The following is a 57671-nucleotide window of genomic DNA, read 5'->3' on the forward strand; positions in this document are numbered from 1 at the left end:
GGCCCGCTCTGGCAACAAGTTCCATCTGAAAAACTCCATTAAACCATAGCAATCCCCATAGTAAGGGACAACCGGACCCGGTTCAGTCAACACTGCGTTCATGTTTGGCCGTACCGACCACACGAACGCTTAGTTATTGTGTGTAGTGCTATTCCACAATATCGGCTATTCCCTGAAATATATTCAACGGATATTCCGCCCAGCGATTGCATAGATATAAATACCACTCCTTTCCATAAACCACATAAATTCGAGAATTATAACCTCTGTCTTTGTATTGCTCCAACTCTTCATTTCTTATACCTAAAAGTCGTTCAAGTACGTAGTTTGAAGGTTTATATTTATCAATCAGTTTAATCGTTTCTTGATGGATTTTTTCGTGATGGGATGCAATTGAGCATTTATGGTTTTTGGATAAAAGTCGTTCTACATAATTCAAATAAATTTCGTCCAATTTATCTCCACGTTCAATAGAAAGTCCATTTGGTGTTTCATAAGCACCTTTTACCATTCTAATACTACCTGTTAATTTAGATATTTCTTCGAAATCATCTTTTGTTCTATGCAAATATGCTTGCATTGTTATCCCTAAGTTTTTGTGGATTTTTAGAGTTTCTTTATAGATTTTTAGTATGTTATCAGTCCGGTCAGTTCCCTCCATACTTATGATTACTTCTTGATTGATTTTACTAGCCTGTTCGCATATGGTTTTTAAGTTTTCCAAAGCCAATTCATTTGAGACAAGAAGACCGATATGGGATAAGTCTAGCGATATTGAAGAATTCAGTTTTTCATTTCCAATTGCTTTAGCGAAATTCACAAATTCAGTTGTTGCGTCATTTGCGTCTTTTTCATTTCGTATGCTTTCGCCCATAAAATCAGTTGTTACGTCAAATCCCTTTTGATTCCATTTACGTACTGATAATAAAGTTTCATTTATGGTTTCTCCGCCAATATATCTGTCGGCAGCTTTTTTTAAAACCTTAAATAAAGTTTCGTTTTTTAGTATGAATTCTTTCGCATCTTCATTCAGAGCAGCTTTTTTTAAGCTATCAGCTCCGATTTTCAATAATCTTTGTTCCATTAATTCTCAATGTTTTTTTTTGCATTACACACAACGGTCTGAGCTATGAGTAGTGCGGAGGCGGATCTGCGCTTGCCATTCCGTCATGCACCAAGCAAAAGCTTTGGGTTTTCTTTTTTCTTTATTATTTCAAAAGCAAAATCGAAAAGATTTTGCGACTTCATAAATATAGACAAAACTTGGGATTGGACACCAGGCCCGCATTACTTCATAGGTTTTGTTGCCAAATCGTTTTTCTTTTTCCGTCCGAGTAAAAGCTGGCGCTCTGCTTGCGTTTTGAGTGCGTCTGAGTAAGAAGGCTTTGCGAACCCCTCCGTAGCCCTCCGAATCAAGCTAAAATCCATTTGCGCCTGAGTGTTACATCTAGGGTGCGGTCGAGTTTTAATAAACAGAATTTGGGATAAAGGATGGACTTTTCTACTCCTACCAAATGTTTGGCAACGGTTCGGCTAAGCGTAGTTCGGGGGCAAGGAAACCTTTTCGTTTCCGTCTGCGCACGAAGCTAAAGCTTTTGGTTTTGTTTTTTCTTTTTTTGTCCAAAGCTAAATCCTAAAGATTTAGCGACCTCATAAATATACACAGACCTTTCGATTTAGCCCAAAACCCCGTATTACGTTTAGGCATTGTTGTAATCAGTAGCGACGCATACCAGTAAGCCCCAACGATTCCATTTCTGTTTATTTTTCGTCCGAGTAAAGTCCATCTGCGTAACGATTTCCCTTGAGTAAGATCCATTTATACAAACTTGCTCAAAAGTCGATTCACGTGATTTTTGGTTTTTTGTTTTAAGATTCTGAAGAAGAATTTTCAGTTGAAACCTTTTTTTTCTTGTCGTTTTCTTTTTTAAAAAATCCAACAGTCCAGATTCCAATTCCCAAGAAACTTATTAAAGGAACATCAGATAACATTTCAGCGGTCTCAGCACTCAAAAATTTACCGATTAGTCTTGCTGACCACGAAAGGATAATAATTACAATTCCTATTCTTTGAAGAAGGTTGCTATTTTTCATAAAATAAAATTTTACTTACCTCTTATTAGTATCAGCAAATCAAAACTTGTTACACATAATAGACTAATTTGATTTTTGAGCTATTGATTACAACGTCTGAGCTATGAACAGTACGGGAGCAAACTAGCGTTTGCTTTCCGCAACGCACATAGCGAAATCTTTTGGTTTTGTTTTTTCTTTTTCTTGTCAAAAGCGAAATCCCAAAGATTTCGCGACCTTATAAAAATACGTAAACCATTCGATTAAGCCCGAAGCCAGTATTGTTTATAGGTTTTGTTGTGCGCTGGCTTTTCCACGTTCTAATTGGATTTCTACTATTTTTTCGAGTTCATTCTGTTTAAAATCAAACCATTCTTGGCTAAAATCTGATTGGTCGATAGTATTTTTAAAATTCTGAAAAGGTTTTTTCTTTTCTAAAATGTCTCTCAATTTGAATTTGAATTTTTCGTCCGTCATTTGTTCAGAGAAACGTTCCATTATTTTAAATGACTCAAAGCTTTCTAATACTTCGAATTTTATAAAATCCGCTTTGTGGTCATTTATCTTATTTAAGTCATCTCGAAAAAATTCTTTTAATTTTTGTTCGTCTGAAGTGTTTGAGAAGTTTGGAATGGTAACAATTTCGTTTGTTTTGGAATTGTAATAGCAGTTATTTCCACAATCCAGATTTTCAGCAATTTCCTTGACAATATTTTTTTGAGAATTATCCATAAAAGCAATGGTGTTTATCTTCTTTTATGATTTCTATGATTTTTTCCAAATGTGTTGATTTTGGAAAAGGTTCGTACAATTCCCATTTTCCGCTAGCACGCATCCAATATAGATTCCATTCTTGTTTGGACTTGTAGAATCTAATTTTAGCAAATTCAATTTGTTGCAGTTCTTTAGGGTTGTTCCAAACAGGTCTAATTTCATAAAGTAATACAACTTTTCCGTCATAAGAATATCCAAAATCAAGTTGTGCACGAATCTCTGGATTGTCCGGGCGTAACGATTCCACGTACTTTTTTATGGTCGATTCGTTAATGTCAATCGTGGTATTTTTCATTCAACTAAAATATTTTTTCAGCTTGCGCACAACGGCTGGGCTAAGCGTAGTGCGGAGGCAAGGAAACTTTTCGTTTCCGTCTGCGCACGAAGCTAAAGCTTATTGTTTAGTTTTATTTTTTCTTGTCCAAAGCTAAATCCATAAGATTTAGCGACATCATAAATATACACAGACCTTTTGATTTAGCCCTAAAGCCCGCATTACGTTTAGGCTTTGTTGTGCTTAGTGCTTTCCGCACAGATTGTCTATTCATAATCCAAATCCGAACGGTTTTTTTCCATTTATTCCGCTTTTCAATTCGGCTGGAATTTCCCAAATATCATATTTAGTTGGCCAGTCCGTTTTATAACCTTCTTCGGTCGGTATGAACTTAAATCGGCTTTTAGCAAAATCATTCGCTTTAAACCTTTTCAGAATGCTTTGAAGTAAATTCCAAACATCTTTTTCGTATTCATCTATTGTTTCGGCTGTAAAGTCATAGTAGTAATCTGGCTCAGCACTCCAAAAAATCTTGCAAGCTGTTCCCTTGTCACATTTTGGACTGTCAATAATCCATTGCAAAACAATTGGTCCATCGTCCCAGTTGTATATGTCCGCCAAATAATACTGCTCCGCTGAGTTTAAAGATTTAAACTTTTCAAAATCGGGAATTGTTTCTTCATCATTATCAATGTCATCATTAAATGAGAATTCGAAAAAGTGTTTTTTAATCAGCAATATTTTATGAGGTCGAACTATCACTTATTTCAATAGATTTTATTCTTTTTCAGCATTAAGCACAACGGTTGGGCTAAGCGTAGTGCGGAGGCAAGGAAACTTTTCGTTTCCGTCTGCGCACGAAGCTAAAGCTTATTGTTTAGTTTTATTTTTTCTTGTCCAAAGCTAAATCCATAAGATTTAGCGACTTCATAAATATACGCAGACCTTTCGATTTAACCCTAAAGTCCGCATTACGTTTAGGTTTTGTTGTATGCCGTTATTTTTTTCTATTTGCTAGTATATTTAAGTCATCCAATGAGTCGAGGGCGAACATTTCCGAATACTCTTTTAAACTCCCAATTGATATTTTTAAAGGCTCCTGACTATTATTTTGTACAATCACCCGATATTCATTCTGATACTTATATTCTTGAACCTTTTGAAATAGATTTATCTCTCCATTGGTCTTTTCATTGTCATAATATTCTACTGGTTTTGCCATGTAAGACATATCCAATTTCTCAATTTCATAAGTAAGTTTGTCAATAAACTTCTTTGTGCCTCTTATAAACAAGGCATGAGAACCAAATGCTTTTACTTTGGAATCTATGGTGAATTCGTCGGTATCTAAAAAGTCCGACCGCTTAATACAATACAAGGAATACAAATTACCTTTTGGATAAGGGTCATAATGTCGGAGTTGTAATTTGCTAGGTTTTATGTCCATTTTGTCCCCTGCTTTCGTGTCCGTTATTTCTAGTCTCAACTTTTCGGTACTTTCATAGTTTTTAATGTTTACTGTACCTTCAAATTTATCTCCTCTAACTCCTCTGTCTTCTAGGTTTTGAAAATATTCTATCGTGTTTAGATACACTATTCCATTTTCGTAAAGCGATTTAATATTTTCCTCACTCCCGAACTTGATAAAGAGAACAATAGTGTCTTGGAGTTTGTTCATTTACTTTTTTGGTATAATGGCATACAACGGTCTGAGCTATGAGTAGTGCGGAGGCGGATCTGCGCTTGCCATTCCGTCATGCACCAAGCAAAAGCTTTGGGTTTTCTTTTTTCTTTATTATCTCAAAAGCAAAATCGGAAAGATTTTGCGACTTCATAAATATAGACAAAACTTGGGATTGGACACCAGGCCCGCATTACTTCATAGGTTTTGTTGCCAAATCGTTTTTCTTTTTCCGTCCGAGTAAAAGCTGGCGCTCTGCTTGCGTTTTGAGTGCGTCTGAGTAAGAAGGCTTTGCGAACCCCTCCGTAGCCCTCCGAATCGAGCTAAAATCCATTTGCGTCTGAGTATTACATCCAGAGTGCGTTCGAGTTTTAATAAACAGAATTTGGGATAAAGGATGGACATTTCTACTTCTACCAAAATGTTTGGCAACGGTCTGAGCTATGAGTAGTGCGGGAGGAGAGAGGCACTGTCCCTTACTGTGCGCACCAAGCAAAAGCTTTAGTTTTTCTTTTTTCTTTATTATCTCAAAAGCAAAATCGGAAAGATTTTGCGACTTTATAAATATAGACAAAACTTGGGATAGAGAACCAGGCCCGCATTACTTCATAGGTTTTGTTGCCAAATCGTTTTTCTTTTTCCGTCCAAGTAAAAGCTGGCGTACCGCTTGCGCTTTGAGTGCGTCTGAGTAAGAAGGCTTTGTGAACCCCTCCGTAGCCCTCCGAACCGAGCTAAAATCCATTTGCGCCTGAGTGTTACAACCAGGGTGCGTTCGAGTTTTAATAAACAGAATTTGGGGTAAAGAATGGACTTTTCTACTTGAACCAAAATGTTTGGCAACGGTCTGAGCTATGAGTAGTGCGGGAGGAGAGAGGCACTGTCCCTTACTGTGCGCACCAAGCAAAAGCTTTAGTTTTTCTTTTTTCTTTATTATCTCAAAAGCAAAATCGGAAAGATTTTGCGACTTTATAAATATAGACAAAACTTGGGATTGGACACCAGTCCGGCATTACTTCATAGGTTTTGTTGCCAAATCGTTTTTCTTTTTCCGTCCGAGTAAAAGCTGGCGTTCTGCTTGCGTTTTGAGTGCGTCTGAGTAAGAAGGCCTTGCGAACCCCTCCGTAGCCCTCCGAATCGAGCTAAAATCCATTGGCGCCTGAGTGTTACATCCAGGGTGCGTTCGAGTTTTAATAAACAGAATTTGAGATAAAGGACGGACTTTTCTACTTGAACCAAAATGTTTGGCAACGTTAAGGCTATGATTTCGGTCTGGGAAATCCGTTAGGATTTTTCAGGTTGGAATCGTGCCGGATTAAAAGTAATGAATTTTCTCTTTTGAAAAAGGCAAGACTGAATTATAGGCCATGTTAGCGGTTGCTTGCAGCCCGGACCATACTCTAACGTACAAGCCAATGGAACAATCCGCGTGGATTTTGCCGCATTTAAAATTAAGCCGAGACCATTGTAAACACAAATAAAATTTGGCGTTCTGTAAAGCCTGGAAAGGGATGGCCGAGCCTAAAGTCAACCTGCGAACTGCTTGCGTAACCCTTGCGTACTGGCGGCAAAAGGATAAGCCCTTAAGTTGCTCTATTTTAAATCCCAAAACCCTAAGAAAGCCTGATCCCGAGATTTGTAAACCGTGGATTTTTTGCTGCCCTGATAAACGTTCTGCTTGCGCACCGATTGGTCAAACTATAGCGTAGGCAGCAAAAAAGAAGAAGACCCTAAGCAGCTCATTATTTTAGAGCAAGTTACCGCTAACGGTCTGAGCTATGAGTAGTGCGGAGGCGGATCTGTGCTTGCCATTCCGTCATGCACCAAGCAAAAGCTTTAGGTTTTCTTTTTTCTTTATTATATCAAAAGCAAAATCGGAAAGATTTTGCGACTTCATAAATATAGACAAAACTTGGGATCGGACACCAGGCCCGCATTACTTCATAGGTTTTGTTGGCAAATCGTTTTTTTATTATAGGTGCGAGTAAGAAAGGTCAGCGTACTGATTGCGTACTGAGTGCGTCTGAGTAAGAAGGCCTTGCGAACCCCTCCGTAGCCCTCCGAATCCAGCTAAAATCCATTTGCGTATGAGTGTTAGGTCAATACTCCGTCCGAGTTTTGGCGCTCGGAATTGTGGATTAAGGACAAGTTCTACTACTCGTACAAAATGTTTGCCAACGTACGGATATAGTAACAACTTACTATATTCCTATTTTGTGACCACTAATCTAATGGATTTTTAATGCCTTTAAAAGAATTTGTAGCCACATGGGTGTATATTTCCGTTGTTTTACTGGAGCCATGTCCTAAAAGTACCTGGATCTGCCTTAGATCCACACCAGATTCCAATAGGTGAGTGGCAAAACTATGACGCAGTACATGTGGAGTAACGTTTTGACTTATCCTTGCCCTTTCAGCGGCTCCCTTAACTATTTGCAACACACTTTCAGCAGAATATTTTCCTGCCTTACGTCCTTCGAATAAATAGTTTTGTGGCTTCCATTCCTTAAAATATATCCGAAGATCTTCCAATGCGGTTTGGGATAATAAGGTATATCTGTCCTTATTCCCCTTGGCACTTTCTACCCTTATCAGCATTCGCTTACTATCCACATCAGTTATTTTTAGGTTCAACAGTTCACTTCTTCTTAGGCCAGAACTGTATAAGAGCTCTATAATACATTTATGTTTTAAGTTATTGGCGTTTTCAATAATGGTAAGTACTTCCTCTTTCGAAATTACAGTGGGAAGTTTAAATTCCCTTCTAGGACGCTCTATCTCATAAAATCGATTGGGCATTCCCAATACTACCTCATAATAGAATTTTATGGCGTTAATGGCCTGATTTAAGTAAGAATTTGAAACGTTTCTATGTATCAGTTTTTGAAGAAATGCCCGTATATCACTTTCATTAATGGCGTTCAGATTTTTTTCCTTGTAATGATTAATGAACAGTTCAAAAAAATGTACATAAGTTCGAACCGTGTTATTTGCATATTTTTTTAATTCCAGTTTTAAAAGATATTCTTCCGGACAAAGTCTATACTCGGGGATAGGTTTTCTTTTTCTGAACCACTCCACATCAACAGATTCATTAGCCGTATTTACAGGTTTGTTTGCTAAGAACCTATTATAATTGATCCAGACCACTCCCTTAAAAGTGTTGAAAATAATACCAAGATTGCCCTTGGTGTTGGGGATGTAGGCCATGTTATACTCTTCGCTCCATTTGGGCCCTGGAAGACTCTTGATCAAACCCTGAATAAGCTTGTCTGGCGAAAACTTTATTCCTATCATCTTTTGATTATGGATCATAAAATGGTAAAGAGTTATGGATTTTAAGGGATTCATAAGACAAGTTTAGTTAATTAACTGACTTTAAAGCGTATATTATACCTATAAAATATGTTTACAAATGGATAATGAGAGAAGATGTCCCGTTTGCGATATTTTGGTAAAAGGCCGATCGGATAAGATATTCTGTTCCGCTAAATGCAGATCTATAAATCAATATGATAATCGGCAGGAAACTGAAGCTTTTTATCTGAAGGTGGATAGGCAATTGAAAATAAACAGGAAACTTCTGAAAAAATATAATAGATCCGGTTATACAACAATAAGAAAATCCGAACTTATTGAAGAAGGATTTGATCCAAAATTTTTTACCCATTATTGGAAGAACCAAAAGGGAGATGTCTACCTCTTTGTTTATGAATATGGATTTTTGAAAATAGCAGATAAGGGAAAAGAGAAGTATGTTCTTGTTATCTGGCAGGACTATATGGAAAGATAAGGAAATCAATTTAAGATCCTTTTTTTTAACATGATGTAAGGGCTAACCAAATAATATGAGCAGGTACACTTTTATATTATTATTTGATTCAATATACCGCGTTAGGCCTGCCTGCCTCCTTTAGGCAGGGACCGCGGCGGCATCCCCGCAGTGAAGCAAGGGATATAGCCAAGGGCCCGCCCGACGAAGGAGGGAACGCCCAAATCCATTAACCACGCCCAATGGAGATATGGTTCTACTTAATTGTTCTCTTTTAATTTTTTGATGGTTACCTGTATGTTGAACCATGTTTAGCATTTTGTGTATATCGGAAAATTTTCATTCGGGGAATCAAATTTTTAAAATCAAATAATTAATACTAATTTTAGTAGCGAAGCTTAAATGAATTATAAACTAATTTATAGCATTTTTATTCCTCACCTCAGTCTTGAAAAAATGGAACGTAAATTGGTCAGAATGCTATCCCGCTCTAAAATAATCCCATATATTCTCCTTATTGCCGGTGTTTTGGTACAGTGTACTGAAGCCTTACCTCCGGGCGACCCTGATAATGGTGGTTTAGCCCTACCTGAAGGTTTTGAGGCCGTTGTGGTGGTAGATAGTATTGGGCCTGCCCGCCATCTTGCCGTTAACAAAAATGGGGATATTTATATTAAAATGCGTTTTGCCCATGAAGAGGGCGAAAATATTGGACTTCGCGATACCAATAATGATGGGAAAGTGGATATCATAAAGCGGTTTGGGGTATTTGATCAAAAGGGTTACTATGCCACTGGAATGCGCATTTATAAGGATTTTTTGTATTACAGCACCGCCAGTACGGTATACAGACAAAAACTGACGAGGGGTAAACTTATCCCGGAAAGTGAACCTGAAGTTATACTTACTGATGATTATCAAAATTCCATTTACGGATATTCGCATATAGCAAAGCCTCTGACTTTTGATGATGACGGACATATGTATGTCCCATTTGGCTCTCCGGGTGATGTATGTCAGTCCAAAGAGCAAAATAGAATGCCGGGTGCTTTGGGTCTAGATCCTTGTCCCGAGTTGGAGTGGCACGGTGGCATTTGGCAATTTGATGCCAATAAACTCGGTCAGGTGCAAAAAGATGGTTACCGCTATGCGACCGGAATTAGAAGTGTTGTTGGGATGGACTGGAACCATCACGACAATACCTTGTATGCCCTGCAGCACGGAAGGGACAATATGCACCGCAATTGGCCCGATTTGTATTCGCCTTGGCAAAGTGCTATGTTGCCTTCGGAAGAATTTCTTCGGATTCAGGATGGGACCGATGCTGGTTGGCCATACTACTATTACGATCATATGCAGGGTAAAAAATTACTTAATCCAGAATATGGCGGGGATGGTAAAAAGGAAGGTAAAGGTGCTGAATACGAGCAGCCTATAATTGGTTTTCCTGGGCATTGGGCACCCAACGATCTTCATTTCTATCAAGGAGATCAATTTCCCGATCATTATAAAAATGGAGCTTTTATAGCTTTTCATGGGTCCACCATAAGAGCTCCTTTTCCGCAGGCGGGATATTTTATTGGTTTTGTCCCATTTAAAAATGGAAAATTTGGTGAATGGGAAGTATTTGCAGAAGGTTTTACACAGGTGGATAAAATTGTTGATACGGACGACGCTGGATACCGACCAATGGGAATTGCCATGGGACCTGATGGTTCCTTATATCTAAGCGAAAGTGAGCATGGAAAGATATGGCGGGTAATGTATAAGGGCGATAAAAAGACTTTTGGCCCAGGGCAACTTGCACAAATGGAAGAACACAAAAAACTGCCTCATATAAAAACACCCGATGAAATTAAGGACGATCTTACACCTCTTAGGGCAGAGGCAGGAGCAATATTATATAATAGATATTGTGGTACATGTCATATGAGCAACGGTAAAGGTGATGGCAGTAGGTTTCCACCCATTGCTGGTTCGGAATGGGTAAAAGGAGATCAGCAAATTTTAATAGATGTCGTATTGAGTGGTTTAAGCGGACCTATTGAAGTGAATGGTAAATATTTTGACGGAGTTATGCCACCGGTGGACTATTTGGAAGATGAAGAGATTGCCCAGATTCTGACCTATATAAGAAGGGAATTTGGTGATAACGCCCCTCCTGTGGGATCCTACTATGTAAAACAGGGGAGATACTTTGCAAAGAAGAAAAAAGAGGAACAAAATAAAGACCTCTAAAGCGGTGGGGTTATTGTATGAACATTTTGATGGTGTGGATGCTTAAATTTCTACATTCTTTGATTTCATTGCTGTCCATTGAAACCGCGCAGGAGGTTCATGAATACCTTATTCCAAAATAAACAGGCAATGAATAAAACGAAACAAACCCGCCTTGCCGTCGGGCAGGAGAAAAGACACCTACTCCGAGGAATTTCTTAGATCTAATCTAAAAACCGGTTTCAAAACTCCGCGCTTTTTTAAAAGAAAAAAGCTGGATATCGGAGCTTTTGAAACCCATTCAGCGGATAAGGGGACCCATTGACAAGCTTTATTTTTTGGGTTTTCAGTTTTTTTTCATTTTACCTCTAATACAAGTGGTTTTCACTATTGGCCAGTGGGCTAGATATAGAGTTGTTACTGTTTACAGCTGGTTCGACCAAACTATGGTACACCGTAAATGGTTTTTCGCCCCTAATTGTTTTTGGTCAAGGCAAAAACAGAAACCATATGGAAACTTGGATTATTCCACCTTTTCATCCAATATAGGTAATAGTTTGGGGACTGATCTTTATGAAACCTTTTAGAATATCCAATATGACCTATAGAGCCTTGGCTAGGTTTAAATTATACATAACTACATTGCTTTTAGTTTACCCCTTTCAAATACCATAAAGGTTACTTTACCAATTGCCAGGGTTTTCGAGGTTTTCTGGACAAAAGGCCATTGGCCTCCGAATCTCCAATAAATTTCTCCTTATCAGAATCCCAATTTAGTTTCCTTCCCAATCTGTATGAAATCAAGCCCAAATGCATGGGCATAGTCATGGTGCGGGCATAGGCCAGATTAGATTCGGGTTGGGTTCTGGATTTTACGGAATCCACAAAGTTTTGTTGGTGCCCTGGAGAGCGGATAATGCTTTGTGGAATCTCGGGGATATCGGTCATGGTTTCACCATTGATGGTAATTTCACGTGTATTGTAATCACATATGAGACTGCCTTTGTCCCCTTCAAAATAGGCCCCTATTCCTCGCTCTGCGGCACCGGGAACATTTGGAGGTTCACTGGTCCAATATAGTTTTAAACCGTCGAACTCATAATCAATTTCGATCCATTTTGGAGTGTCGGCGATGCCTTCGGCTTTTTCCCCTCGGGCAACAATACTTTTGAGACCCTTGGGTTCCAGGGCCCAGAAGGCAACATCGGCAATATGGCACCAGAAATCGGCAAAGAAGCCTCCGGAATAATCCAGGAAATAGCGATACGTAAAGTGGCATTTCTCCGGCATATAATCTACATAGGGTGCAGGTCCTAGCCACATATCCCAATTAAGGCCCTTGGGGATGGCCACACTTTTGGGATTGCCCAAATTTGGTGGTGCCCCTGTTTTCCATAAACGAACCGTGTGTACATTGCCAATGGCGCCCGACTTTATAATTTCTACCACACGATGGTAATTATCGGTAGCATGTATCTGCGTTCCCATTTGGAAAATACGGTTGTGCTTTTCCAAATTATTGAGCATCATTTGCCCTTCTTTTACATCATAGGACAACGGTTTTTCACCGTACAGATCTTTTCCTGCCTGAAAAGCCAAAGTTGCGATCTGTGCATGCCAATGGTCGGGAGTGGCACAGGTAATGGCATCAATATCATTTCGGTCCAGAATATTTCTGAAATCACCATAGCCTTTCACCTTTTTCCCTGGTTGAAGGGTTTCCATTGTTTTTAGGCTACTTGCAAGGTGCATTTCGTCTACGTCACAAAGAGCTACTACATCCACTTCCGGCAGGGCGCTGAACCATTTCATATGGCTGTTGCCCATTCCGCCCACGCCAATGTGGGCTACCCTTAGACGATCGCTAGGAGCAATCCTGCCGTAGGCCGAAGGTAATAAGGTTAGCCCCAATAGGCCCAAACTACTTTGTTTTATAAATTCTCTACGATGTTGGTCTTTTGACTTCATGTACGCTTGGTTTGACTCAATTAAATATAAGAAACGCCATAACCATATCTTTGGCGCCCCATCTATCTTATTCCTTAAGTTTCGTAAATAGCCATTCTTTTCTCAATTCCTGTTGTTCAGGATAGGTCCAATGCTGCGTTTTTTGAAAAAGATGTAATTCCTTTGGTGCTGTTAATACATTATAAGCGGAATAGGTAGAGGCAGGGGGGCATACATTGTCATTATAGCCCCAACTGTACCAGCCCGGTACTTTTACGAAACGAGCAAAATTTACGACATCGTAATACTTGGAAACTTCTATTTTTTCTGGTTTGTTCAGGAATTCGTCCACGAAAATCTGCGGCCAACCTCCGGCACGCCCATGTAAAAATCCGGTCATATCGGATAGGGCAGGGTAAAAGGCGGCCAAATAATCAATTCTATTATCCAAACTTGCGGTCACAATGGAAAGCGCACCGCCTTGGCTACCTCCTGTAACCGCAATATCTTCGCCATTAAATCCGTCTACACTTTCAATAAAATCGACAGCTCTAACACACCCGAGATATACACGGCGGAAGTAGGCATTATCCCTATCATCCAAATTAAAGGTCTGGTAACCGTTAAGGGCACCCCTACCAAGATTATCATAAACACTTTGATCTAAGTTTACGGGTATGCCGTGAATACCAATGGTAAAGGAGATAAAACCTTCGGCTGCTTCGTCAATTTCCCCGGAATATGGCCGTATTCCGGCACCGGGCACATGTAGGATGGCGGGGTATTTTCCTGCCTTTTTGGGTTTGGTAAGAATGCCATAGATTTTACCTTTTATATTGTCCAACTTCACATGGTAAACATCCACCTTGTCCGTACAGCGTTCCGGCATCAAGGTAAGTACTGCGTTCATTGGTACACGGCTCAATTCTTCCTTGCCTTTGTCCCAAAACGACTCAAAATCTTTTGGTAAGGTGGTCGTGGGCTGTATTTTGTCCGGAGCAAAACCTACCGTGGTATAGGACGAATATTCCTTCCCATCTACTTCAACGGTTGCGGTGCAACGGAGAAATCCCGGTTCGGTGAATTTTTTGGCCTTTATTTTGGTGGAATTGTTCTTAAGGGTTCGAGTACCCTCATCCCAAATTTTTAAGGTTCGGTACCCAGGATCGGGTTGAACGGTATACTTAATTTCAATATCGTCCAGGAGAACATTGTTTTTAAAAACAGAAATTGTGAATTCTGCCTGTTCGCCAATAGAGTAAGTCCAATCAGCATGGTTTGGGCTAACAATTACTTCTACCAATTCTTGGCGGGGTTGGGCAAATAAATAAGTACTAAAAAGGAGAAAGCATGCAAATAAAGTAATTTTTTTCATTTTAATCTTTAGAATTAGTTTGTGAACAACAATACAGCTATACTGGGGAAGTATGCTTAAATTAATGTGGAAAAAATGGGTGATGATTCCCAACCACTGTCGAAAGATAATAAATAAGGTTGGAATTTTGGTCCCTAAATGCAGTAGACCCCACAATGTGAGGTCTAGATTTTAATAAGTGTTTATAAAATGTCCGACTTAGGACTCGGATTCTTCCATTTCCATAATGAGATTGGCGATCAATGCTGTCCATCCCGTTTGATGCGAGGCACCTAGCCCTTTACCATTATCGCCATCAAAAAATTCGTAAAATAGATGTTGGTTCCTAAAGTTTTCATCTTTTGAGTAAAGTTTATTTTTATCATCGGCATGATACTGGAATTTGCCTTCCGCATTATGTTCAAAAAGTTTTACCAATCTCTTGGTGAGCTCGTTGGCTATTTCCTTTAAATTTAGTTTGATACCAGATCCCGTGGGGAATTCATATTGATAGGTTGGGCCGTAGAAAGTATAGTACTTTCGCAAAGATTGAATGATCATATAATTCAACGGCATCCATATGGGCCCCCTCCAGTTGGAGTTGCCCCCGAACATATTGGAGCGACTCTCGCCAGGTTCGTATTGAATGGTGTAATGACCATTGTGTTGAAATACAAAAGGATGCTCTTTATGGTATTTTGAAAGTGAACGTACACCAAAGTCCGAAAGAAATTCATCTTCGTCCAAGAGGCGCTTCAAGAGTTTTTCCAACCTATAGGCACGCATGATCGAAAACATATAATTGCCTTCTGGATTGGCCTCTTCTATGTTAGAGATCAAGGAAGCTAGATCTGGCCTAGTACGAACAATTTCGGCTGCCCTTATCTTAAATTCCTTCAATTGTTCAAAGAGGTCCTTATGAATGATCTCAACTGCAAATAAAGGAATTATACCTACCAAGGAACGCACCTTTAATCTACTGGTAGCCCCATTGGAAAGTTCAACCACGTCGTAATAAAAATCGTCCTCATCATCCCAAAGTGAGATATCCTTTTTACCTATGTGGTGCATGGCCCAGGCAATATTCAGGAAATGCCTGAAGAATTTGGCTGCGGACTCCTCATACACTTTATTGGTCTTAGCCAGTTCCAGTGACATTCGCAGCATATTCACTGTAAACATGGCCATCCAACTGGTGGCATCGGCCTGCTGCATTCTGCTCACCCCTTCAGGCATATGATTACGGTCGAACACACCTATGTTATCCAGCCCCAAAAATCCACCTTCAAAGAGATCGGTACCGTGTTTATCCTTTTGGTTTACCCACCATGTAAAATTGATGAGTAGTTTCTGAAAAGCATTTTCCAAAAACTTGGTATCCCCTTTACCGTTCCTTTGTTTGTCCTTTTCATATACGTTCCAAACCGCCCAGGAGTGGACAGGTGGGTTAACGTCGCTAAAGTTCCATTCATAGGCGGGAATTTGTCCGTTCGGGTGCATATAGCTTTCCCGTAATACCAGCAGTAATTGTTCCTTGGCAAAATAGGGGTCTATTTCTGCAAAGGAAACCATATGAAAAGCAAGGTCCCAAGCCGCATACCAGGGATATTCCCATTTATCCGGCATAGATATTACATGCCTATTGGTAAGATGTTGCCAACTAAAATTCCTGGCACTGACCCTATTAGGTTTTGACTCACCGGGTCCTCCAAAAAGCCATTTAAAGACATCATAGTAATAGAATTGCTTGGTCCATAACAAACCTGAGAAGGCACTTTTGGCTATCTTTTGGTGGGTTTCGGGCAAGTTTTTCTTTAGCTTACTATTATAAAATTCCTCACATTCCTTTATCCTTTCCTCAAATATAGCATCAAAATCTGCCCAGGGATCTTGTAATTTCTTTTTGCTGAGACGTACCCTAATACTCTTCTCTTCACCGGCCTTTAGCTTAAATATGTGCCAGATGGCCGATTTGGAACCATTCTTTTCAGGGTTAACGGTGTCCTTACGGTTTACAACATGATCATTTATACCATCTTTCACATACTCCACCTCATTGGGCACATTATAAATACGCTTGTTGTTGGTCTCGTTTTCGCAAAAGAGTTGCTCGCCATTTTCGTGATAAAGGTAGTGCCTGCCGTTTCTTATACTTCTGGCTTGCACGCAGTTGTCTGCAACGGATTTAATGGACGGACGTTTAAATCGCTTGTTGTGCTTCCAGAAATTTCTGAACCAAAGGTGTGGCAGCACGTGTATATTGGCCTTTCTGCGGCCTCTGTTGACTATGGTGACCTTCATAAGAATATCCTCCACATCGGCCTTGGCATATTCTATATAACAATCGAAATAGGCATTATTCTTAAAACTATTGGTGTCCAGAAGCTCATATTCCGCTTCTTCCCGGCTTCGATTATTATTTTTAACCAGGTCTACATAAGGAAATTTCTTGTGTGGATACTTGTAAAGATATTTGCTGTAGGAGTGTGTAGGTGTGGATACCTGATGAAAATAGAGTTCTTTGACATCCTCGCCATGATTCCCCTGATTATTGGTAAGTCCGAACAAACGTTCTTTTAAAAGTTCATCCTTACCATTCCAAAAGGCAGGTGCTAGGCATAAAATCTCCCTAGAGTCGCAAAATCCGCCAATACCTTCTTCGCCCCATCTATAGGCATTGCTACGGGCCTTCTCGTGATTTACAAAATTCCATGCATCTCCATCTTCACTATAATCCTCCCTAACGGTACCCCATTGTCTTTCGGCCAAATAAGGGCCCCATTTTTTCCAATTTTTGTAGTTGTCGGGTACTGCCAGTCTTTCTTCCTCAGCAATTTTCGGGGTCAAATATGCCATTCAGATAATATTTTAATTTTCAGCTTTTTTAAACCGCAGCTTTCAAAAGAGTTCGGTTCTTTACAGTTGAAGACGGTATAGAGGTTGATCTTTTTTGCTTGGTTAGGCGCAAAAATAAAGCTAATTTAATCAGTGAGCCACTAAAGTGCTTAATATTACCTAATTGGCACTGCAATTCGTAATCTTTTATTATCCTGTAAATAAAACTGATATTAAATTGATGAAATCATATTTGATATAAATGGGAAAAGACATTCTGAAGAACATCAATTAGGCACAATATCCTCCGAACAAGTGCAACAAAATGTGAAATAGGTCGTCAATACAGTGGTTTTGAGCTTAAACGAGACGGTAAGGGTTCTTTTTTTTATACCAATTCTACACAATAAAAGCCATTCTTTTTTAATATCCGTATTACCGCGTCTAGCTGAAGCCTTTGGGTTATGACCCGAAGGATATTGTCGCAATCCTATAGGTCAAAATTCCACTAGCCAATTTTCATAAAAGGCCATTAATGTCTTCTCCAACTTTAACATAGACTGGTTTTCTCATTTGCCACTGATAAATGTTGCTTCTGGTCTTAACTTTAATGTGAAATTGTAAATAATTCCTAAAATTTTAACATATTTATTGTATTTTATCGATAATAAAAGGCATCTTAACGATTAAAAGGATAATTTTAACATTTTTATGTTAAAATTATAACATATAAATATTCTATCGGCTTATTGCTTGATTTTCGTAATTGAATCACGGGGGAATGGTTGTTCGTGGGTAGCATATTAACTAATCCTAACACGATATGATTAAATATATTCTACAAGATAAATTTATTTTAACATTGGGAACAGCCTTAAAAAGTATTGTTTTAATCCTCGCCTTGATTGGCTTTCTTCTAGGTTGTAGCAGTGATGATTCATCTACCAAGGACAATGCAGATGAAGTGGCGGATGTCATAGACGACGGTGAAGAAAACACGGATGGGACCGATGGGGATGGTGATGACCAAGACCCAGGAAGTAATTCCACTTCTGCCTCTTCCAACGAACTATCAGACCAAATAATCATGGGGGGAAGTACAAAAGTACAGGGTGCTCCACCAACTTCCAATGGGGCAATATCCTTGGACATATTGGGTCCAAGTTCAAATGCCTACATTATTGAGGGATTTGATATTCCCGTTTTTTCCTCTGATGGGGACATTGCTGGAGCTTATGTGCAATTTAAGGTAAAGGACAGCATAGCTGCTGATAGTTATTTTGATGTAGACGTAATTCAAAATGCTAGCAATAAGAAAGAAGCCAAATTTGGTTTTAATAACTCTAGATTTTCGAAAAATTACGGCCTAAACTCTAAAATTAAAGCTTCATACTGGTCAATCAATGTGAATTTTGATCCTCAATTAACGTCTGGGGAGTTCTGTTATGTAATCTGGGTATATGATAATCAGGGCAACATTAGTGTACCTAAGGAAGAATGTGTAACTATTAAGGCATGGGGAGGAAATGAAGCCTTGATTGCCAATTGGTCCCTAACATCCTATGAGGAATTATATGAAGGACAACTTGAGAATATAAATGCAGGCGAGGAATATTGTGATGGGAACTATTGTCAAACCTTGGATTATGTAAAACTGAATTTGAATACGGACGGTACTTTTTCCTGGGCCTATAGATATGACGAACGGGATGTAAATGGTTCATATGGTCAAAATACTTGGTCGGTAGCTACGACCTTTGGAAACTGGGCATACGAACAAAATGAGAGTAGATTATTATTCTTCGAATATAAATATACCGAAGAAGATGTCACAGGAATAGTTTATGAGGATGTTAATGCCCCTGGTCGCGCCTATGTGGTATTTAAGGATAGTATTGATGTAAATGCAACAAATTTAATCATTCTTGATGAATTGGATAATGATGCGGATGGACATATAGATGGAAGATATCAGGAAAACTATGAGAAATTATAATCGACATGAATAAGCAATAGAATTTTTTGCAAGTTTTTTTTCAATCCGGTCATTATAGTCATTAACACTAAAACAGTGGACCCTGCAGGAAATAGAAATTTGTTTCTAATCTCTGTTGATATGTAAATTCTAAACCGACCAAAAATGAAAAAACATTACTTATACATCGTTCTATTTTTATTTATAATTTCTTGTAGTAAGTCGGATGAAGGCCCTGTTTCCGATAAGGTCCAGGAAACCGAGGAGGAATTTGAAGAAAAGCCAGCACCCATAATAGAAGGCGGGCTAACGGTTTCTGAGAAAGGGCTGAATATTACATCATATAATTTAGTAATAGATACCACAGCCACTAGCAACATAAAATCCATTGCCATTTCAGACGCTGATCTATCTAACAAGATTACCGTTGGCACCGTACTTATGGATAGTGAAACCGGTTTTATGGTTAAGGTCACGGGCAAGGATCAAGACCTTGTAACGGTTGAAGACGCCAGTTTGGACGAATATTTTATAGACGGAGTTCTTGTTTTTGGAAGTACGACAACGGGGAAGGATGCACTTAGTAATAAAGCATCGGATTTTTCGGTTGCCTTTAATAAGGAATTGTACAGGGATGAAATAGGATCGATTGGGGTTAATGGAAATCTAAGTTTTGACCCGGATATTAATGGAGAGATAGATTTTGGTTCCAAAACTTTCAATGTTAAAATAATTGATGCACCCCTAACCATTTCTGGAGAATTGGATATAACCGCTTCCGGTGAAATGACTAGTGAGGAAATAATTGAATTGGGCTCAATTCAAATTAATCAATTGTATGGAGTTGTTTTCGTAACCTATAAACTTTCTATATATGACAAGATAGTGGTCGATTTTTCAGGTTCGCTCACTGAGACCATTGCCTATACGCAAACTTTTAATGTGAATGCCTCTTTGGATTATGATGAGGCCTTTTCCAGTGATTTCTCAGCAGCGAATACCTCTGAGGACTTGGAAGTGAAGGTAGATGGTAAGGTCAATTTAAATATTAGGCATGAGATAGTTCCTAAATTGGAAATTCAATTTTATCGTGTAGCAGGACCTTTTATGGAGTTTGTCCCTTATGATACTTTTAATGCGACGGCCACTCTAAGCGATAGTGATTTGGACTGGGATTTTTATGCCCAAAGGGGAATAGATTTTAGACTGGGGGCGAGTACAAAGTTGTTTAAGGGAAAGTCCTACGCATATTCATGGCCCGTGGGCAGCCCAAGACGCATTTACGAGATGCCTTACGAAACAAAACTTCTTTCCGAAACCGAGATAGAAGCATCGGGTGGTAAGGAATTGGATAGCCCGGTGAAGGTAAAGGTACTGGACTCAAGGGAGAACCCGGTTGCCGGTGTAATGGTCTATGCCGAAATCAAAGAAGGAACAGGGGAATTGGTAGAGGACAAAATTTTTACCAATATGGACGGGGTGGCCGAATTTACATGGAAAATGGGCTGCGAGGCTGACCAAAAACTGGAATTGTATGCAAAAAAAGCCGATGGAACGGTTTTACGGGATACCAAATCCGTGGTAAAGGCTAAGGTTGCCCCGTGTGGCGGCCTGGAGTTGACCAGAGAACTTAATTTTGGTAATGTTCAAATAAACACCACGGACACCAGAATATTTACTATTACCAATAATTCAGAATCCAATGTTGTTATTTCAATTTCCGATATTCCACAAGGGTATTCCTTAGATTGGGTCAACGGGAGCATAGCAGCTAATAGCCAACAGGAAATAAGGGTATCGTTTTCCCCTATTGCCGCTCAACAATATTCTGGTTCTTTGACGGTAGCTGATGATATTAATGAGTTTAATAATACGATAGTAGTAAATGGTAATGGAACTGAAAACGCGGTATACGATTTATTTACCGATGCTGCGGCTATTAAAAAAATATTGGAAGTGAATGGTATTGATGTTTCCGATCCAAGATGGGAGTCTAGAGATAGTGAAGAAGTAATTGATTATTTATCTACTACTTACGGCATTGGATTTACTTATCTTGGAAGAGTTTTTAGGCTAAACTTATGGGAATTAAATATAAACCTTTTACCTCCTGAAATAGGACACTTAACTCAATTAGAAATGTTAATTCTTACGAACAATAACATAGAGGTTTTACCTCCGGAAATAGGTAATTTGACTTATTTAAAATATTTAGATATAAACAATAATAAATTAAGTTCATTACCATCCGAAATTGGGAATTTAACCAAGCTGACAGATTTAATTGTAATGGGTAATTATTTAAGTTCCCTGCCATCTGAAATCGAAAACTTAAAACAATTAGAAGTCCTTGTAATTCGTAATAACAACTTCAATTCTTACCCAACTTTTCTGGGAAATTTGTCAACTTTGAACCACATTAATTTACTTAATAATCCTGCTTTGTGTATACCTCAGGAGATATGGGATTTACACTCATCATATAATACAATAATTAGTATAGAACTTGAGGTGAATGATACAGACTGTAGCGAGTAGTCATATGGAGGTATACTGAATGGCTATAAAATATTAGGAAAAGTATTGAGGATTTTTCGCCAGCAAGTTAAATGATGTCATTTTTATTACAGAATGCAGGCACATTAAAGACTCTGACATATTGATTTTCATAATAACCGAATTAGGGAGTTATAGAGTTATTAAGTTCGAGAAAGATTATAAAATTAACCAATTAAATATATGATTATGAAACAATTCTTAGGATTAACCGTACTGTTATTATCTTTTATGAGTGTGAGTGCACAAACGGCCATAGGACTAAAATATGGAGTCCAGAATACAGATCTTTATGATCTTTCGGATGCCAGTTCGGTCACAGCTTCCAACTTTGGTTTAATCCTTAATTTTGGATATAGTCATTTAGTTTCTTTTCAAATGGAAGTAAATTATTCTCCCAAGGGTTCTGTTTACGACAATTTTTTGGATGAGGAAACAGAGGAAGTATATGATTATTTGGAGGTGCCGGTGTTGTTAAAGCTGAGCTTCGGAGCCAACTCTTTAAAGTATTATGGTATCGTTGGTGCCTTTGCCGCGGTTCCACTAAATATTTCAACAGTTACTGGGAACGTAGAAGAAAAAAGAGAGGGTATTGATGAAGTGGATCTGGGTATACAGTTTGGAGCCGGTTTAACATATGACCTTGGTCCGGGAAGAATTTTGGGAGAAGTCCGATATTCTGCTGGTATCGATGGTCTCCCCGATCAATATACCGAAACGAAGGCCCTGCTCTTTTCTGTAGGGTATCTATTTACTTTTGGTAAAAAAAGCAAAAATAATTAAGTCCTAGTGTGATTTTTACAAGTCTAAATAAAACAAATTAAGCGATAATGTTACATAAGTATTATTGCTTTGTTCATATCAACATGCCCTAATAATGAATTAAAGAATCTTCCAGTACAACAGAAACTGACAATGGATTAAAGGCATTTGTAAAGTCAAAAAATCATGAGGGATATACGGGTGCATTATCAAGTTTATAATCTAATATAGGAAGGTTGTATGTTTTTTATAAGCTTAATGATGTTAAGAATGTAGGATATTTTATTGAATAAAATATTTTCTGTCAGCCCAGAATTGTAGCCGATCTTGAAAGGGGTGAGGCTACAAAAAGCTGGCAAAAGACGGGTCATTTTCCCTAGCACTTGGTAAGTTGTTTATTGTAATCCAGGGCGAGTTTTATCCAATGTTCAAAGTCTTTTTCCTTTTCCAAATTCCCTTCTTTTATATGGATGTAACCTCGATATTCCCGCCCTCCCATTACAACTTTCGTACATCCATCCTTTTGTAATTGCAGTTCATGAAGGGCTGGGTCTATTCTGCACATTATTCTCTGTGGCCCAGCTGTTAAACACATTTTACCGTTGACCATAAATGCCAAACTACCGAACATTTTCTTTTCCTCAATATTCGGCAAGTGTGCCAAGGCTTTCCTAATTCTATTTGCAAGTATTTCACTGTAAGCCATTATCCTTTTGTTAGGTTTTGGGTCAAAGTGTAGTCATAATGGGGTCGAGTTTAGTCGGCCTAATAAATATTGTGGAATCCCATTATGTCACATTATGCAAATTAAAATAAATAAATATAAACGCCCAACCTTCACTAAATAAAGGGGTTATGTCAAACCATCCCATATGGATACCGGATTACACCAAAGCACCATTGGCGCCAATAACCTGGCCTGAAATCCATTTGGACTCATCGCTGGCCAAAAATAGTACCACTCGGGCAATATCAATTGGTTGTGCCAATCGGTTAAAAGCATTCATGGCACTTAGTCTATCTATGGTTTCTTGCGATTTCCCCTTTAAAAACAACTCTGTTTCCGTAGCTCCGGGAGCCAATGCATTTACGGATATTCCTCTACCGATTTCTTTGGAAAACACACGGGTCATTTGCTCAACAGCTGCCTTGGAGGCAGAATATAGTGCATAGGTTGGAAACATTAATTTTACGGTACTTGAAGAAAAGTTTATAATATTTCCATTGTCGGCCAATCTGCTGTCCGCTTCTTGTAAGGTGTTAAAAATCCCCCTTACATTAACATCAAATTGTCGGCTAAAATCTTCTTGGGTATTATCCTTTATTTTTTTGGAAATCATAATGCCTGCGTTGTTGACCAATACATCTACCTTGCCATAAGTCTCTATGGTTTTATCGAATAAAAGACTTACTTCTTCTCGTTTACTTACATCAGCTTTTACGGCCAAAGCATTACCGCCTGCTTTAATTATGGTCGCTACGACTGATTGGGCTTCCGCTTTACTATTGGAGTGATTTACAATTACTTTAGCACCATTTTCGGCCAAAAGTAACGCCACTTCCTTTCCAATACCTCTTGAAGCTCCGGTTACGATAATGACTTTATTTTCTAATTTCATGCGAACAATATTTTTAAGGAATTATTTTATGGTTTTTAACTTGTAAAGGGATAACAATGCTAAAATGATAGCAATTATGACTAGAAACGTTACCGGTTTGGGTCTAGCATAAAATTCCAATCCCAGTGCTGTTACCATGGTTATTGGAGCAATGAAAAAGCTACTTTTCCAATGATTTTATTTGTACTGATTGCAAAGACTACCAACATAGCAGCTAATCCCAATTCGGAAACACCTGTAAATATTCGGAAAAAATCGGCATCTAAACCAATGGCATTTTCAAATTGTTTAAAACCAGCAATACTTTGTGGTTTTCCTAATAATTTGGGAATGGCAAAAAAGGTCATTATAATAATTGCCACAATATTGATAATCTGATCTGTGATATTCTTCATTTATTTTTGTTAATATTTTAATAACATTCTAATAGGTATGTTTTAGGGGCAAAAAAAAATTAAGCTTCCAATTGTTTTAAGTATACGGCAAGTCCTGTAATATATTCATCCAGGATCAAATCATTATCGTATAGTTTTCTAATTCCACGAATACCTTCAAAGGCACTTATTAAGTACACGGCCGCGGCCCGACTGGAAATATTTTTGTTGATCGAGTTTTCTTCTTGACCTCTTTCGATCAATGTGGCCAAGGCGGATTTCCACTGTTCTATGATACTCTTTAAAGCGGTTTGATATGCAGATTCAAAGTCGCCAATTTCATTAATAAAATTATTCATTGGGCAGCCATGCTGCTTGTCATAAAAGGGAAAGGATTTTATACGATCTAGAAAAGTTGTTTCCAATATTTTTAAGGCATCTCCAGTACCATATAATGGCAGTATCATACTGCTATACACCCTATTTTGCAATTTTAATCCAATAACTTCCAGTCCTAGTTCCTTTTTATTTTTGTAATGATGATAAAATGCCCCCTTTGTAAGACTGGTGGCATTCATTATTTTATCGATGCTGGTCGTTTTAAAACCATTTTCATAGAATAGTTTAAATGCCTCATCAATGATTATTTGTTTGGTAAGTTCAGACTTCAACTCCTGTTGCATAATGCAAATGTAGCAAAAAAAAATACTAGTTAGAATGTTTTATTGTTTTGGTTTTATTCTCTTGACCAATAGGTGAGTTGTATGGAACCTTTACTTCATTTTCTTCTATTTCTAGAAGTGTTGAACAAAGGAATTGGCTGTAGGTACTTTTATCTCCGATGGGGAAACAGGAGGAACTGGAACTTTGTACACCCTATTTTTAAGACCTCAATTAACATTTTGAAGAACTCATTTAGGTATTTTTTATCCCTTAACGCAGATTAAGACCTATAAAGCAGCTCCTACCATCGTGTTATTGGAAATAGTTAAGGTAATTTAAGAAAAAAATTACCTTAACTATTTATCGTAGGCGTCTCATTACTTAGCTTTAAATCATTTCCTGCATATATTTTTTGATATTGGCATCCCTATAGATTTTCTGAACCATAATAGTGTATAAGTCTGAAAAACGTTGATTTTTAACCAAATCACCAAAAAGGGATTCCTGTTTAATAAAAGCCAGAGGATCTGATGCGGTTTGTGCTGCAGCCATATGAAGCTCATTGCTCATGGCATCTATAATTTCCAAGGGCTGTCCATTTTTATCTGATTGTTTATCGCTGTAATAGCACCATGCTGCGATAACCAAGGTAGCAAATTCAATGCTTTTGCCAGCCGTTAAATTTTCTTCAAGCGTTGCTATTAAAAATTTCGGCAGTTTTGCAGAACTTTCCGAACAAATACGGCTTACACTGTCCTTTATGTTAGGATTGGCAAAGCGCGCCTCCAAACTGTCTTTGTAATCTTTAAGATCAATCCCCTTAACTTCATCCAAGACTGGTGTTGCTTCCTTGTCCATAAAGGTTCTCAAATAAGTAACGAAGGTTTTGTCTTCCATACAGGCATTAATGGTTTTGTGCCCGTGTAGTGCCCCCAATAGTCCTAGAACCGAATGCCCTGCATTTAATAGACGGAGCTTCATTTTCTCATAGGGTTTCACATCGGGAACAAATTGCACGCCAACTTTCTCCAATTCGGGTCTCCCATCCGAAAAATTATCCTCAATTACCCATTGTATAAATGGCTCACAGGTTACCGGCCACTCATCCTTTATTCCGTATGTTTTTGCTAGATAATCAATATCAGATTGGGTGGTTACCGGTGTTATGCGGTCTACCATACTATTTGGGAAACACACCTCTTTTTCTATCCAACCGGCCAATGATGCATCTTGTTCCTTGGCAAATGATAATAACATTTTACGTGCCATATCGCCATTGTGCTGAATGTTATCGCAGGACATAATGGTGAAGGCTGGTAGTTTTGCCTCCCGACGTTTTTTTAGAGCGGCCGTTAAATACCCATATACGGTTTTTGGGTTATCTGGATATTTTAGATCGTGTTGAATATCGGGATTTTCAAAATCGAATTCACCAGTGGAAGGTTTAAAATTATAGCCTCCTTCGGTAATGGTCAGCGAGAGAATTTTGGTAGCGGGGTCGGCCATGCGTTCTATGACAAGCATAGGGTTGTCCACCCCTAATAAGAAATCGCATATTGAACCTATTATACTGGGTGCTATTTTTCCGTCAGGATGTTTAACGATAAGGGTATAAAGACCGTCCTGCTTTTTAAGAACGTCGTGTATTTTTCTATCACCTTCCCGTAAACCTACTCCACAGATACCCCATTCAGGGGCATTGTATTTATTCATAAGTTCATGGGTGTAAAAAGCCTGATGCGAACGGTGAAAACCGCCCACACCAATATGTACCATTCCCGGTTTAATATTATTTCTATCGTAATCCAAATTGGGTATACGGTCTGTAATTTGAGTTAAATTCTTTTGATTGAGTATAATAGTAGTATCCATTACTTTTAGTTTTTTTGCAATTGTTTTAAACGCTGAAAGGCCCAATAGGCAGTAACAAAATAGAGTATTGTACAAATGAATGCGTATTGATAAAATTGTGCGCGATTTGCTATATAAATATTTTCATCAGCACTACCAAAAAGCACAATACAAGCCAATATCATGGTTATGATAAGGGCAATTATTGAAATAATTTTTAAAATTCCTGAAAAAATGGAAGTATCTTTTATATGCTTCTTTTCCAATTTTCCTTTTTCCTCCTGAAAATTTGCAATTTTTTCATTGCGCATTTTTTCCTGTTGCTCTGCCTCAGGATAGGATTTCTTGGCACCATAACGGGCAGCTAGGAAAGTATAAACTAGGATTGTGAAAACCCAGGTGGGGATAAAGAGATAGAAGAAGGACATTACGTTAAGGGCGTTCAACCCAAAACCGAACAACAATCCCAATGCCCATGAGGCTACAGCCGGAGTGCTGAAGGTTAAATTACGATAGGCCGACCAATACCTGGTAAATCCTATTCTTGGGAAGATCTGATGTTCGGCGAATACGATAGCACCTACAGGAACAACCAATAATCCGGCGTAGGTCAATAGCGGAAGTATTTGTGAAAACACAAAAGGAAAGCATGCTATTACGATAGTTATTAAACCGACCACTATGGTAGTTGTCTTTCGGGAGTGGTTGTAGAAGATAGCTTGCGCTGCCAACCCGGCCCTATAAAGGTTGGTAATGGCGGTAGTCCAACCAGCCACAATAACAATGACGAATCCAGACCATCCCAAAGCATAAAAGGCAACATCACCGGGATCGAGTTCCACTATGGATTTCCCTAAGATCACTGCCGCTCCTGCCCCCATAATACCGGCGGCGATCCATGCTACATAATGCCCAAACATCATTCCGGTACTTGTAGCCAGCCCGTATATTTTCTTTTTTGCGAAACGCAGAAGGGCCATATCAATTAGACCGAAGTGGGTAATGGTATTGGCTGCCCAGGCAAATCCAATCACCTCGATCAGGCCAATGCCCGGTTCCCCGTTACTATCAATTCCCGTCCAGATGGATTGATTGCCCAAGGCTACAAAATCATCCCAGCCAGATGGTATGGTCTTCGCCAAGACATCAAGGGATAAGGCAGGTAAAAGTACCATGGCACCACTAGTAAACATCACAAATAGCCAAGGAGCACAGATTCCGGAGAATTCGGAAACTGCATTAAAACCATATAGGGCTATGGATACCACCACTATACCCACCCCAAATACAATCAGAATAAACCAAAGATTGGTGGGGTACCAGTTAAGTTGTGCGGGGATATCAAAGGCAAAACGAACCGCCGTTGCCGATACGGTGATCATGGCAGCGGAGATGACTGAAAAGATGATCACATTCGCCCAATTGTAAAGTTTGGTCATGGAATCGCCCGCAATCTTGTTAAGATAGGTGTAGAGACTAAGTCGGGTGTCAACTGCAATAGGGGAAGTAATGAAGGTCCAGCTGAGCACGGCCAAAATATTGCCAATCAATAGTCCCAATAAAATGTCCATTGTTTTTGCCCCCAGTGCCACAAATGTTGCCCCAATAACAAATTCGGTAGCGGCTACATGCTCGGCGGCATATAGTCCGGCAAAATGGGTCCAATCATGTAATTTATGTTTGGGGACTGGTAGCTGTTCATCTTCTAGGTTTTCAAATTGTTCAAAATCTTTGGTCTTGTTCATATTTTAAGTAAGTGTTGTATCAGTTGTTGCAATTGATTTGGTTTAAGATAATAAAACTGGACTGGTGGCCTAATATCGGAAAAATGCTTGATAAATTTCATAAGGAACATCAAGTTAACAAAAAGGAGATAGTTTTCGGTTAAAAGATTCATTCGTCTTAACGATTGTTCCATTAAAACCAATTTCTTTTAGGACAAGGGTTCAATGATTTGCACAAAAAATTTCAGTCAACTATTTGCTCCGTTTGTGATCAGAATCCATCCTTTATGCCAGATGATAGGTGATTTTAACCTTATTCCCTTCAATAAATGATATAGGCACGATTAATATAGTTATTGCCATGCTTAAGTTGTACATTCAATAACAAACCAAAACATGATCATTATGAGACAAAAAATTGGATTATTTGGAATTTTAGTAGGTATAGCTATGACCTTTGTTGCGTGCTCACCGGCCGAAAAAAAGGTAACAGTTGATATGGAAAAAATAACGAGCGAAATTCAAGCTATGGAAGACGCATATTCGGCAGGTGAAAAAGCCAAGGATGCCGATGCCGTTGTTGCCTATTACAGTGATGACGCCATCAGTTATAGCCGAAATAGACAGCCTCTTGTGGGTAAGGCGGCCATAAGGGAATATATTGCAAACAATATTGCAAAAGATACAACAGACAATTACAGTGTATACAAAATTGTGGACCTATTCGTAGAGGGGGATTCAGCGGTTGAGATAGGGTCCTGGACCGATTTTGACGCTTCCGGTAAGCAAGTGGAAAATGGAAATTATATGTCGTATTTTCAGAAACGGGACGGCAAATATGTTTGTATCCGAGATATGAGCACAACTACTAAAGCTGTTAAGTCTGGAATGTAATTCAGAAAACACTTCTGCTATTTTTATTGATTTTTCCAAACTTTTAATTAATAATTGGTGGCGGACAACTCTAACAAAAATTGTCCGTCAACCAATTTAATTTGGATTTACAGGTTATTTATCCAGGGTTTGACACTGAAACAAGCCAATTTCCAATTTATTTACGACTGCCCAATTCCAGCAGTCACATTTTTGGGCTTAATGGAATTTTCTTGAATCCAATGCTAGTTAGCTATTTAAAACTAACGATTCTATTTTGGAAGAGATGAGAAGCAGCAATTACATGAGCCCATGGGTATGGTTGGCTTTATAGTTGTTCTAGAATGGACATTCCTTTTGATTTGTCCCCTGAAGTCCATTCCCAACTTTCGTGCAGACGAATTTTACCATTCGGCAGAACTTCCGGTTTTGAGAAACAAATTCCCGTCATTATTTCGCCTTTGGTGTTTATTTGGTGATAGCTCATTTCAATATTTCCGTTTTTGTCCACCAGTCCAATTAAATGCCCTTTAACAATTTGTCCACCACTATAATCTGAAGTCAAAATTGGGCCATTTTGATTATACTCAAAAATGGTATCTTCTGATGTCTCTCCATTTTCAGAATTTTTAATGGGTCTAAAAGCTTTGTTGTTATAATTCATTTCATTTTCTCAAATTATATACTTTTCAATTGTGGAATGTAATTCACAATAGTTTGTATGTAAGTTATACATTAAGCGCTACAGTACCTGCGGGATAGGTAGATCTCCAAGCAAAAGGGCTCTCTATGGGCGCAATTTAATAAGTAGAGACTTTTACATCCCTGAACATGAACGGATTACTGCTTATAATCAAGTCCTTGCCGCTGGCAGTGGTAACATTTTTAAGAAAGATTTCATTGGTTATGACATAGGGAAACTTCTCTTGATAGGAATCATCGGTCATTTCTTCATTAAAATCCTTAAAAATGGCTGGACCCAGGTAATCTTCCGGATGATTGGAATCATCTATATAAAGGTTTTCTATGGTGATCTGTTCGGGCATATAACAGGTGTAGCCAAAATCGTGCTGCCCAGAATAGGAACCACCTATTATGCTGGCACTACTAGGCTTGCCTCCTTCAGGCACGAAAATACAGTTTCGTATTACAATTTCTCCCTGCCAGGTACTACCATAGTCAGAGCGCAGGTTAATTAGGTTCCTTCCTTGGATAGTAGTGTTCTCAACGGTTAAGAGCCCACTACCAATGGCATTGATTCCCATATGTCCCAAAGTAGAATTCTTGATAGAGGCATTGGCAACCCCTTTGTGGGCATCAAACCTGGAAAAGGTACAATTGTCATAGACAAGATTTTTGGAGTAATTGGAACTCTGTATCCCCCAATATGTTTTGTCGTTGATATCATTGGTCTGACTACAGTTCACAAATGATACATTAAGGGCACGGTTGACCAAAATGTCGTAAGTACCCATGGAGACGGGCTTCCCCGCCGAACCAATGGTGCTGTAGGTTTTGTGTCCCGTCAGGATACAGTTCTTAACCATTATATAGGCGCAGTCACGAACAGTGATGAAACCGCCATAGGGCGCGCCATGATCTCCTTCCCCAATGATGCGGTGTTCCAGCCCATCCAAAACCACATTGGAACGCTTGATCATTATATTACGGCTATAATAATCGTACTTGGATTCAGCCTTATTGGCAATGGTGGTAAAACGACCTCCGCTGATGGTTAGTGTTGTCTCGTCCAAGGGTAGGGCAGTTACATCGGTAATCTGATCGAAGTCCCATATAATGGGAGCATCCAAATCTACATTGCCGTTTTTATCAACAACAAATATATCTGTTTGAGTGGATCCATTGTCTTGGTTCAGCCCATAACGGATATAGTGCTTTTGGTTAGAATTTGTAACCGTGATCAGACAGGTTGCTGGTAAGGAAACGTCTATTTTCTCTTGATTCTTCTTAAGTGACGATATCCCCTCAAGTTTAAATGGTTGTAGGCTGGAACTTACCAAGAAAATAGAAGCTTTGTTGTTTTCAACTTCGGTATCGTCAATGAGAAACGTCGCTGTCCCTAAATCGGTATCCGTTCGTATGATGGCGGTACGCTCTTTTCCTCCAATGTAGTAGGTGGCCCCCTCGTCTGCTTTCACCTTAAGACCGTACTGATTGGCGAACGCGTGGGTTGCAGCAATGCCATCTATGTCGTCGGCTTTACCGTCTCCAATGGCACCAAAGTCACTATAGCGGACTAGACCCTTGGCTTTAAAATTAAGGACTTCCTTAGGGGACACGTTTAAATGCAATTCCCCTTTTTTATTTATGGAAACTTGGGTTTTTTTCTTTTTGGTAGTGATCACTACATTTTCCAGTGGGCTTTCGGTCTGTCCCTTGGCTATATGGACGGAGGAAAAGAATAAAATTATTAAAAAGGAATATTTCATCATAAGTTCTTGTGATTGGTCCTCAACTTTAGTGATAATAAAAAAGGTTATTGGTTATTTTGTCTATGCGTAAATTTCATCAAAAACTGGAGAATTTCAAGTATAAATGCAGAAAAACATTTAATTGAATTATAGGTTTTAAAAAGATTCGCACTGGAAAAATAAGAAAAAATGCGAGGATTGAAAGAAATTTAAAATCAGTCTAAATTTTTTTGGATACTTTTTTTATATATGGTTTACCTATCACTTTTTAAGCTTTATATGAACACGCCGCATTGCATTGATGGAAAAAAGTATTGAATGTAACAAGGGGAAATACCCAGTGATTTGCATTAGGCTTGCCTGCCGAAGTTAGGGCCACGGTATCTCCTCTGCTACGTCTTGGTTTCGAAATCAGTTACTATCTAAAAATAAAGATCATGATAACAATTTTTTCTAAATTCCACTCCTTGTGTCTTTATTTTTAGTTGGTATTTCCTGTTCATCTGAAGATGAAACCTGTCAAGTAGACCCTGAAGTATGTGCGTTTTTAAAGAATCCTATTAGGTGGGTTTCTCCTGTCAGAGTTACAGAGTTAAAACCGGACTCCCTAAATGCCGTATTTAAACTCCAGGTTGGAAAAAAAGCAATACAATCCAGACTACAGATCTATATAACAATAATCAGCGAATGCAACATAAAAGTACTAGCAACAAAATGGTTTTTTTATCATTGAGCCATTTCTTAATGGATTGGGTAGCGCGACTAATATGTTTTTCCACAGCCTTTTCCGAAATGTCCAATTGGGAAGCAATTTCCTTATGCCTGTACCCTGATTTCTTGCTAAGTAAAAAGACTTCCCTATTTTTCTTTGGGAGTTGGTCTATTGCAGATTCCAACAGTTTCAATCGTTCTTCCAAAACTGTTTCATCTGTTTCCACAAGATCCATCAAGATGGTATTTTTAAGATCGGCCAGTGCAACCTCTTCTTGTTTGAGCTTTCGATATTCCTTGAGAAAGGTATTATAGACGGATCTATATAGGTAATTCTTTAATGAGGATCGAATATCCAGGGTATCCCTTTTTATCCATATTTTCACTAAGGTTTGTTGCACGATGTCCTCCGCTCGGTCTTGGTCCTTAGTTAAATTATAACAATACACCACCAAATTGGCATAATACATATTGTATATATGCTTATAAGCCCTTTCATCTCCTTTCTTAAGGCTGTCGAGTATTAAAATTTCTTTGTTGTACAAAAGGACAGTGTAGTTATTGAGAAGCCAAGCTATGTAAAATTCTATCAAAATTGGTCCAATTGGATAAAATTTAGAAAAAAATTAATAAAAATTGAAATAGAATGTAGGGATTTTGAGAAAAGAGGGGTCATAGTTATATAAATGATAAATTGGATATGGAAAATAGCAAACTTAAAAATCTAATTCAAAATTTCTTGGATGGAAAAATTGGGGAAGCTGAGATGTACGAATATATTCAGGATTATCCCTTAGAAGAGGTGAAAGAGTATTTTTTGGATTCTATGGAATTGGATTATCTATTGACTAAAAAATATTTGAAGGTGGATAAGGAAAAAGCCTTCAAAAATTTTCTAGAGCAAATTACATTGGAGGTAGAGCAAGTCCCGGCACCGAAAAGAAAAAGAAAGCATGTGTATTTAAAATATGCGGCAATCTTTGTGGGTATAGTCGGATTAGGACTGGGGCTAACTTCTATATTAAGATCCAACGATAGTGAAGAAACTATAACTATTGCAGCCAAAGAGGTGAAACTTAATTTGGGTGACGGAAAAGTTGAGATAATCAAAGAGACAGGTAGTACTAATATTCTGGATTCTGAAGGTAATGTAATCGCTGTACAAACAGGAGAAAAAATTAAATACAAGGCTGTAAATACATCTACAGAAATAAAATATAATGAGCTAAATGTTCCCTATGGAAAGAAATTCGAATTGGAAATGTCGGATGGCACTGTGGTATATGTAAATTCTGGATCTGTTTTGAAGTACCCTACAAGTTTTGCTCCCAAGAATAATAGACAAGTGTATTTAAAGGGAGAGGCCTTTTTTAAGGTCACAAAGGATAAGGAGCATCCCTTTATAGTTAACGCGGGAGCTGTTAATGTTCGTGTGTTGGGTACGGAATTTAATGTATCCGCATATAGTGAAGATGCTGAAACCAGTACAGTTTTGGTTTCAGGCAGTGTACAGTTGTATGATTCCATATCAGCCAATAAGCAACAGACGAACTTACAATTAGTTCCTGGAGAAAAAGGAACATGGAGCAGAGAACAGCAGAATTTTAAAACGGATAAGGTAGATACTTCAATTTATACGGCCTGGATGCAGGGCAGGCTTGTGTTTCGCGACATGCCATTTAAACATATCAGGAAACAATTGGAGCGACGCTATAATGTAACTATTGTTAATTCCAATAAGGTTTTGGATGAAAATACCTTCAGTGGCAATTTTGAGGAAGAAAGTATAGAAGAGATATTGGAAGTTTTGGATAGAACATACGGAATAGAATATTCAGTCAAGGATAATCAAATAATAATAAATTAAACAGCCAAAAACCAGTATAGCCAATGAATTAAAACAGTAAAATTAATTTGTAGGACCAGCCACTAAAAAAAATCGGAAAATGCTCGTAACATTTCCCGACTTAAGGTGTGGTCAAAAAAGAGTGTAACTATTTAATAACCTTAACAAAAGTATGAAAAAACTGATAATAATCGGGTGTTCGTCTATGTTCACCTTAAAGTGGGATCTTAAAATGAAGTTAACTGCATTTTTCCTTTTAGTTTGTATGTTGCAAATTAATGCAACTACTTACTCCCAAAAAACAAGAATTTCTCTAGAAATGAACGATGTAAAGTTAAGTGAGGTACTTAACAGGATCGAAACCATTTCGGAGTTTAAGTTTTTTGTGGATACGAAAAAAATAGATATAAAAAGGGTAGTAGATATTAAGGCCGATAAAGAAAAGATTTTTGATATTCTGGATAAACTTTTTCTAGGTACTAACATTACCTATGAAGTTTTGAAAAAACAGATAATATTAAAAGAAGTTAGAATTAAAACCTCTTCTGCGATAGCTATAGATCTTGGCCAAAGCTATGTTGAAACTAAAAAAGTACAACAGCCTGTAACGGGAACTATAACGGATGATAAGGGGATTCCTTTATCTGGTGCTAATATTTTGGAAAAAGGTACCACTAATGGTACACAGGCCGATTTTGATGGTAATTTCTCTATTGTCGTAGATGATCCCAATGCAATTTTGGTAGTTTCCTATCTTGGATTTGCTACACAACAAGTGGCCCTTAATGGTCGGACTTCAGTCAATATTAAATTGGAAGAAGACGCAGCGGGATTGGATGAAGTTGTAGTAGTGGGATATGGAAGTGTAAAAAAGAGTGACTTAACCGGATCTGTTTCATCTGTTAGTTCAGAAGATTTAGTTGCTTTTCCCGTAGTAGACGCAACTCAAGCTTTACAGGGTAGGGCAGCCGGAGTTACAGTGCAATCCACGAATGGTGCACCTGGATCAGAGTATAGTATTCAAATTCGTGGTAATACCTCAATTAATGCCGGAAATGATCCTTTAATTGTTGTTGATGGATTTATTGGCGGGACTATGCCTCCATCCGAGGATATCAAGTCTATGGAGATTCTTAAAGATGCCTCTTCTACTGCAATTTATGGGGCTAGAGGGGCTAATGGGGTTGTTCTGGTAACCACTAAAAGGGGAGCCGAAGGAAAGGCCCAGTTTAGTTTTTCATCATCATATTCTTCACAGAAGGAAATAAATACGCTAGACCTACTTGATGCAGATCAATTTACGGACTACATCCAAGAACTTTACCCAAGTTTTGTTCCTGAGTTGACTGGTACGGGAACCGATTGGCAAGATGAAATTTACGGACCAGGTGGAGTTCAAAATTATCAACTTTCAGTTGCTGGTGGGTCAGATAAATTAACTTATTATTTGTCCGGGGCAATCTATGATCAGCAAGGTGTAATTAAAGACTCGGATTATAAAAGGTATTCTATTACGTCCAATTTGGATTTAAAGGTGTCAGAGTCTGTAAATGTTGGTTCAAGTTTATTTGCACGACGTACGAATCGTAATGGGGTAAGAACCCAAGAAGGTGGTGATGCTTCGCAAACTGGGGTAGTATCAGGGGCTTATAAATTTTCACCTACCCAAGGGATTAAAGATGAAAATGGCGATTATTCATTAAGTGTTGTAGGTTATCCTATCGATAATCCTTATGCCATGGCGACCGAATACCAGAACGAAGTTGAAAGCGATTTATTTCAAGGAAATGTTTATGCCGAAATTGGTATTGCAGAAGGTTTAAAGTTTAAGTCTACATTAGGTGTAAAGGTGAGTGGTTCCAGAACTGGTCAGTACTACCCAACAACCTTGGAGCGCGGTAGTAGTACAGGGGGAGAGGCTACTCTTACAAATGTTAAGTATACTAGTTTAATCAATGAAAACTATTTAAATTATTCCAAACTATTTGGTGATATTCATGATATATCAGTGATGGCGGGTTATTCTTATCAAAAAGATAGGATGGAGCTTTCAACAACTATAGCTTCTGGATTTATTTCTGATTCTTTTTCATATTGGAATTTAGGAGCGGGTACAAATACACCTTCTGTTGATTCGGAATTGACAAAATCAGCATTTGAAGCTTTCTTTGGAAGAGTTAATTATACATTGAACGATAAGTATTTATTTACGTTTACAGGGCGCTATGAAGGGGCTTCGGTATTTGCAGCAAACAACAAGTATGGATTTTTTCCTTCTGCTGCTTTTGGTTGGAAAATTTCTGATGAAAACTTTTTGGCAGATTCCAACACCATTAGTTTGTTGAAACTACGTACTAGTTATGGTCAAGTAGGTAATCAGGCGATAAGCCCTTATCAATCATTGGCCTCATTTACGGATGTTTTCACAACTGTTCAAGGAAGTACTGTTACCGCTTTAAGGCCTTCAACCATTTCCAATAACGATTTATCATGGGAAACGACCACACAGACTAATATTGGTGTGGATTTTGGAATCCTGGGGAACAGATTTGGATTTACGGCAGATTATTATATCATGAGAACAGAGGATCTGTTATTCGAAGTTCCTACGCCAACTTATACGGGGTTTGAGACACAGTTGCAAAATATTGGGACTGTAGAAAACAAAGGATTTGAATTAGCGCTGAACGCAACTATTCTTCCGAATGATTTCAAATGGAAAACATTTGCAAATATTTCATTTAATAAAAATGAGATTATCAATCTTGTTGAGAACGATACAGAAGGCAATGATATTTATTATTCTTCTGCACCTTTAGCTGGAGCAGGGAATACACAAATATTGAGAGAAGGCCTATCTGTGGGTCAGTTTTGGGGTTATATTTATGACGGAGTTGTACAATCTGCCGATGAGGTACTTGTAGGTGGTGAAGACGTTGGTGGTGAAAAATTCAAGGACCTGAATGGTGATGGTGAACTAACAGATGACGATCGTAGTGTTATGGGGAACCCTCATCCTGATTTTACTTGGGGTTGGAACAATGATTTTAGCTATAAGAACCTAAGTCTTAATATTTTTATTCAAGGATCAGAAGGTGGTGAAATGCTAAATTACTCCCTTATGGAGTTAGGAGCCTTAAACGGAAGAACCAATGTAACGACTGATGCCCTTAATAGATGGACGCCTACAAATACGGATACTGATATTCCTGAGGCAAGAATCAGCAGAAGTTTTGTTACATCGGATAGATGGGTAGATGATGCCAGTTACATTAGAGTGAAAAATATTTCTTTGGGTTATAACTTTCCTCAATCCCTGATGTCAAAAATCCATATGTCATCGGCCCGACTATATATCAGTGGTCAGAACTTATTTACGTTAACGGAATATAAGGGTATTGATCCTGAGGTAGCATATGGCAGTTCCAGTAGTAATCTTGGACTTGACTATGGTAGTTATCCAAATGTGAAATCTTATACTTTGGGACTAAACATTGGATTTTAGTAATCAACAATAAATAAAAATATAATTATGAAGAATATAATAAAATTTTCTGCACTAGCTATTTTGACTTTTGTTGTTGGCTGCGCAGACTTGGATGAAGAACCGGTAGGGACATTGAGTCCAGAGGGTTTCTTTAATACTATAGATGATGTAAACGCCATGACCGATGGAACATACGGTTTAATGGCATCCTCAAATTTTTACGGGAGTGGGCTTACTACGCCATTGCAACTGTCCAGTGATATGGTTGATAATGGATTGGAATTTAGTGATTATACCGAGTTTAGTCCTTTCTTGGTTACCCCTACAAATTCTTTTGTACGTGATTTTTGGGCTACAGCTTATCAAGCTATTGCTACCGCAAACACAGCTATTCAAGGTGTAGGTCTTTTAGGCGAAGACATTGAACAGGAAGATAAAAACGTGGCAGAAGGTGAAGCCAGATTTGTTAGAGGTTTTTTGTATTATCATTTAGTTCGGCTCTATGGTAATCTTCCTTATATAGATAGTCCTGATATTGTTGATCCGTTAAGCATAGAATTATCATCAACAGATGAAATATATGTGAAGATTATAGAGGATATGACATTCGCCTTTGAGAATCTGGAGATGGATTCACGCGGTAGTGTAAGGTCTAGACCATCAAAAGGAACAGCGGCTTCATATTTAGCCTCTATTTATATGACAAGGGAAGATTGGCAAAATTCTTACGATAGTGCTAAATGGGTAATAGACAATTCAGGAGCATTAAACTATGCATTGGTGGATGATTTTCAAGATCTGTTCAGGGAAAGTGAACAATGGGCTTCCCAAGAGTATATTTTTTCAATTGATTTTACAGGTAATCAAACAGGGGAAAATCCAAATCCAGCCACCTATGAAAATGATAATAAGATCGGTCCGTTTAACGGTGTTGAAGGTGGTGCAAAGCCAATTAGGGGATGGAGTATGCTTGTTCCTCATATTAACGTGTACAATAGTTGGGATTCCAATGATTATCGACTAAAAGTCAGTATGGCTGATTCGTTGATATTGAGTGACGATACCGAAATTGTCAGGCCTTTCACTGAATTTGAGGTGGCTAGACCCCATATTGCAAAACACAATAGATTTCCAGGAGAAGGAAGGACCACTGCCGGATGGAGATCTGATTTTGACCACGCAGCTTTTAGGTATGCCGAGGTGTTGCTTATTGCCGCAGAATCTGCGAATGAATTAGGTCTTTCCCCGGAAGCAATAGGTTATATTAATCAAATTAGAGGTCGTGCCAGAAATGGGGGAACAATTGATTTTTATGGAAGTGGTTATGATAGTTACGCTCCTTCAATATATCCTGCAGATGTTATGTCGGGAACAGGTGCAGATGATTTACGAACCATAATTTTGGAAGAAAGACGCATAGAATTAGCATTTGAATTTAAAAGATGGTATGACATTGTACGTAGAGATTTAGGAAGTGAAGTCTTTGGTCCTAGCGGATTGGAACCACAATCGAATTTTAGTGAGTTTAGATACTTGTGGCCAATTCCACAGGGCGAAATTGACAAAAATCAGAATTTTGTCCAGAATCCAGGATATTAAGAATTTGTTTATTGAGTTAGTTTATTGAGTTAGTTGTTAAAAGGCATTCTCATTCTCACGTAGAATGCCTTTTTTTTTAATCGTAAAAATTGGAACTCAGGCTTACTGGATGCGCATTAAAAATCAATATTAAAAATGAATAAATACATCTTAATATATCTGCCCATCGTATTCGCGCTTTTCTCTTGTAAAGGGGATTTACAACAACAGCCATCCAAACATAAAGTTGAATTTTTGCCCTTAGAGGTAAACCATGAAGAAATTCCTGTTGGATCCAATGTGATCGCCATCGTCGGAGTGTCACTTTTTGACGGATTGGAAGATTCCACCATTCATAATTCTACTGTTATTGTTCGTAATGGGCTAATTGATAAAGTAGGTCCAGAAGATGCGCTCGATGTCCCGGAGAATGCTGATGTTATTAAAGGTGACGGTCTTACCTTAATGCCGGGTTTGATCGATGCCCATTTTCATTATGACCACGTTAAACATTTCCCTACAAAATTCGTTCGTAACGGAGTTACTTCGGTAAGGGACCCTGGGCAATGGATAGAAGCGTTTGATTTTGAACGCGGAACCGGTGATCCGCTTCCCAGATTGTTTTTAACGGGACCACATATAGATTCACCTCCTCCCACATGGCCAAAGGATTCCTATATGGTCAGGGATAAAGCTGAAGTTAAGGAGGCAATGGATTATCTGATCGGTGAGAACGTTTCCGCTATCAAGATTTATCATAGATTACCCCTTGAGTTGATCAAAGAAGTATGTGATATAGCCCATGCACATGGCCTTCCCGTAACCGCTCATTTAGAGATTACGGATGTTCGTCAAGCAGTATTGGCTGGATTGGATGGGGTTGAGCACGTAACATCTCTTGGTACGGCCTTAGTCTCCAGAAAAAGAGCTGAGGAGTTCCGTCAAGGTATGCTTGCCAATAATAAGGCAAGACTATCCGGTAGATTGGAAATGTGGAAGGATATTGATGTAAATGGTAAAAGGGCTGATTCCTTGATCAAATTCTTTGAAGCAAATCAGACTTTCCTAACACCTACTTTAGGACCATATGAATACAAAATTGAAGGGGAAAATAAAGATTCTATTGCTTTGATTGCTTTTCAAAATATGAGCGGTTTTATCGGTAGATGTGCCAAGGCCAATGTAAGGATCGCTGTAGGGTCTCATGGACCATGGGTTCCTTATGCAGAAAAGGGTTGGTCATTTCAACACGAAATGGATTTACTGTCCAAGACAGGAATGGATAATGTTGAGATTATGAAGGCATCTACGATTGAGAATGCTAAATTTTTAAAGATAGACCACCGCCTTGGAAGTATTGAAAAGGGTAAACAAGCAGATCTACTTTTAATCAAAGGTGACCCAGTGACCAATATCAAGGACATGTACAATATTGAGAGGGTAATGTTAAACGGGATCTGGCTTGATAAACAATAATTCAAAGCCCATTTTTAAAAATTGAAATTTTACCTTGGACCAAAGTGAGTACATGATTTTTTAAAAGAATTTAATTTTAGATTCCTGTCTTTATAACTATTGCCTGCACAATCTATTTAGGTAGTTGGCCAACAATCTATAGATTGGGGTGGTTAGGATGGTGATGCCTATCAAAAATCGAAATCTGCGGTAAACAATGCTACAACAGTCACTTTAGTGTTGTTTGGACAAAGGAAATGTATTTTTTATAAAAATTTATAAATCAAAAAAGTGGCGTTAAATGCTCATATAACTAGAAGGACAGTTGGTGAGAACGGTTATTTTGTCAATTGACCGTTTGGTCTGGGCATAGACACTAAACCACAATAAGTAACTAGCTATTGGCGCTTTTGAGTTTGAGTCACGAATTAACGTAAAAGGTTTTAATCTTCGGGAAATTCTTTATTACAGGAATCTCGATTTGGTTGAACATTAAATAATTAATAAGACTATTTAAACGACATAAAATGAATTCTAAAAATATACTTTTTAAATCATCTTTTTATGTGTTGTTTAGCGCAGCACTCACGTTGTTTTCCTCTTGTACGGATAACAAGGTTGTTGCGGATTTAATTATTACAGAACCCGCTGGGATAACACGTGATTTGGAGTACGTAGAAGTTAAAATCCCTATAGAACCACTTCGTCTGCAGAATAAGGCGCTTTTCTTAAGAAATAGCCAAGATGGAAATTTAATAAAGGGGCAGATATTAAATCGACCTAAGGCATTAAAGGATTCCAATCTTGTTCATTGTTTATTTCCAATTAGTATTGGAGCAAATGAAACGAATGAATATGATATTGTACTTGAAAATGACGAGAAAACGCCTACCGAGCTTATATCGAAAGGGGAGGGGTTAAATCTTAGTATTGAAAATGAGTATTATAAGGCAGATCTTGGCTCCAAAGAATCTTATAACAATACCCAATTAGATCCGGGACAATTAACTTCATTAGTATTTAAAAAGTACAATGGAATAACATTGGAACGAGGAAATATTAAGATGCATTGGGCGCCTAGCTTTCAAAAGAAGGGTATGGAGTATAAAACAATGGGGCACATTAAAGAATTTGATTCCATATATATAGAAAAAGGCCCATACATGATTTCCGTATATCGTTCCGGAAAAGTTAAAGGTTATGAGGAAATTCAGGTGCAAGGGGAATATAAATTCTATGCAGCTAAGCCTTATTTTCGGTTTTCTTCGGAAATGACAATGGTCGATAGTTTAACTGTAATCATGTTAAAGAACGATGAAATGACCATGGATAGATTTTTTACTCATGCAATTTTCCCTCTTGCCAATGGAAAAGTAAAGTCTGTACCCTTATATGATAAGCTCCCTTTAATACCCCATTATTCAATTAAGGAACTTATGAAGAAACCAATTGATACAGATACCAAATGGTTTGGTTTTTATAATGATAGTACTAAATATGGGTTGGGAAGTCTACGAGTGCGATTTGATTATAAAAATCTAAGTGGCGGTTTGTCCCCCATGATCGATGCGCAAACCAAAATTACATACGCCCATAATGAGGGTAGATATTGGGACAGGAGATTCGTAGATGATGCAGAATTACATACGCCCAAAGGAAGTAGGTACTTTGAAGAAAATGTATATGCCATTTTTGGAGTCGATAATGAAGCCCCTTCCAAGGAAATGGAAAAACTATACGAACAATTGTCAAATCCTGTTAGAGTAAAGTGTAACCCAATAATAAAATGATGGTATAGAAATGTTATTTCCCAGATGGGATATAATATATGTGACCCAAAACAAAATTTTTGGCCGTTAACCCAATGTTTATAAATTCTTTTTTCAATACAGCAAACTAAAAAAAATGTACTGTTCCCCCACCAGATATAGGAAAATCCTACAAAGGAGTGAATTAAAGGGCAGCTCATAATTTTCTTATAAATAAATTCTATGAATTTCAAAATTAAAAATTTCCTCAAAGCCTTGGGGCCTGGTTTTATCATAGCAGCCGTTGTTTTAGGCCCTGGCAGTATCACAGTTTCCTCCAAGATTGGTGCAACACATGGTTATTCCTTACTATGGGTAATTCTGATTGGCGCTATATCTATGAGTGTTTATACCACTATGAGTGTGCGTTACGGTGTTTTGCACGAAAAATCATTGCTTACGATGATTTCCGAAAAATATGCCAAGTGGTTCTCAGTCGCCATTGGTATATGCTCGTTTTTAGCAGCCTTAAGTTTTCAATTTGGCAATAATCTAGGTGTCGGAATGGGTATGCAGACTTTAACCGGTATCAACGAAACTGTTTGGCCACTAATATTTACACCATTGGCCATTTTATTGGTATTTTACTCAAAAAATTTATACAAGGCACTTGAGCAAATAATGATGTTCATGGTAGTCATCTTGATTCTTGCTTTTATAATAAACCTTGTTTTTATAAGACCTGATCTTGAAGCTGCCGCAATGGGCTTTATTCCAAGAGCCGTATCCGGAGAGGACTTTAATGAAATAGCGGCCCTGGTGGGGACTACTTTTGTACTGCATAATGCGTTTTTCCAATCCTATCTCGTACAGGGAAAGGGATGGAAGCTTGCCGATATGTCCAAAAGTATAAGGGACACCAAAATTGGTATTTTTCTTCTCGCTTTAATATCTACTTTGGTTGTTATTACGGCAGCTGCAACCTTAAAGCCACTTGGAATATCGGTGAACTCGGCAGCTGACATGGCAATCCAATTGGAAATGCTGCTAGGAAGCTATGCCAAATACATATTTGGATTCGGCTTTATAGCGGCTGCATTTTCTTCCCTAGTGGTAAATGCGGTCACTGGTGGCGGATTGTTGGCGGATGGCATGGGAATGGGGAGTTCAATGAACGAGAAAATGCCCAAGGTATTTACAGCTGTAATACTGCTTGCCGGAATGGTTATAGCCGTGTTTTTTAAAGGAAATGTAATTTATGCACTAATAATGGCCCAAGCATCTTCTATACTAGGCGTACCCCTTATAGCCATTGGCTTGTTTCTAGTTCTTAACAACAAGGACATCATGGGCAGGTATAGGAATAATACCCTACAGAATTTAATGGCCCTGGCAGGGTTCGTACTCATAAGTGTCTTGGTGTATTTTATGTATGGAAAACTTATTGGGTATCTAACCATGTAAAATGTATTGAAATTTAAAAGCTATAATTAATATTTAAGAACGATGATAAAGACATATCCTGAAATTTTTAAGAACGAAGAAGAACTGGAAGAAGCCATATCAAGACCAACTCCAGAAGTAGTAAAAATGATGGAGACACTCGAAGGAGATATAATCTTTTTGGGCGTTTCGGGAAAAATGGGCATTTCAATGGCCCATATGGCCAAAAGGGCCTGTGATATGGCGGGTGTAAAAAAGAGAATAATCGGTGTTTCCAGATTTAGCCAAACAACAAATAGGGACTATTTGGAATTACTTGGGATAGAAACGATAGCTGGGGATCTAATAGATCAGGATTTTATAAAAAGCTTGCCAAAAGTAGAGAATGTAGTTTATTTGGCGGGCACCAAATTCGGGACCCAAGGCAATGAACCCTACACTTGGATAATGAATTCCTACATGCCGGGCCTAGTGGTCGAACAATATAAAAATTCACGTATAGTGGCCCTGTCCACAGGTTGTGTTTATCCTTTGGTCAATATTGATTCCGGTGGATCGTTGGAATCTGATCCGGCCGTCCCTATTGGGGAATATGCACAATCATGCCTAGGTAGGGAACGCCTATTTCAATATGGAAGTTTGGAAAACAAAACACCAATTGCATTGATCAGGCTCAATTACGCGGTGGAAATGCGATATGGCGTTTTGGTGGATATTGCCCTAAAAATTAAAAACAACGAACCAGTGGATGTAACAATGGGATACGCCAATGTAATTTGGCAGGGAGATGCCAACGCCTACGTATTGCGGTCCCTACAGTTGTGTAAAAATCCTGCCCGAATATTGAACCTCACGGGGCCGGAAAGAATTTCGGTATACGATGTGGCCATGAAATTGGGAAAACTTATGGGTAGGGAAGTGGTTATAACAGGGAAAGAAGATGAAGTAGCCCTTCTTTCAAATGCTTCCCAAATGGAGAAAGAAATGGGCAGCCCTGAGGTTTCCGTTGATATAATGATTGCTTGGGTCGCCGCTTGGGTAAATTCAGATCAAAGGGTTCATGGAAAACCAACACATTTTGAAGTGAATGATGGTAAGTATTAATGAATGTTGATCAAGGACATACCCTCGAACTAAATTATTTAAAAGAATATAAGAATGGCTGCTAAGGGTAGTAAGCCAGAAATAGAAGTTATTAATTTTAGCTAGTACATATGAACAATAATATAATATCCACAAAAGCAATGCAGTTGCTTCATGAGGGCGCGGTTATTCCGGCACACCCTTTGGCTTTAGATAAACATAGAAAGTTAGATGAAAAAAGGCAAAGGGCCTTGTCTAGATACTATCTGGATTCCGGAGTAGGAGGTTTGGCTGTAGGTGTTCATACAACCCAATTCGAGATTAGAAAACCTGATGTAAATCTATTTAAGCCTGTATTAGAGTTGGCGAAAGAGGAAATTGATAACTACGCTTTAAAATCGGATAGGCCGATTATTCGAATTGCGGGTGTAATTGGAGATACCAACCAAGCACTAAAAGAAGCTGAATTGGCCGCTGGACTTGGGTATCAAGCTGTTTTGCTAAGCCTTGCCTCGTTGCCGGATGCTTCCAATAAAGAATTATTGGATCACTGCAGGGCGGTATCCGAGGTAATACCAATAATCGGGTTTTACATGCAGACCGCTGTAGGTGGGCGATATTTGGATTTTGATTTTTGGTATGAGTTTGCTCAGATCGAAAATGTTGTGGCCATTAAAATGGCACCTTTCAATAGATACCAAACTTTTGATGTAGCACGTGCTGTTGTTGAATCTGGTCGTGCAGAACAAATTGCCTTATATACGGGTAACGATGATAATATATTGGTGGATTTGATGACCGAATTTCAGATTCAGTCCAATGGTGAGGTCATCAAAAAGAAAATTGTAGGAGGGCTATTGGGGCATTGGTCCGTATGGGCAAAGGAGGCCGTTACTCTTTTGGCAGACATTAAAAAAGGTACGTATTCCAATGATTCGGGGAAGCTTCTGACCATGGCTGCGAAAATTACCGATAGCAACGCTGCATTCTTTGATGCTGCCAATAATTTTTCAGGATGTATTGTGGGCCTACATGAAGTTTTAAGGAGACAGGGTCTGTTGGAGGGGATATGGACCTTGAACGAGAAGGATAGTTTAAGCGTTAAGCAAAAAGCGGAAATTGATAGGGTTTATAAAGCCTATCCTGAATTGAACGATGACCATTTTGTGTCTGAAAATGTAGCGGCGTGGCTTAAATAATAGATGGATATGGATATTAATCTGAAGAATATTGATTTCAGACAAATGGAGGAGGCCGATATCTCTGGGGCAATGCAATTGGTGCTGGCGGAAAATTGGAATCAAACCAAAGAAGATTGGCAAATGTTTCAGGAGCTAAATTCTAATTTATGCCTGGTGGCAACCTACAATGGCACTATAATAGGTACGGTAACTGCCATTAATTTTAAAGATCAAGTTGCTTGGATAGGAATGATGTTGGTATCCAAGAACTTTCGAGGCATGGGAATTAGCAAGTATCTGTTAAAGACTATCATTGATAAATTAGAAGGTTGCAGAACTATTAAACTAGATGCTACAGCAGCAGGAATTCCTGTATATAGAAAATTGGGGTTCCAAGAAGATTTCGAAATCAATCGTATGGTAACAACCAATTTTATTGGGGATACCAAGGGTGAAAATATAAATACCGTTAAACCCATATCCCTAGGGGACATGGAAGAAATATTAAAGTTTGATATAAATATTTTTGGAACGGATAGGTCTGACTTGATCAATTCCCTTATTAATAGAACCGTTGATAATGCATGGTGTATTGTAAGAGACGAACGTATAGTCGGATATGCGCTGGGCCGGCCCGGACTTAATTTTTTTCAATTAGGTCCGCTTATAGCGGAAACTCCTGTAGATGCCATAAACCTTATGGAAGTGATTCTGGAGCAATTTGTGGGTCAGCCCCTTGTTATCGATGTTTTGCACGATCAGGTAGAGCTTAAAACGCGATTGGCTTGCCTAGGGTTTTCTTATCAACGGTCCTTTATAAGAATGTATTTAAAAGAAAACTTATATGCGGGATGCGTAAATAAGCAGTTTTTAATTGCAGGTCCCGAATTGGGTTAGTATATTTAGCAAGGAATTAGAAGAATATAAATTAAATATTGAAATCATTCATAAGTAATAGTCTTTCTTATACTTTTGTTTTGTGAAATGATTGATTGGAGAACTTGATGTTTTCTTAGGTTTGGAATAGATGGTTAATATTAATAAATAGTATGAATTTAAAACCAAATATTATGGCAGTAAGGCTCAGTCCTTATGTTTTATTACTGATATTATTAAATTTTTCCTGTGGGGAAGGAAATAAAAAAACACAGGAAGATTCATCTTATCAGAAGCATTTATTTAAAAAAACTTTAGAGACTTCCCAATTGGCTGTTTCAGTTGTGGCTTCAAATTTGGATTACCCTTGGGACCTTTGTTGGGGTAATAATGAAGGTAATATATTGTGGTTCACGGAAATAAAGGGAACGGTCAACCAGTTAAATACAGATACAGGGGAGATAAAGACACTTTTAAGTTTAGAGGATGTTTTGGTTAAAAAATCTTATGGCCTTTTAGGTTTTGCTGTACACCCGGATATAGAAAGTAACCCCTATGTTTTTTTACACTACGCCTATTTAAGGAATGATGAAATACGTACTAAGCTGGTCAGGTATAGGTATAGCAATGGTGGGTTGGAAAGTCCAAAAATATTATTGGAAGACATACCGGGAGCTACGTATCATAACGGAAGTAGGATTGTAATTTCCCCCAATAACAAAATTTTAATAAGCCTGGGAGATGCGGGAAGGAAAAGTTTGGCCCAAAGTACTAGTGCAATAACGGGAAAAGTTTTAAGGTTAAACCTTGATGGATCTATCCCGGACGATAATCCAATTAAGGATAGCCCTGTATGGTCATGGGGGCATAGAAATCCCCAAGGTTTAGTGATGGGGAATGGTAAGTTATATAGTTCCGAGCATGGGGAAGCCAATGATGATGAATTGAATATTATAGAGCCAGGAGGGAATTATGGATGGCCAGACGTAACGGGTTATTGTAATGAGCCCTATGAAATAGCGTATTGTAAAGATTCTACAATTGTTGAGCCTATTAAGCAGTGGACTCCAACCATTGCACCTTCAGGTATTGCATACTATGGTTCAAATGCTATTCCGGAATGGACCAATAGTATTTTGGTAGGCTCCTTAAAAGGTGCAAGCCTAAGAGTCTTAAAACTTTCTTTGGACGGTACAACTGTGGAAGATGAGTTTGTTGCTTTTAACCGACAGTTTGGACGGATTAGAGATGTAATAGCCGCGCCAAATGGTGATATTTATTTATGTACTAGCAATAAAGACTGGCATCCGAAAGCCAATCCAGAATTTTATAGTCCTGATACCTTACCTTTTAACAATGATGATAAAATAATCAGAATTCATCAAGCAAGTGATGATTTGAGAGATTTGCTTGTAGAGATGACTGAAAAACAAACTCCTGTTGATAAAGTGGCTACGTCCGATATGAATGGATCTTTACCTGGCGAAGGCATGGCAATCTATCAGAAATTTTGCGCCTCCTGCCATAAAGCCAATGGGTCGGGTAGTGAAGGCTTTTTTCCTCCTATTTCCAAAACAGAGGGGGTTGCTAATAAAGATAGGTTGATTAAAACGGTTGTAAGTGGTTTATCAGGTCCATTGGAGGTTAAAGGGAAAATCTATAATCAGGAAATGCCCAGTTTTAAATTTCTGACGGATAAAGAATTGGCAGATGTGCTTACCTATGTTAGGGCCTCATTTGGAAATGGTCATCCTAGTGTAATTGAAAAAGATATAAGCGAATATAGGGCCTCACTTCAAAATTAAGTATTGGAAATAACTATTTTAAAATTTAAATATATATAATGAAATCAAATAGAAGAGATTTTATCAGAAAGACCTCAATCGCGGGAATGGGCATAGCAGTGGCCCCTGCATGGTCCAATTCCATAAATAGCAACGATTTACTTAATACCCCGGCATCTAAGCCAGGAGCTATTTATATGGGGGGCTTTTCTGCCCCTAAATTGGAAACGGTAAAATGCGCATTTATAGGTGTAGGTTCACGTGGGTCTGGGCATGTAAGTCAGATATCGTCCATTGAAGGTACCGAAGTGGTGGCGATCAGTGATCTATATGAGGACTTGGCCGAAAAATCGGCGAAAGTATGTAAGGAAAATGGTGGTGGAACCCGTCATAAGAAGATCAAACTTTACACCAAGGATGAAAACGCCTGGAAAAAGATGCTGAAGAAGGAGAAACCAGATGCCGTTTTTGTTTGTACCCCATGGAAGATGCACGCCCCTATGGCCATTGAAGCTATGAAAAGTGGGGCACACGTTTTTGTAGAAGTACCGCTAGCCCTTACTTTGGAAGAAATGTGGGAAATAGTCGATACTTCGGAGAAGACCCAGAAGCATTGTATGATGATGGAGAACGTCAACTACAACAGGGAAGAACTCCTTTACCTAAATATGTGCCGACAAGGTGTTATTGGAGAATTGCTTCATGGGGAGGCAGCCTATATCCATGAATTAAGATCACAGATGAACGATGTGGAACGTGGTACCGGTTCATGGCGTACCCCGCATTATGCCCATCGCGATGGCAATCTGTATCCAACACATGGACTGGGCCCGGTTGCACAGTACATGAATTTGGCAAGGGGAGAGGATAATTTTAAATTTATAAACTCATTTTCCTCACCTGCCAAAGGACGAAGCCTGTATGCTGCCAAAAACTATCCTCCCGATCATAAATGGAACAAGCTGGATTTTAAAGGTGGCGATATCAATACATCCATCATTAAAACGAACATGGGCAGAACTATTATGGTGCAGTGGGACGAAACCAGCCCAAGACCCTATACCAGACATAACCTGATCCAAGGAACCAAAGGAACCTTGACAGGATTCCCGACCAGAATCGCTTTGGAAGGGGGGGTAGAAGGAGGTCCTGATAACCATCATGAATATGCAGAAGGTGAACAATTACAGAAGATTTTCGAAAAATATGAACATCCATTATACCTGCGCTTAGGAGAATTGGCCACCAAAATGGGTGGACATGGTGGAATGGACTATATGATGCGGTTCCGAATTATTGAATGTTTAAGAAATGGGGAACCCTTAGACCAAAACGTCTATGAAGGTTGTTATTGGAGTGCGGTAGGACCTTTAAGTGAAGCTTCTGTGGCCCAAAACGGTGCGCCACAGGAGTTTCCCGATTTTACTAGAGGCAATTGGAAAACCACAGCTCCTTTGGGCATTGTTAGTTAATCCTAACAAGCTTATAAGTGAAGCCATTAAATTAAAGGGCGAAGAATTAACAATGGGGGACAAACTGAATAGCAGGTTTTTGGTGTCGAATGATCAGTTTGTTTTTTATTGCGACCAGTAGTAAAAAAAAAAATCTTTTTATGATCGACGTACTGCAACTTACAAAAAGTCTAATAGCGATGGATACCATAAACCCTCCGGGGAATGAGTATTTAGCGGCCCAATTTGTTGGGGAACTCTTGGAAGAAAACGGGTTTGATGTCGAATATGTTCCTTTTGAAAGCAACCGGATACATGTTATTGCGGGCAGAGGATACTCCAAGAGTTCACCCCCAATTGTTTTTACTGGTCATTTTGATACGGTCCCCTTAGGTGCGGTAAAATGGTCCGTGGACCCCTTTGGAGGGGAGGTAAAGAACGGGAAATTATTTGGTCGTGGATCTAGTGATATGAAAGGAGGTGTTGCGGCCATGGTCGTAGCGGCCATAAATGCTTTCTCCATAGGTAATCCGGAAGGAGGGCTTCGGTTGGTGCTCACAGCCGGGGAAGAATTGGGTTGCCAAGGTGCCAAGGATTTAATAAAAACCTACTCTGGACTTGGAGAGGCCTGTGGTATAGTGGTTGGGGAGCCAACAGCCAATATGCCCGCAATCGGACATAAAGGGGGGCTATACCTTAATTTGTCATGTACCGGGACTACCGCTCATTCCTCCATGCCACATTTAGGGGATAATGCCATCTATAAAGTGGCCAGGGCTATTTCAAAGGTCGAAGAATTTGATTTTGGGGTAGAGGAAGATCCCTTACTAGGTTTTCCTACGGTGAATGTGGGAAAGGTTTTTGGAGGACAGAATATCAATTCTGTTCCTGATTTCGCCGAATTTACCATAGACGCCCGGACCACGACCAAGGTAGAACACCATAAGTTATTGGCTAAACTCCAAAAAGAGTTGGGAAAGGAAGTTTCCATTGAAACCCTGACCGATTTGATCGCTGTATCCACAGAAGAAAAAGACCCGTTCGTGCAAAGGGTCTATAAAGCTTGCGGTATTCCAGAGAACGCTCCTGGCTATCCAAAGGCATTACCATATTTAACTGATGGTTCAGTACTACAAGGGGCATATGGGGGTATTCCAACGATTATTTTGGGTCCTGGACAACCAGAAATGGCGCATCAAACCGATGAATTTTGTTATGTTGACAAGCTGGAAAAAGCTGTGGAAATATATACGAATATACTTTTAGAAAAATGCGCATATGTTCAATAAAGAGACTGATTGTTTCATTTCGGATAAGCATTTACCAGATATGTCTTATGAAATATTTGGCCAGAATCTAATTATAAAATAAGTAATAATTATTTAAATCTACTATCATTCAACCTATGAGAATTCCATTTTTTCTACTACTATTTTTTTTGGTTTTTAACAGCTTTCACTCTTATGCCCAGATAATTTATGTTGATCCACAGCTAAAGACAGATTGTAAGGGTAATTATTCCATTTTGAACCGTGACTGTAGTGGTTCCGATGGCGATGTATATAAAACACTCCAATCTGCTGCAAATGCGGCCACTGCAGGAACTGAGGTATTGATTAGGGGTGGCGTCTACAAAGAACAACTTAGTCTTAAAAACTCAGGGGAGGAAGATAACTATATTACGTTTAAAAATTTCGGGAACGAGGTAGTTGAATTTACGGGAGAGTCAATGGCACCTGCTATTTGGATCGACCAGAAGGAGTATATTATAATTAATGGATTGAAATTCCTTGATTGTCCCCAATTTATGTCTATCAAATCCTCTTCACATATTACCGTTGAAAATTGTTATTTCGAAAACAGTACATTATTTGAATCCATTCAGCTGAAAACCATGGGGGATTATTTTGTTTTCAGGAACAATACAGTGAAGAATGGGACCGACCTACTTTCTGTTCAAGGGGGCAGCTTTCATTTGGTCGAGGGCAATACCTTCCATACCGCATCCCATACCTGTCTGGTATTTATGGGTGTCCATAACTCTGCCATTAGGAACAATATTCTTATAAATCCCATTCAAAAACTCCTTGAGATATTCGCCACTAGGGACCGGGAGTGGTCCGCTCCTTATCGAAAGAGTGAACATATCCTTATTGAAAACAACCTGTTTGGACCTAATTCACATCGAGATGGGCTTTATAAAGGAAAAGTACCTCCAGCAAGCTGGGGTACTCAATTTGCAGGGGTAAGGTGTATTATGCGAAATAATATATTCGCCGGATGTGATGGAGGTATGGATTTTTGCGGATATGGCAATATCGGAGGTGAGGGCGACTCTCCTGAAGCAGTATTCAATTTTAGTAACCGTATTTATAATAATACGGTTTATTCCAATGGAGAGAGAGGGCGCTATGGAAGTGGCCCGGGAGTAGTAATGTCGCACAATCCCTATTCTGAACAATATGACAATATCTTTATGAACAACATATTCTACGCCAACAGGATATTCAAGGATGCCCATACACAAAGGGATGTGCCAAGTGTTCAAATTGCTTATAGCTCATCTGCCAATCCTTCGGAAACCCGGTTCTACAACAATAATGTCACCCCACAGAGTGATAAGAATGAAGTTGTAGTTTGGATGAAGAAAGATGACATGGGCTATACCCTGGATGCCTTTGAACAAGCCTATCCTGATTATAGCGGAGACAATATTCAGGGAAATCCTCAGTTTGTACAAGATCAGCCCAATCTTAAAAATATTGACCGAAGTGATTATGAACTATCTAAAGATAGTCCCTGTGTTGATGCAGGGAGATTTCTAACGTATGCTGTTGGTACGGCCCATGATAGTGCATTAAAAGTAGAGGATCCTTATTTCTTTAGCGATGGATTTGATGTTGTAGAAGGGGATATGATCCGTGTAGGAGACCAAGAAGTTCAAGTAATAAGTATTGATTACGATACCAGGTATTTGATTCTGAATAAACAGATAAAATGGGAAGACAAAGCACCCGTAAGTTTGATCTATAAGGGAAATGCACCGGATATCGGCGCAGTTGAAAGTTATTAACCCTTCAGTTTTTGGGTACGTAAGCTTTTCTAACCTGAGCAATTTTAAAACAAAACAATGGAACGACGCAACTTTATTAGAAACTCGGCACTTGGCCTTGGTGCAGGAATTACACTAACACCTTCATCAATGTTATCTGCCAATGCTGGAAGTGAAGATGTAGACCTTTCAAAGCTGCCAAGGGAAGTCTGGATAGCTACTCTTACTTTAACAAAAATTGAAGCGGCTAATTCTGAGGGGATGGTTAAGGAAGTATTGGGGCATATGGCAGATATTGTAAACTATAAACCTGATATAATATGCCTGCCTGAAGTTTTTCCAATATTTAATATTTCAGAGAAGACAACTATTGAAGAAGTGGCCGAAAAACCATTGGGAAAAATAACAAGTAGGTTTGCCGAGTTTGCCAAAAAACACAAAACGTATATTATTTGCCCTCTGCATACTGTTGAAAACGGTAAGTATTATAATGCTGCCGTAGTTATAGACAGGGAAGGTAAGGTAATGGGAGAATACCGAAAAATGCACACCACGGAAGGAGAGATGGGCAAAGGGGTTTTTCCCGGGCCACTGGAACCTCCTGTTTTTAAAACCGATTTTGGTACCATTGGAATTCAAATTTGTTTTGACCTTGAATGGAATGATGGTTGGGAGAAATTAAAGGAAAAGGGTGCGGAAATTGTTTTTTTCTGTTCGGCCTATTCAGGCGGGATGGCTATAAATACAAGGGCCTGGCAAAACAAATACTGCGTTGTATCAAGTACAATTAAAGGTACGGCCAAAATATGTGACGTAACCGGTGATGAAATCGCAAAAACTGGTTATTGGGACAAGCATTGGGCTATAGCCCCTTTAAACCTTGATAAAGCTTTTCTACACACATGGCCATATGTCCAGAAATTCAAAGACATTCATGCCAAATATGGAAGAAAGGTGAAGATTACCAATTACGATGAAGAAGAATGGTCGATAATCGAAAGCCTTTCTCCCGATGTAAAAGTGGCAGATATTCTTGAAGAGTTTGATCTTAAAACACACATAGACCATATTAAGAGTGCTACTGAGATACAAGAGAAATTAAGAAAAGGGTAACAATCCAAAAAAGCCGAATAAAAATATGATTTTAACTAATTAGGAAAGGCAAATATAAATTACATAATTCGTGTTAAGAAAACTAAAATACATACCATTCCTGGTACTTGCATGGATCGTATATTCGTGTGGTAAAACAATACCTCGTTTTGAGGATTTTCCAAAAATTGATGCTCACGTGCATATAGAAACGGTCGATCCAGCAGTAATGGAATTTGCTAAAAAGGAGAATTTTAAATTCATTACCATATGTACCGGATCAGATAACCAGGAATTTATTGATGGCCAATTGCACTTTGCCAAAGCACAAAAAACACACGCTCCCAATGATTTTGAATATACCACTACTTTTTCAATGGAGGGATTTGAGCAACCTGGTTGGTTGGAAGGAGTAATTGAAAGATTGGCAGAAGATTTTGATCAAGGTGCTCTGGGGATAAAAGTATATAAGGACATAGGAATGACTTTTCGCGATAGTCTTGGCAATTTCATCATGATCGATGATCAACGTTTCGACCCCATATTTAACTTTATCGAAAAGGAAGGTAAATTGGTTGTAGGGCATCTAGGTGAACCTAAAAATTGTTGGCTCCCCATAGATTCGATGACGGTGAACGGAGATAAAGCATACTATGAAAACAATCCCGAATTTCATATGTTCAAGCATCCTGACCATCCATCATACGATGAACAGATTGCCGCCAGGGACAATAGGCTTGAGATGAATCCGAACTTAAAATTTATGGGTGCCCATCTTGGAAGTATGGAATGGAATGTAGATGAGATGGCTAAACGGCTTGATAAATACCCCAACTTTACGGTTGATATGGCAGCGCGTATTTCTCATTTTCAACTTCAGGATTCGAAAAAAGTACATGATTTTATACGAAAATACCAGGACAGAATAGTGTATGCTACTGATTTTACCATAACCAACGACGATAATTATGAGCAGGTTTTTACCGAAATTAAAGAAGAGTGGCGTTCAGATTGGAACTATTTTTCCACAAGCAACATAATGAGCATCTCAGGTACAGACAAGACGTTTAAAGGTTTGGCACTCGATGAAAAGGTGCTTGAAAAAATTTATTATAAAAATGTATATCGATGGTTTCCCGGTGCATTTGAATAAAACACAATACGTATCAAGATGATTAAAAAAATTAGAAAATTCTATTCATTCATTCCAAAATCAAGGTTCCTGATTCTTATTCCAATCGTGATTCTATTTTTTGCCTTCTCTTCGAATTATTCAGTAAACAATAGCGAAGAAGGGATAAAGAAACAACAAGAAAAATCAGGGTTGACCTATATCAACACTTCTATAGAGAATGGGTCAAGTTTTAACTGGGAGTTGGCCAACGACAGTGTGGTAAATATCTATTTGAACTACGACTATCAACGGAACTCGTTGAACCGGGCCTATGACCACTGGCATTTTTTACTTGAAGCAAAGCAGGGAACAGATCTTACCCTAGTCTTTCACAATTTCAGTGAAATTTATAATGGAGAAAAAGTGCCTTTCGATACCTGGATAATGGATTGCATCACCGCCCCTGACGATAGGAATTGGGATCATGTACCGGTAGAATGGATCGATGGTGAGCGGATGAAAGTTAAAATACACATGGAATCCGATTCCCTTTATATTGCAAGGGTGGACCCATACCGAGTTAGCGATCTTCAAAATTTGGTATCGAACATAAAAGATAATGAGCTAGTTAAAATTTCCCCAATCGGCACTACCGTTGAAGGAAGAGAGCTTCAGATAATCCAGGTCGGTAAGGATACTGCACCACACCAAATTTTTATCCGGGCTAGGGCCCATGCCTGGGAACCGGGAGGTAATTGGGTAGTAGAGGGTATCATTAAGAAACTGCTGGATAATTCGGAAGAATCAAAAAAGTATTTAGAAAATTACGCCGTTTACATTTTACCCATGGCCAATATGGACGGCGTGGCCAGAGGACTTTCGCGGTTTAATATAAACGGGATGGATTTGAACCGAAACCTGACAGCACCGGCCGATCCAAATTTGACTCCTGAAAATGCCGCAATGGAAAAATGGTTGGAGGCGATGATTGCAAAAGGGATGAAGCCTGATTTAGCTATCGATTTCCATAATGACTCAAATGGACCGCTGTTTTTTTCGTCAGCAGGTAAAGAAAAGATAGGTTATGTGGAAAATATGAAAGTGCTGGAAGGTATACTTCGTGAGCATTCGTGGTTCAGCGAACATACTTCCTTTTTTGGAACAACATCATTTGAAGAAGGATTAATGGCAAGGTATGATATAGATGCATTGGTATATGAACTAAACGCCCATTGGATCAAAGGATTGGATAAAAAACCTTTATCAGATGACTGGATTCTCCTAGGGGGTCAATTATGTAATGTCTTTGACATCTATTTTAAGGAAACAAATGAGCAGTAGGTTTTATTATCTAACAATAGTTGTTATACAGATGGGATTTTTGGAACTGAATATGATTCCGGTATCCCTTAATATCACATAGCATACTATAAATACTACTATGGATTAACGCTTTGGCATAAAAAGTATTTACGGGAGAACCCGAAAGAGGGAAACATCAACAAGGCCTGCTGAAAAGTAATATTCTCAGTTACGAATAAAAGTTAAAAATGAAATTATCGATAATTGAATGAAAGCTGTTTTAAAACTGCTTATAAGCTAATCTTGAATTTATTTAAACCCATGAACAAATCTAAATCTATATTCACCGTATTCCTATTAGTGTCTTTTGTGTTGACGTACTCTCCTTTAAGTTCACAAGAGCCAAAGGGGAAGGGGAATTCAATCTCGGATTTAGCTCCAACTCCTCCTCTTGGATTTAATAGTTTTGATAGTTATTTGGTTTTTCTGAGCGAGGAGAAAGCAAACGCCATGATCGATATAATGGCGGATAAATACAAGCCTTTTGGGTATGAATATTTTGTAATTGATGCCGGATGGTATGATAATGTTGAACTTTATAAGGGAACCTATTATCCTAAAAAAAGATTAGGTCTCGCAATTGATGGATATGGTTTACCAGAACCTTCCAAAGCGTATTTCCCAAGTGGAATAAAACCATTGGCCGATCATGCCC

The 57671-nt window shown here is 38.6% G+C and carries 45 protein-coding genes (1 of these 45 running past the window's edge); 25 read left to right on the forward strand and 20 right to left on the reverse strand.

Going from position 1 to position 57671, the window contains the following annotated elements; translation table 11 throughout:
* Window positions 1–148: 148 nt before the first annotated feature.
* The gene (locus tag MWU78_RS16045) at window positions 149–1084 is read right to left on the reverse strand and encodes a proline dehydrogenase family protein (RefSeq protein WP_246999556.1); all 936 of its coding nucleotides are present in this window, start codon (window positions 1082–1084) and stop codon (window positions 149–151) included.
* A gap of 45 nt (window positions 1085–1129) precedes the next feature.
* On the opposite strand from MWU78_RS16045, the gene MWU78_RS16050 reads away from it, so the two are divergent.
* Window positions 1130–1378, forward strand: coding sequence for a hypothetical protein (locus MWU78_RS16050; RefSeq protein WP_246999558.1), 249 nt, complete (start codon window positions 1130–1132; stop codon window positions 1376–1378).
* Window positions 1379–1869: 491 nt separating this feature from the next.
* Here MWU78_RS16050 and MWU78_RS16055 read toward each other — a convergent pair whose 3' ends face one another.
* From MWU78_RS16055 to MWU78_RS16075, 5 genes are all read right to left on the reverse strand, one after another.
* Entirely contained in the window at window positions 1870–2094 is a 225-nt protein-coding gene (locus MWU78_RS16055) for a hypothetical protein (RefSeq protein WP_246999560.1), read from the reverse strand.
* Between the two features lie 264 nt (window positions 2095–2358).
* Complete coding sequence (locus MWU78_RS16060; protein WP_246999562.1) at window positions 2359–2805, reverse strand: UPF0158 family protein; 447 nt, start codon at window positions 2803–2805, stop codon at window positions 2359–2361.
* The gene (locus MWU78_RS16065) at window positions 2798–3142 is read right to left on the reverse strand and encodes a DUF3024 domain-containing protein (RefSeq protein ID WP_246999564.1); all 345 of its coding nucleotides are present in this window, start codon (window positions 3140–3142) and stop codon (window positions 2798–2800) included. Before MWU78_RS16065 ends, MWU78_RS16060 begins: the two co-directional genes overlap by 8 nt.
* A 249-nt stretch (window positions 3143–3391) precedes the next feature.
* On the reverse strand, window positions 3392–3859 hold the full coding sequence (locus MWU78_RS16070; protein WP_246999566.1) for a DUF4274 domain-containing protein: 468 nt from the start codon (window positions 3857–3859) through the stop codon (window positions 3392–3394).
* 259 nt (window positions 3860–4118) lie between these two features.
* On the reverse strand, window positions 4119–4799 hold the full coding sequence (locus MWU78_RS16075) for a hypothetical protein (RefSeq protein ID WP_246999567.1): 681 nt from the start codon (window positions 4797–4799) through the stop codon (window positions 4119–4121).
* 38 nt (window positions 4800–4837) lie between these two features.
* Between MWU78_RS16075 and MWU78_RS16080 the strand changes: the two genes are divergently transcribed.
* A complete protein-coding gene (locus MWU78_RS16080) occupies window positions 4838–5086 on the forward strand; it encodes a hypothetical protein (RefSeq protein ID WP_246999569.1) in 249 nt (82 codons plus the stop codon).
* Window positions 5087–5403: 317 nt separating this feature from the next.
* Here MWU78_RS16080 and MWU78_RS16085 read toward each other — a convergent pair whose 3' ends face one another.
* Both MWU78_RS16085 and xerA read right to left on the reverse strand, forming a co-directional pair.
* The gene (locus MWU78_RS16085; protein ID WP_246999572.1) at window positions 5404–5784 is read right to left on the reverse strand and encodes a hypothetical protein; all 381 of its coding nucleotides are present in this window, start codon (window positions 5782–5784) and stop codon (window positions 5404–5406) included.
* Window positions 5785–7022: 1238 nt separating this feature from the next.
* On the reverse strand, window positions 7023–8150 hold the full coding sequence (gene xerA / locus MWU78_RS16090; protein WP_246999574.1) for a site-specific tyrosine recombinase/integron integrase: 1128 nt from the start codon (window positions 8148–8150) through the stop codon (window positions 7023–7025).
* A 64-nt stretch (window positions 8151–8214) separates the two neighbouring features.
* Between xerA and MWU78_RS16095 the strand changes: the two genes are divergently transcribed.
* Both MWU78_RS16095 and MWU78_RS16100 read left to right on the forward strand, forming a co-directional pair.
* On the forward strand, window positions 8215–8592 hold the full coding sequence (locus tag MWU78_RS16095; protein WP_246999575.1) for a hypothetical protein: 378 nt from the start codon (window positions 8215–8217) through the stop codon (window positions 8590–8592).
* A gap of 435 nt (window positions 8593–9027) precedes the next feature.
* The gene (locus MWU78_RS16100) at window positions 9028–10809 is read left to right on the forward strand and encodes a PQQ-dependent sugar dehydrogenase (RefSeq protein WP_246999577.1); all 1782 of its coding nucleotides are present in this window, start codon (window positions 9028–9030) and stop codon (window positions 10807–10809) included.
* A gap of 657 nt (window positions 10810–11466) precedes the next feature.
* Here MWU78_RS16100 and MWU78_RS16105 read toward each other — a convergent pair.
* The 3 genes from MWU78_RS16105 to MWU78_RS16115 form a co-directional block, all read right to left on the reverse strand.
* Window positions 11467–12756 carry a Gfo/Idh/MocA family oxidoreductase gene (locus MWU78_RS16105; protein ID WP_246999579.1) on the reverse strand — a complete coding sequence of 430 codons (1290 nt, stop codon included), beginning with the start codon at window positions 12754–12756 and terminating at the stop codon, window positions 11467–11469.
* Between the two features lie 67 nt (window positions 12757–12823).
* Window positions 12824–14110, reverse strand: coding sequence for an acetylxylan esterase (locus tag MWU78_RS16110; protein WP_246999581.1), 1287 nt, complete (start codon window positions 14108–14110; stop codon window positions 12824–12826).
* A gap of 198 nt (window positions 14111–14308) precedes the next feature.
* Complete coding sequence (locus MWU78_RS16115; protein WP_246999583.1) at window positions 14309–16945, reverse strand: glucosidase; 2637 nt, start codon at window positions 16943–16945, stop codon at window positions 14309–14311.
* Between the two features lie 802 nt (window positions 16946–17747).
* Here MWU78_RS16115 and MWU78_RS16120 point away from each other — a divergent pair.
* From MWU78_RS16120 to MWU78_RS16130, 3 genes are all read left to right on the forward strand, one after another.
* Window positions 17748–18920, forward strand: a complete 1173-nt coding sequence (locus tag MWU78_RS16120) for a hypothetical protein (protein ID WP_246999585.1) — start codon at window positions 17748–17750, stop codon at window positions 18918–18920.
* Window positions 18921–19064: 144 nt separating this feature from the next.
* Window positions 19065–21437 (forward strand): leucine-rich repeat domain-containing protein, encoded by a 2373-nt coding sequence (locus tag MWU78_RS16125; RefSeq protein WP_246999587.1) that lies wholly within the window; start codon window positions 19065–19067, stop codon window positions 21435–21437.
* Window positions 21438–21644: 207 nt separating this feature from the next.
* Window positions 21645–22238 carry an outer membrane beta-barrel protein gene (locus MWU78_RS16130; protein WP_246999589.1) on the forward strand — a complete coding sequence of 198 codons (594 nt, stop codon included), beginning with the start codon at window positions 21645–21647 and terminating at the stop codon, window positions 22236–22238.
* A gap of 355 nt (window positions 22239–22593) precedes the next feature.
* On the opposite strand, the gene MWU78_RS16135 is transcribed toward MWU78_RS16130, so the two are convergent.
* From MWU78_RS16135 to MWU78_RS16160, 6 genes are all read right to left on the reverse strand, one after another.
* On the reverse strand, window positions 22594–22923 hold the full coding sequence (locus MWU78_RS16135; protein ID WP_246999591.1) for a TfoX/Sxy family protein: 330 nt from the start codon (window positions 22921–22923) through the stop codon (window positions 22594–22596).
* A gap of 178 nt (window positions 22924–23101) precedes the next feature.
* Complete coding sequence (locus MWU78_RS16140; protein ID WP_246999593.1) at window positions 23102–23836, reverse strand: SDR family oxidoreductase; 735 nt, start codon at window positions 23834–23836, stop codon at window positions 23102–23104.
* A 140-nt stretch (window positions 23837–23976) separates the two neighbouring features.
* Window positions 23977–24231, reverse strand: a complete 255-nt coding sequence (locus MWU78_RS16145) for a hypothetical protein (RefSeq protein ID WP_246999595.1) — start codon at window positions 24229–24231, stop codon at window positions 23977–23979.
* 59 nt (window positions 24232–24290) lie between these two features.
* Window positions 24291–24893 (reverse strand): TetR/AcrR family transcriptional regulator, encoded by a 603-nt coding sequence (locus MWU78_RS16150; protein ID WP_246999597.1) that lies wholly within the window; start codon window positions 24891–24893, stop codon window positions 24291–24293.
* Between the two features lie 367 nt (window positions 24894–25260).
* Complete coding sequence (locus MWU78_RS16155; RefSeq protein WP_246999599.1) at window positions 25261–26745, reverse strand: mannitol dehydrogenase family protein; 1485 nt, start codon at window positions 26743–26745, stop codon at window positions 25261–25263.
* Window positions 26746–26750: 5 nt separating this feature from the next.
* Window positions 26751–28469, reverse strand: coding sequence for a hypothetical protein (locus MWU78_RS16160; protein WP_246999600.1), 1719 nt, complete (start codon window positions 28467–28469; stop codon window positions 26751–26753).
* Window positions 28470–28853: 384 nt separating this feature from the next.
* Here MWU78_RS16160 and MWU78_RS16165 point away from each other — a divergent pair, with 384 nt between their 5' ends.
* Window positions 28854–29342: a nuclear transport factor 2 family protein gene (locus MWU78_RS16165; protein ID WP_246999602.1), complete on the forward strand. Its 489-nt coding sequence runs from the start codon at window positions 28854–28856 to the stop codon at window positions 29340–29342.
* A gap of 307 nt (window positions 29343–29649) precedes the next feature.
* Here the strand turns inward: MWU78_RS16165 and MWU78_RS16170 are convergent, their stop codons facing one another.
* The 3 genes from MWU78_RS16170 to MWU78_RS16180 all read right to left on the reverse strand — a co-directional run bounded on the left by MWU78_RS16170 (window position 29650) and on the right by MWU78_RS16180 (window position 33057).
* Entirely contained in the window at window positions 29650–29985 is a 336-nt protein-coding gene (locus tag MWU78_RS16170) for a n-acetylglutamate synthase (protein ID WP_246999604.1), read from the reverse strand.
* 136 nt (window positions 29986–30121) lie between these two features.
* Window positions 30122–31774, reverse strand: a complete 1653-nt coding sequence (locus MWU78_RS16175; protein WP_246999606.1) for a hypothetical protein — start codon at window positions 31772–31774, stop codon at window positions 30122–30124.
* Window positions 31775–32433: 659 nt separating this feature from the next.
* Complete coding sequence (locus MWU78_RS16180) at window positions 32434–33057, reverse strand: RNA polymerase sigma-70 factor (protein WP_246999608.1); 624 nt, start codon at window positions 33055–33057, stop codon at window positions 32434–32436.
* Window positions 33058–33164: 107 nt separating this feature from the next.
* Here MWU78_RS16180 and MWU78_RS16185 point away from each other — a divergent pair, with 107 nt between their 5' ends.
* From MWU78_RS16185 to MWU78_RS16265, 17 genes are all read left to right on the forward strand, one after another.
* A complete protein-coding gene (locus tag MWU78_RS16185; protein WP_246999610.1) occupies window positions 33165–34331 on the forward strand; it encodes a FecR domain-containing protein in 1167 nt (388 codons plus the stop codon).
* A gap of 151 nt (window positions 34332–34482) precedes the next feature.
* Complete coding sequence (locus tag MWU78_RS16190) at window positions 34483–37815, forward strand: TonB-dependent receptor (RefSeq protein ID WP_246999612.1); 3333 nt, start codon at window positions 34483–34485, stop codon at window positions 37813–37815.
* 27 nt (window positions 37816–37842) lie between these two features.
* Window positions 37843–39396 carry a RagB/SusD family nutrient uptake outer membrane protein gene (locus MWU78_RS16195; protein WP_246999614.1) on the forward strand — a complete coding sequence of 518 codons (1554 nt, stop codon included), beginning with the start codon at window positions 37843–37845 and terminating at the stop codon, window positions 39394–39396.
* A gap of 135 nt (window positions 39397–39531) precedes the next feature.
* Window positions 39532–40851 carry an amidohydrolase family protein gene (locus MWU78_RS16200; RefSeq protein ID WP_246999617.1) on the forward strand — a complete coding sequence of 440 codons (1320 nt, stop codon included), beginning with the start codon at window positions 39532–39534 and terminating at the stop codon, window positions 40849–40851.
* A gap of 506 nt (window positions 40852–41357) precedes the next feature.
* On the forward strand, window positions 41358–42620 hold the full coding sequence (locus tag MWU78_RS16205; RefSeq protein ID WP_246999619.1) for a hypothetical protein: 1263 nt from the start codon (window positions 41358–41360) through the stop codon (window positions 42618–42620).
* A gap of 201 nt (window positions 42621–42821) precedes the next feature.
* Window positions 42822–44042 carry an Nramp family divalent metal transporter gene (locus MWU78_RS16210; protein ID WP_246999621.1) on the forward strand — a complete coding sequence of 407 codons (1221 nt, stop codon included), beginning with the start codon at window positions 42822–42824 and terminating at the stop codon, window positions 44040–44042.
* A gap of 42 nt (window positions 44043–44084) precedes the next feature.
* On the forward strand, window positions 44085–45125 hold the full coding sequence (locus MWU78_RS16215) for an NAD-dependent epimerase/dehydratase family protein (protein ID WP_246999623.1): 1041 nt from the start codon (window positions 44085–44087) through the stop codon (window positions 45123–45125).
* A gap of 110 nt (window positions 45126–45235) precedes the next feature.
* Complete coding sequence (locus MWU78_RS16220; protein ID WP_246999625.1) at window positions 45236–46303, forward strand: dihydrodipicolinate synthase family protein; 1068 nt, start codon at window positions 45236–45238, stop codon at window positions 46301–46303.
* 9 nt (window positions 46304–46312) lie between these two features.
* The gene (locus MWU78_RS16225) at window positions 46313–47182 is read left to right on the forward strand and encodes a GNAT family N-acetyltransferase (protein ID WP_246999627.1); all 870 of its coding nucleotides are present in this window, start codon (window positions 46313–46315) and stop codon (window positions 47180–47182) included.
* 173 nt (window positions 47183–47355) lie between these two features.
* Entirely contained in the window at window positions 47356–48966 is a 1611-nt protein-coding gene (locus tag MWU78_RS16230) for a PQQ-dependent sugar dehydrogenase (RefSeq protein ID WP_246999628.1), read from the forward strand.
* A gap of 38 nt (window positions 48967–49004) precedes the next feature.
* Window positions 49005–50417: a Gfo/Idh/MocA family oxidoreductase gene (locus tag MWU78_RS16235; protein ID WP_246999629.1), complete on the forward strand. Its 1413-nt coding sequence runs from the start codon at window positions 49005–49007 to the stop codon at window positions 50415–50417.
* 140 nt (window positions 50418–50557) lie between these two features.
* Window positions 50558–51685: a M20 family metallopeptidase gene (locus MWU78_RS16240; protein ID WP_246999630.1), complete on the forward strand. Its 1128-nt coding sequence runs from the start codon at window positions 50558–50560 to the stop codon at window positions 51683–51685.
* Window positions 51686–51801: 116 nt separating this feature from the next.
* The gene (locus tag MWU78_RS16245; protein WP_246999631.1) at window positions 51802–53469 is read left to right on the forward strand and encodes a right-handed parallel beta-helix repeat-containing protein; all 1668 of its coding nucleotides are present in this window, start codon (window positions 51802–51804) and stop codon (window positions 53467–53469) included.
* A gap of 57 nt (window positions 53470–53526) precedes the next feature.
* Window positions 53527–54561 carry a carbon-nitrogen hydrolase family protein gene (locus MWU78_RS16250; protein WP_246999632.1) on the forward strand — a complete coding sequence of 345 codons (1035 nt, stop codon included), beginning with the start codon at window positions 53527–53529 and terminating at the stop codon, window positions 54559–54561.
* 70 nt (window positions 54562–54631) lie between these two features.
* Window positions 54632–55693, forward strand: coding sequence for an amidohydrolase family protein (locus MWU78_RS16255; RefSeq protein WP_246999633.1), 1062 nt, complete (start codon window positions 54632–54634; stop codon window positions 55691–55693).
* Between the two features lie 18 nt (window positions 55694–55711).
* A complete protein-coding gene (locus MWU78_RS16260; protein ID WP_246999635.1) occupies window positions 55712–56995 on the forward strand; it encodes a M14 family zinc carboxypeptidase in 1284 nt (427 codons plus the stop codon).
* A gap of 282 nt (window positions 56996–57277) precedes the next feature.
* A protein-coding gene (locus tag MWU78_RS16265) for a glycoside hydrolase family 27 protein (protein WP_246999637.1) crosses the window boundary here: on the forward strand, window positions 57278–57671 show its beginning. Its footprint extends 1034 nt past the window's final position; the window shows 394 of its 1428 coding nt (coding positions 1–394); the start codon lies at window positions 57278–57280; the stop codon falls past the right edge of the window.

It is taken from the genome of Arenibacter sp. F26102, assembly GCF_023015865.1.
Taxonomy (GTDB): domain Bacteria; phylum Bacteroidota; class Bacteroidia; order Flavobacteriales; family Flavobacteriaceae; genus Arenibacter.

What these genes read in the sequence shown, in the direction of transcription:
- MWU78_RS16045 (WP_246999556.1), bottom strand. Translation starts at nt 1,084, where the DNA reads ATGGAACAAAGATTATTGAAAATCGGAGCTGATAGCTTAAAAAAAGCT.
- MWU78_RS16050 (WP_246999558.1), top strand. Translation starts at nt 1,130, where the DNA reads ATGAGTAGTGCGGAGGCGGATCTGCGCTTGCCATTCCGTCATGCACCA.
- MWU78_RS16055 (WP_246999560.1), bottom strand. Translation starts at nt 2,094, where the DNA reads ATGAAAAATAGCAACCTTCTTCAAAGAATAGGAATTGTAATTATTATC.
- MWU78_RS16060 (WP_246999562.1), bottom strand. Translation starts at nt 2,805, where the DNA reads ATGGATAATTCTCAAAAAAATATTGTCAAGGAAATTGCTGAAAATCTG.
- MWU78_RS16065 (WP_246999564.1), bottom strand. Translation starts at nt 3,142, where the DNA reads ATGAAAAATACCACGATTGACATTAACGAATCGACCATAAAAAAGTAC.
- MWU78_RS16075 (WP_246999567.1), bottom strand. Translation starts at nt 4,799, where the DNA reads ATGAACAAACTCCAAGACACTATTGTTCTCTTTATCAAGTTCGGGAGT.
- MWU78_RS16080 (WP_246999569.1), top strand. Translation starts at nt 4,838, where the DNA reads ATGAGTAGTGCGGAGGCGGATCTGCGCTTGCCATTCCGTCATGCACCA.
- xerA (WP_246999574.1), bottom strand. Translation starts at nt 8,150, where the DNA reads ATGAATCCCTTAAAATCCATAACTCTTTACCATTTTATGATCCATAAT.
- MWU78_RS16095 (WP_246999575.1), top strand. Translation starts at nt 8,215, where the DNA reads ATGGATAATGAGAGAAGATGTCCCGTTTGCGATATTTTGGTAAAAGGC.
- MWU78_RS16100 (WP_246999577.1), top strand. Translation starts at nt 9,028, where the DNA reads ATGGAACGTAAATTGGTCAGAATGCTATCCCGCTCTAAAATAATCCCA.
- MWU78_RS16105 (WP_246999579.1), bottom strand. Translation starts at nt 12,756, where the DNA reads ATGAAGTCAAAAGACCAACATCGTAGAGAATTTATAAAACAAAGTAGT.
- MWU78_RS16110 (WP_246999581.1), bottom strand. Translation starts at nt 14,110, where the DNA reads ATGAAAAAAATTACTTTATTTGCATGCTTTCTCCTTTTTAGTACTTAT.
- MWU78_RS16115 (WP_246999583.1), bottom strand. Translation starts at nt 16,945, where the DNA reads ATGGCATATTTGACCCCGAAAATTGCTGAGGAAGAAAGACTGGCAGTA.
- MWU78_RS16120 (WP_246999585.1), top strand. Translation starts at nt 17,748, where the DNA reads ATGATTAAATATATTCTACAAGATAAATTTATTTTAACATTGGGAACA.
- MWU78_RS16125 (WP_246999587.1), top strand. Translation starts at nt 19,065, where the DNA reads ATGAAAAAACATTACTTATACATCGTTCTATTTTTATTTATAATTTCT.
- MWU78_RS16130 (WP_246999589.1), top strand. Translation starts at nt 21,645, where the DNA reads ATGAAACAATTCTTAGGATTAACCGTACTGTTATTATCTTTTATGAGT.
- MWU78_RS16135 (WP_246999591.1), bottom strand. Translation starts at nt 22,923, where the DNA reads ATGGCTTACAGTGAAATACTTGCAAATAGAATTAGGAAAGCCTTGGCA.
- MWU78_RS16140 (WP_246999593.1), bottom strand. Translation starts at nt 23,836, where the DNA reads ATGAAATTAGAAAATAAAGTCATTATCGTAACCGGAGCTTCAAGAGGT.
- MWU78_RS16145 (WP_246999595.1), bottom strand. Translation starts at nt 24,231, where the DNA reads ATGAAGAATATCACAGATCAGATTATCAATATTGTGGCAATTATTATA.
- MWU78_RS16150 (WP_246999597.1), bottom strand. Translation starts at nt 24,893, where the DNA reads ATGCAACAGGAGTTGAAGTCTGAACTTACCAAACAAATAATCATTGAT.
- MWU78_RS16155 (WP_246999599.1), bottom strand. Translation starts at nt 26,745, where the DNA reads ATGGATACTACTATTATACTCAATCAAAAGAATTTAACTCAAATTACA.
- MWU78_RS16160 (WP_246999600.1), bottom strand. Translation starts at nt 28,469, where the DNA reads ATGAACAAGACCAAAGATTTTGAACAATTTGAAAACCTAGAAGATGAA.
- MWU78_RS16165 (WP_246999602.1), top strand. Translation starts at nt 28,854, where the DNA reads ATGAGACAAAAAATTGGATTATTTGGAATTTTAGTAGGTATAGCTATG.
- MWU78_RS16170 (WP_246999604.1), bottom strand. Translation starts at nt 29,985, where the DNA reads ATGAATTATAACAACAAAGCTTTTAGACCCATTAAAAATTCTGAAAAT.
- MWU78_RS16175 (WP_246999606.1), bottom strand. Translation starts at nt 31,774, where the DNA reads ATGATGAAATATTCCTTTTTAATAATTTTATTCTTTTCCTCCGTCCAT.
- MWU78_RS16185 (WP_246999610.1), top strand. Translation starts at nt 33,165, where the DNA reads ATGGAAAATAGCAAACTTAAAAATCTAATTCAAAATTTCTTGGATGGA.
- MWU78_RS16190 (WP_246999612.1), top strand. Translation starts at nt 34,483, where the DNA reads ATGAAAAAACTGATAATAATCGGGTGTTCGTCTATGTTCACCTTAAAG.
- MWU78_RS16195 (WP_246999614.1), top strand. Translation starts at nt 37,843, where the DNA reads ATGAAGAATATAATAAAATTTTCTGCACTAGCTATTTTGACTTTTGTT.
- MWU78_RS16200 (WP_246999617.1), top strand. Translation starts at nt 39,532, where the DNA reads ATGAATAAATACATCTTAATATATCTGCCCATCGTATTCGCGCTTTTC.
- MWU78_RS16205 (WP_246999619.1), top strand. Translation starts at nt 41,358, where the DNA reads ATGAATTCTAAAAATATACTTTTTAAATCATCTTTTTATGTGTTGTTT.
- MWU78_RS16210 (WP_246999621.1), top strand. Translation starts at nt 42,822, where the DNA reads ATGAATTTCAAAATTAAAAATTTCCTCAAAGCCTTGGGGCCTGGTTTT.
- MWU78_RS16215 (WP_246999623.1), top strand. Translation starts at nt 44,085, where the DNA reads ATGATAAAGACATATCCTGAAATTTTTAAGAACGAAGAAGAACTGGAA.
- MWU78_RS16220 (WP_246999625.1), top strand. Translation starts at nt 45,236, where the DNA reads ATGAACAATAATATAATATCCACAAAAGCAATGCAGTTGCTTCATGAG.
- MWU78_RS16225 (WP_246999627.1), top strand. Translation starts at nt 46,313, where the DNA reads ATGGATATTAATCTGAAGAATATTGATTTCAGACAAATGGAGGAGGCC.
- MWU78_RS16230 (WP_246999628.1), top strand. Translation starts at nt 47,356, where the DNA reads ATGGCAGTAAGGCTCAGTCCTTATGTTTTATTACTGATATTATTAAAT.
- MWU78_RS16235 (WP_246999629.1), top strand. Translation starts at nt 49,005, where the DNA reads ATGAAATCAAATAGAAGAGATTTTATCAGAAAGACCTCAATCGCGGGA.
- MWU78_RS16240 (WP_246999630.1), top strand. Translation starts at nt 50,558, where the DNA reads ATGATCGACGTACTGCAACTTACAAAAAGTCTAATAGCGATGGATACC.
- MWU78_RS16245 (WP_246999631.1), top strand. Translation starts at nt 51,802, where the DNA reads ATGAGAATTCCATTTTTTCTACTACTATTTTTTTTGGTTTTTAACAGC.
- MWU78_RS16250 (WP_246999632.1), top strand. Translation starts at nt 53,527, where the DNA reads ATGGAACGACGCAACTTTATTAGAAACTCGGCACTTGGCCTTGGTGCA.
- MWU78_RS16260 (WP_246999635.1), top strand. Translation starts at nt 55,712, where the DNA reads ATGATTAAAAAAATTAGAAAATTCTATTCATTCATTCCAAAATCAAGG.